The 53087-nt window shown below is 66.2% G+C and carries 68 protein-coding genes, 1 tRNA gene and 1 other RNA gene (1 of these 70 only partly in view); 19 read left to right on the forward strand and 51 right to left on the reverse strand.

The window, feature by feature from the left end:
• Window positions 1-82 precede the first annotated feature (82 nt).
• From BOSE125_RS18225 to BOSE125_RS04795, 35 genes are all read right to left on the reverse strand, one after another.
• Window positions 83-394 carry an HNH endonuclease signature motif containing protein gene (locus tag BOSE125_RS18225; RefSeq protein ID WP_159550463.1) on the reverse strand — a complete coding sequence of 104 codons (312 nt, stop codon included), beginning with the start codon at window positions 392-394 and terminating at the stop codon, window positions 83-85.
• Window positions 395-498: 104 nt separating this feature from the next.
• Window positions 499-1011, reverse strand: coding sequence for a hypothetical protein (locus BOSE125_RS04635; protein WP_159550466.1), 513 nt, complete (start codon window positions 1009-1011; stop codon window positions 499-501).
• Window positions 1012-1040: 29 nt separating this feature from the next.
• A complete protein-coding gene (locus tag BOSE125_RS04640; RefSeq protein WP_159550469.1) occupies window positions 1041-1211 on the reverse strand; it encodes a hypothetical protein in 171 nt (56 codons plus the stop codon).
• Between the two features lie 43 nt (window positions 1212-1254).
• Window positions 1255-1479: a hypothetical protein gene (locus tag BOSE125_RS04645; RefSeq protein WP_159550472.1), complete on the reverse strand. Its 225-nt coding sequence runs from the start codon at window positions 1477-1479 to the stop codon at window positions 1255-1257.
• Between the two features lie 284 nt (window positions 1480-1763).
• Window positions 1764-2555 carry a hypothetical protein gene (locus BOSE125_RS04650; RefSeq protein ID WP_159550475.1) on the reverse strand — a complete coding sequence of 264 codons (792 nt, stop codon included), beginning with the start codon at window positions 2553-2555 and terminating at the stop codon, window positions 1764-1766.
• Window positions 2552-2938, reverse strand: a complete 387-nt coding sequence (locus BOSE125_RS04655; protein WP_159550478.1) for a hypothetical protein — start codon at window positions 2936-2938, stop codon at window positions 2552-2554. Before BOSE125_RS04655 ends, BOSE125_RS04650 begins: the two co-directional genes overlap by 4 nt.
• Window positions 2935-3264, reverse strand: coding sequence for a hypothetical protein (locus BOSE125_RS04660; protein ID WP_159550481.1), 330 nt, complete (start codon window positions 3262-3264; stop codon window positions 2935-2937). The genes BOSE125_RS04655 and BOSE125_RS04660 overlap by 4 nt, the downstream gene beginning before the upstream one ends.
• Window positions 3265-3394: 130 nt before the next feature.
• Window positions 3395-3520: a hypothetical protein gene (locus BOSE125_RS18110; RefSeq protein ID WP_256375970.1), complete on the reverse strand. Its 126-nt coding sequence runs from the start codon at window positions 3518-3520 to the stop codon at window positions 3395-3397.
• Window positions 3521-3584: 64 nt separating this feature from the next.
• A complete protein-coding gene (locus tag BOSE125_RS04665; RefSeq protein WP_159550484.1) occupies window positions 3585-4040 on the reverse strand; it encodes a hypothetical protein in 456 nt (151 codons plus the stop codon).
• Between the two features lie 60 nt (window positions 4041-4100).
• Window positions 4101-5357, reverse strand: a complete 1257-nt coding sequence (locus tag BOSE125_RS04670) for a DnaB-like helicase C-terminal domain-containing protein (protein ID WP_159550487.1) — start codon at window positions 5355-5357, stop codon at window positions 4101-4103.
• Window positions 5321-6019 carry a hypothetical protein gene (locus BOSE125_RS04675; RefSeq protein WP_159550490.1) on the reverse strand — a complete coding sequence of 233 codons (699 nt, stop codon included), beginning with the start codon at window positions 6017-6019 and terminating at the stop codon, window positions 5321-5323. Before BOSE125_RS04675 ends, BOSE125_RS04670 begins: the two co-directional genes overlap by 37 nt.
• 19 nt (window positions 6020-6038) lie before the next feature.
• Complete coding sequence (locus BOSE125_RS04680) at window positions 6039-6245, reverse strand: hypothetical protein (protein ID WP_159550493.1); 207 nt, start codon at window positions 6243-6245, stop codon at window positions 6039-6041.
• Window positions 6242-6553 carry a hypothetical protein gene (locus BOSE125_RS04685; protein WP_159550496.1) on the reverse strand — a complete coding sequence of 104 codons (312 nt, stop codon included), beginning with the start codon at window positions 6551-6553 and terminating at the stop codon, window positions 6242-6244. Before BOSE125_RS04685 ends, BOSE125_RS04680 begins: the two co-directional genes overlap by 4 nt.
• 91 nt (window positions 6554-6644) lie before the next feature.
• Window positions 6645-6884, reverse strand: a complete 240-nt coding sequence (locus BOSE125_RS04690) for a hypothetical protein (RefSeq protein ID WP_159550499.1) — start codon at window positions 6882-6884, stop codon at window positions 6645-6647.
• Between the two features lie 155 nt (window positions 6885-7039).
• Window positions 7040-7462 (reverse strand): dUTP diphosphatase, encoded by a 423-nt coding sequence (gene dut, locus BOSE125_RS04695; protein WP_159550502.1) that lies wholly within the window; start codon window positions 7460-7462, stop codon window positions 7040-7042.
• Between the two features lie 141 nt (window positions 7463-7603).
• A complete protein-coding gene (locus BOSE125_RS04700; RefSeq protein WP_236558135.1) occupies window positions 7604-7885 on the reverse strand; it encodes a WhiB family transcriptional regulator in 282 nt (93 codons plus the stop codon).
• Window positions 7882-8067 carry a hypothetical protein gene (locus BOSE125_RS04705; RefSeq protein ID WP_159550505.1) on the reverse strand — a complete coding sequence of 62 codons (186 nt, stop codon included), beginning with the start codon at window positions 8065-8067 and terminating at the stop codon, window positions 7882-7884. The genes BOSE125_RS04700 and BOSE125_RS04705 overlap by 4 nt, the downstream gene beginning before the upstream one ends.
• Complete coding sequence (locus BOSE125_RS04710; protein ID WP_159550508.1) at window positions 8064-8426, reverse strand: DUF3310 domain-containing protein; 363 nt, start codon at window positions 8424-8426, stop codon at window positions 8064-8066. Before BOSE125_RS04710 ends, BOSE125_RS04705 begins: the two co-directional genes overlap by 4 nt.
• Complete coding sequence (locus BOSE125_RS04715) at window positions 8423-8698, reverse strand: glutaredoxin domain-containing protein (RefSeq protein WP_159550511.1); 276 nt, start codon at window positions 8696-8698, stop codon at window positions 8423-8425. The genes BOSE125_RS04710 and BOSE125_RS04715 overlap by 4 nt, the downstream gene beginning before the upstream one ends.
• Before the next feature lie 115 nt (window positions 8699-8813).
• The gene (locus BOSE125_RS04720; protein ID WP_159550514.1) at window positions 8814-9074 is read right to left on the reverse strand and encodes a hypothetical protein; all 261 of its coding nucleotides are present in this window, start codon (window positions 9072-9074) and stop codon (window positions 8814-8816) included.
• A gap of 13 nt (window positions 9075-9087) precedes the next feature.
• Window positions 9088-9588 (reverse strand): single-stranded DNA-binding protein, encoded by a 501-nt coding sequence (locus tag BOSE125_RS04725; protein ID WP_159550517.1) that lies wholly within the window; start codon window positions 9586-9588, stop codon window positions 9088-9090.
• 3 nt (window positions 9589-9591) lie between these two features.
• Window positions 9592-9765 (reverse strand): hypothetical protein, encoded by a 174-nt coding sequence (locus BOSE125_RS04730; RefSeq protein WP_159550519.1) that lies wholly within the window; start codon window positions 9763-9765, stop codon window positions 9592-9594.
• A 115-nt stretch (window positions 9766-9880) separates the two neighbouring features.
• Window positions 9881-10132 (reverse strand): hypothetical protein, encoded by a 252-nt coding sequence (locus BOSE125_RS04735; RefSeq protein WP_159550521.1) that lies wholly within the window; start codon window positions 10130-10132, stop codon window positions 9881-9883.
• On the reverse strand, window positions 10129-10668 hold the full coding sequence (locus BOSE125_RS04740) for a hypothetical protein (RefSeq protein WP_159550523.1): 540 nt from the start codon (window positions 10666-10668) through the stop codon (window positions 10129-10131). Before BOSE125_RS04740 ends, BOSE125_RS04735 begins: the two co-directional genes overlap by 4 nt.
• Entirely contained in the window at window positions 10665-11261 is a 597-nt protein-coding gene (locus BOSE125_RS04745) for an HNH endonuclease signature motif containing protein (RefSeq protein WP_159550525.1), read from the reverse strand. Before BOSE125_RS04745 ends, BOSE125_RS04740 begins: the two co-directional genes overlap by 4 nt.
• Window positions 11258-11941, reverse strand: coding sequence for a lambda exonuclease family protein (locus BOSE125_RS04750; RefSeq protein WP_159550527.1), 684 nt, complete (start codon window positions 11939-11941; stop codon window positions 11258-11260). Before BOSE125_RS04750 ends, BOSE125_RS04745 begins: the two co-directional genes overlap by 4 nt.
• Before the next feature lie 528 nt (window positions 11942-12469).
• A complete protein-coding gene (locus BOSE125_RS04755) occupies window positions 12470-12853 on the reverse strand; it encodes a hypothetical protein (RefSeq protein WP_159550529.1) in 384 nt (127 codons plus the stop codon).
• On the reverse strand, window positions 12850-13113 hold the full coding sequence (locus tag BOSE125_RS04760) for a hypothetical protein (RefSeq protein ID WP_159550531.1): 264 nt from the start codon (window positions 13111-13113) through the stop codon (window positions 12850-12852). The genes BOSE125_RS04755 and BOSE125_RS04760 overlap by 4 nt, the downstream gene beginning before the upstream one ends.
• Window positions 13110-13340, reverse strand: coding sequence for a hypothetical protein (locus tag BOSE125_RS04765; RefSeq protein ID WP_159550533.1), 231 nt, complete (start codon window positions 13338-13340; stop codon window positions 13110-13112). Before BOSE125_RS04765 ends, BOSE125_RS04760 begins: the two co-directional genes overlap by 4 nt.
• A complete protein-coding gene (locus BOSE125_RS04770; protein ID WP_159550534.1) occupies window positions 13337-13753 on the reverse strand; it encodes a hypothetical protein in 417 nt (138 codons plus the stop codon). Before BOSE125_RS04770 ends, BOSE125_RS04765 begins: the two co-directional genes overlap by 4 nt.
• A 450-nt stretch (window positions 13754-14203) precedes the next feature.
• Window positions 14204-14917: a hypothetical protein gene (locus BOSE125_RS04775; RefSeq protein ID WP_159550535.1), complete on the reverse strand. Its 714-nt coding sequence runs from the start codon at window positions 14915-14917 to the stop codon at window positions 14204-14206.
• Between the two features lie 12 nt (window positions 14918-14929).
• On the reverse strand, window positions 14930-15148 hold the full coding sequence (locus tag BOSE125_RS04780; protein WP_159550536.1) for a hypothetical protein: 219 nt from the start codon (window positions 15146-15148) through the stop codon (window positions 14930-14932).
• Entirely contained in the window at window positions 15145-15381 is a 237-nt protein-coding gene (locus BOSE125_RS04785) for a hypothetical protein (protein ID WP_159550537.1), read from the reverse strand. Before BOSE125_RS04785 ends, BOSE125_RS04780 begins: the two co-directional genes overlap by 4 nt.
• A gap of 91 nt (window positions 15382-15472) precedes the next feature.
• A complete protein-coding gene (locus BOSE125_RS04790) occupies window positions 15473-15706 on the reverse strand; it encodes a hypothetical protein (protein ID WP_159550538.1) in 234 nt (77 codons plus the stop codon).
• Window positions 15703-16068 (reverse strand): helix-turn-helix domain-containing protein, encoded by a 366-nt coding sequence (locus BOSE125_RS04795; protein WP_159550539.1) that lies wholly within the window; start codon window positions 16066-16068, stop codon window positions 15703-15705. Before BOSE125_RS04795 ends, BOSE125_RS04790 begins: the two co-directional genes overlap by 4 nt.
• Before the next feature lie 166 nt (window positions 16069-16234).
• Here BOSE125_RS04795 and BOSE125_RS04800 point away from each other — a divergent pair, with 166 nt between their 5' ends.
• The 4 genes from BOSE125_RS04800 to BOSE125_RS04815 all read left to right on the forward strand — a co-directional run bounded on the left by BOSE125_RS04800 (window position 16235) and on the right by BOSE125_RS04815 (window position 18304).
• Window positions 16235-16774 carry a hypothetical protein gene (locus BOSE125_RS04800; RefSeq protein WP_159550540.1) on the forward strand — a complete coding sequence of 180 codons (540 nt, stop codon included), beginning with the start codon at window positions 16235-16237 and terminating at the stop codon, window positions 16772-16774.
• A gap of 31 nt (window positions 16775-16805) precedes the next feature.
• On the forward strand, window positions 16806-17174 hold the full coding sequence (locus BOSE125_RS04805) for an ImmA/IrrE family metallo-endopeptidase (RefSeq protein ID WP_159550541.1): 369 nt from the start codon (window positions 16806-16808) through the stop codon (window positions 17172-17174).
• Entirely contained in the window at window positions 17164-17388 is a 225-nt protein-coding gene (locus BOSE125_RS18230) for a DUF3263 domain-containing protein (RefSeq protein ID WP_159550542.1), read from the forward strand. The genes BOSE125_RS04805 and BOSE125_RS18230 overlap by 11 nt, the downstream gene beginning before the upstream one ends.
• Before the next feature lie 418 nt (window positions 17389-17806).
• Window positions 17807-18304 (forward strand): DUF998 domain-containing protein, encoded by a 498-nt coding sequence (locus BOSE125_RS04815; protein WP_159550543.1) that lies wholly within the window; start codon window positions 17807-17809, stop codon window positions 18302-18304.
• A 22-nt stretch (window positions 18305-18326) separates the two neighbouring features.
• Here BOSE125_RS04815 and BOSE125_RS04820 read toward each other — a convergent pair whose 3' ends face one another.
• On the reverse strand, window positions 18327-19523 hold the full coding sequence (locus tag BOSE125_RS04820) for a methyltransferase (RefSeq protein WP_159550544.1): 1197 nt from the start codon (window positions 19521-19523) through the stop codon (window positions 18327-18329).
• Window positions 19523-20455 (reverse strand): SDR family NAD(P)-dependent oxidoreductase, encoded by a 933-nt coding sequence (locus tag BOSE125_RS04825; RefSeq protein ID WP_159550546.1) that lies wholly within the window; start codon window positions 20453-20455, stop codon window positions 19523-19525. Before BOSE125_RS04825 ends, BOSE125_RS04820 begins: the two co-directional genes overlap by 1 nt.
• A gap of 183 nt (window positions 20456-20638) precedes the next feature.
• Here BOSE125_RS04825 and panD point away from each other — a divergent pair, with 183 nt between their 5' ends.
• The 3 genes from panD (at window position 20639) to gndA (ending at window position 23769) form a co-directional block, all read left to right on the forward strand.
• Window positions 20639-21055 (forward strand): aspartate 1-decarboxylase, encoded by a 417-nt coding sequence (gene panD, locus BOSE125_RS04830; protein WP_159554716.1) that lies wholly within the window; start codon window positions 20639-20641, stop codon window positions 21053-21055.
• A 172-nt stretch (window positions 21056-21227) separates the two neighbouring features.
• The gene (gene ppk2 / locus BOSE125_RS04835; RefSeq protein WP_159550548.1) at window positions 21228-22139 is read left to right on the forward strand and encodes a polyphosphate kinase 2; all 912 of its coding nucleotides are present in this window, start codon (window positions 21228-21230) and stop codon (window positions 22137-22139) included.
• 151 nt (window positions 22140-22290) lie between these two features.
• The gene (gene gndA / locus BOSE125_RS04840) at window positions 22291-23769 is read left to right on the forward strand and encodes an NADP-dependent phosphogluconate dehydrogenase (RefSeq protein ID WP_159550550.1); all 1479 of its coding nucleotides are present in this window, start codon (window positions 22291-22293) and stop codon (window positions 23767-23769) included.
• Window positions 23770-23875: 106 nt separating this feature from the next.
• On the opposite strand, the gene epsC is transcribed toward gndA, so the two are convergent.
• The 3 genes from epsC to msrA form a co-directional block, all read right to left on the reverse strand.
• Window positions 23876-24460, reverse strand: coding sequence for a serine O-acetyltransferase EpsC (gene epsC, locus BOSE125_RS04845; protein WP_159550552.1), 585 nt, complete (start codon window positions 24458-24460; stop codon window positions 23876-23878).
• A 71-nt stretch (window positions 24461-24531) separates the two neighbouring features.
• A complete protein-coding gene (gene cysK / locus BOSE125_RS04850; RefSeq protein ID WP_159550554.1) occupies window positions 24532-25467 on the reverse strand; it encodes a cysteine synthase A in 936 nt (311 codons plus the stop codon).
• A gap of 72 nt (window positions 25468-25539) precedes the next feature.
• Complete coding sequence (gene msrA, locus BOSE125_RS04855) at window positions 25540-26073, reverse strand: peptide-methionine (S)-S-oxide reductase MsrA (protein WP_159554718.1); 534 nt, start codon at window positions 26071-26073, stop codon at window positions 25540-25542.
• 174 nt (window positions 26074-26247) lie between these two features.
• Here msrA and BOSE125_RS04860 point away from each other — a divergent pair, with 174 nt between their 5' ends.
• The 4 genes from BOSE125_RS04860 to BOSE125_RS04875 all read left to right on the forward strand — a co-directional run bounded on the left by BOSE125_RS04860 (window position 26248) and on the right by BOSE125_RS04875 (window position 30700).
• Window positions 26248-27138 (forward strand): Nif3-like dinuclear metal center hexameric protein, encoded by an 891-nt coding sequence (locus BOSE125_RS04860; protein WP_159550556.1) that lies wholly within the window; start codon window positions 26248-26250, stop codon window positions 27136-27138.
• Window positions 27139-27162: 24 nt separating this feature from the next.
• The gene (locus BOSE125_RS04865) at window positions 27163-27909 is read left to right on the forward strand and encodes a zinc ribbon domain-containing protein (protein ID WP_159550558.1); all 747 of its coding nucleotides are present in this window, start codon (window positions 27163-27165) and stop codon (window positions 27907-27909) included.
• An 87-nt stretch (window positions 27910-27996) separates the two neighbouring features.
• Complete coding sequence (locus BOSE125_RS04870; RefSeq protein ID WP_159550560.1) at window positions 27997-28998, forward strand: reverse transcriptase-like protein; 1002 nt, start codon at window positions 27997-27999, stop codon at window positions 28996-28998.
• A gap of 259 nt (window positions 28999-29257) precedes the next feature.
• Window positions 29258-30700, forward strand: coding sequence for an S-layer homology domain-containing protein (locus tag BOSE125_RS04875; RefSeq protein ID WP_159550562.1), 1443 nt, complete (start codon window positions 29258-29260; stop codon window positions 30698-30700).
• Between the two features lie 75 nt (window positions 30701-30775).
• Here BOSE125_RS04875 and BOSE125_RS04880 read toward each other — a convergent pair whose 3' ends face one another.
• Window positions 30776-31591, reverse strand: coding sequence for a YaaA family protein (locus tag BOSE125_RS04880; RefSeq protein WP_159550564.1), 816 nt, complete (start codon window positions 31589-31591; stop codon window positions 30776-30778).
• A 129-nt stretch (window positions 31592-31720) separates the two neighbouring features.
• Here BOSE125_RS04880 and rnpB point away from each other — a divergent pair.
• Window positions 31721-32112, forward strand: an RNA gene (gene rnpB, locus BOSE125_RS04885) — RNase P RNA component class A.
• A gap of 54 nt (window positions 32113-32166) precedes the next feature.
• Here rnpB and BOSE125_RS04890 read toward each other — a convergent pair.
• Window positions 32167-34026, reverse strand: a complete 1860-nt coding sequence (locus BOSE125_RS04890; RefSeq protein ID WP_159550566.1) for a BCCT family transporter — start codon at window positions 34024-34026, stop codon at window positions 32167-32169.
• A gap of 465 nt (window positions 34027-34491) precedes the next feature.
• Between BOSE125_RS04890 and BOSE125_RS04895 the strand changes: the two genes are divergently transcribed.
• Window positions 34492-35946, forward strand: a complete 1455-nt coding sequence (locus BOSE125_RS04895) for a glyceraldehyde-3-phosphate dehydrogenase (protein ID WP_236557815.1) — start codon at window positions 34492-34494, stop codon at window positions 35944-35946.
• Between the two features lie 96 nt (window positions 35947-36042).
• Here the strand turns inward: BOSE125_RS04895 and BOSE125_RS04900 are convergent, their stop codons facing one another.
• The 6 genes from BOSE125_RS04900 to orn all read right to left on the reverse strand — a co-directional run bounded on the left by BOSE125_RS04900 (window position 36043) and on the right by orn (window position 40024).
• Window positions 36043-36867 (reverse strand): CPBP family intramembrane glutamic endopeptidase, encoded by an 825-nt coding sequence (locus BOSE125_RS04900; RefSeq protein ID WP_159550570.1) that lies wholly within the window; start codon window positions 36865-36867, stop codon window positions 36043-36045.
• A gap of 29 nt (window positions 36868-36896) precedes the next feature.
• On the reverse strand, window positions 36897-37496 hold the full coding sequence (gene def / locus BOSE125_RS04905; RefSeq protein WP_159550572.1) for a peptide deformylase: 600 nt from the start codon (window positions 37494-37496) through the stop codon (window positions 36897-36899).
• Between the two features lie 70 nt (window positions 37497-37566).
• Entirely contained in the window at window positions 37567-38790 is a 1224-nt protein-coding gene (locus BOSE125_RS04910) for an amidohydrolase (protein ID WP_159554720.1), read from the reverse strand.
• Complete coding sequence (locus BOSE125_RS04915) at window positions 38787-39113, reverse strand: antibiotic biosynthesis monooxygenase (protein WP_159550574.1); 327 nt, start codon at window positions 39111-39113, stop codon at window positions 38787-38789. Before BOSE125_RS04915 ends, BOSE125_RS04910 begins: the two co-directional genes overlap by 4 nt.
• Before the next feature lie 117 nt (window positions 39114-39230).
• A tRNA-His gene (locus BOSE125_RS04920) sits at window positions 39231-39306 on the reverse strand.
• Between the two features lie 97 nt (window positions 39307-39403).
• On the reverse strand, window positions 39404-40024 hold the full coding sequence (gene orn / locus BOSE125_RS04925; RefSeq protein WP_159550576.1) for an oligoribonuclease: 621 nt from the start codon (window positions 40022-40024) through the stop codon (window positions 39404-39406).
• Between the two features lie 85 nt (window positions 40025-40109).
• Here orn and mptB (BOSE125_RS04930) point away from each other — a divergent pair, with 85 nt between their 5' ends.
• Genes mptB (BOSE125_RS04930) through BOSE125_RS04940 form a run of 3 tightly spaced genes read left to right on the forward strand, consistent with a single transcriptional unit; the run spans window position 40110 to window position 44802 of the window.
• The gene (gene mptB / locus BOSE125_RS04930) at window positions 40110-41735 is read left to right on the forward strand and encodes a polyprenol phosphomannose-dependent alpha 1,6 mannosyltransferase MptB (RefSeq protein ID WP_201301136.1); all 1626 of its coding nucleotides are present in this window, start codon (window positions 40110-40112) and stop codon (window positions 41733-41735) included.
• Window positions 41732-43363, forward strand: a complete 1632-nt coding sequence (gene mptB / locus BOSE125_RS04935) for a polyprenol phosphomannose-dependent alpha 1,6 mannosyltransferase MptB (RefSeq protein WP_159550578.1) — start codon at window positions 41732-41734, stop codon at window positions 43361-43363. The genes mptB (BOSE125_RS04930) and mptB (BOSE125_RS04935) overlap by 4 nt, the downstream gene beginning before the upstream one ends.
• Complete coding sequence (locus tag BOSE125_RS04940) at window positions 43360-44802, forward strand: glycosyltransferase family 87 protein (RefSeq protein ID WP_159550580.1); 1443 nt, start codon at window positions 43360-43362, stop codon at window positions 44800-44802. Before mptB (BOSE125_RS04935) ends, BOSE125_RS04940 begins: the two co-directional genes overlap by 4 nt.
• Before the next feature lie 40 nt (window positions 44803-44842).
• Here BOSE125_RS04940 and BOSE125_RS04945 read toward each other — a convergent pair whose 3' ends face one another.
• Window positions 44843-46090, reverse strand: coding sequence for a helix-turn-helix domain-containing protein (locus tag BOSE125_RS04945; protein ID WP_236557816.1), 1248 nt, complete (start codon window positions 46088-46090; stop codon window positions 44843-44845).
• A 125-nt stretch (window positions 46091-46215) separates the two neighbouring features.
• On the opposite strand from BOSE125_RS04945, the gene BOSE125_RS04950 reads away from it, so the two are divergent.
• Window positions 46216-47286, forward strand: coding sequence for a ferredoxin reductase (locus BOSE125_RS04950; RefSeq protein WP_159550584.1), 1071 nt, complete (start codon window positions 46216-46218; stop codon window positions 47284-47286).
• Between the two features lie 77 nt (window positions 47287-47363).
• The gene (locus BOSE125_RS04955; RefSeq protein ID WP_371300571.1) at window positions 47364-48623 is read left to right on the forward strand and encodes a fatty acid desaturase; all 1260 of its coding nucleotides are present in this window, start codon (window positions 47364-47366) and stop codon (window positions 48621-48623) included.
• 33 nt (window positions 48624-48656) lie between these two features.
• Here the strand turns inward: BOSE125_RS04955 and BOSE125_RS04960 are convergent, their stop codons facing one another.
• On the reverse strand, window positions 48657-50159 hold the full coding sequence (locus BOSE125_RS04960) for a DUF2079 domain-containing protein (protein ID WP_159554724.1): 1503 nt from the start codon (window positions 50157-50159) through the stop codon (window positions 48657-48659).
• Between the two features lie 298 nt (window positions 50160-50457).
• A complete protein-coding gene (locus BOSE125_RS04965) occupies window positions 50458-52245 on the reverse strand; it encodes an L-aspartate oxidase (RefSeq protein WP_236557818.1) in 1788 nt (595 codons plus the stop codon).
• A gap of 77 nt (window positions 52246-52322) precedes the next feature.
• Here BOSE125_RS04965 and BOSE125_RS04970 point away from each other — a divergent pair, with 77 nt between their 5' ends.
• A protein-coding gene (locus tag BOSE125_RS04970; RefSeq protein ID WP_159554728.1) for a LysR substrate-binding domain-containing protein crosses the window boundary here: on the forward strand, window positions 52323-53087 show its 5' portion. Its footprint extends 174 nt past the window's final position; the window shows 765 of its 939 coding nt (coding positions 1-765); the start codon lies at window positions 52323-52325; the stop codon falls past the right edge of the window.

The following is a 53087-nucleotide window of genomic DNA, read 5'->3' on the forward strand; positions in this document are numbered from 1 at the left end:
TTCCGGGGGTGGGGGACCGGGGGGCCCCTGGGTCTGAAAACTTTCCCCGTCGTTTGGAGCTAATGGATTATTAGCTCGCCCCTCACCATGCCCCTGCCGCGTCGAGGGTGACTGTCTTGATCACTGGCCTCGTTCGCTTTGGCTTGCGTGTTCCGTCGCCGCGTGACTGATTGTCGAAGCGGCAGATGGTGCGCGTGTTGTCCACGGTGTCCTGTCCGCCCATTGAGTGGGGGACGATGTGGTCAGGCTCGGGGCTGTTGGGTCTTCGGCTGTTCTCCCAGTCGAGCCAGCATCCGCAGATGGGGCAGTGGGTTACGCCGGCTTCGTAGTCAAGCTTCAGGCGCTCGGCTCGTACCTTCTTCCACGTCCCGGTCCCTGTCCTACTGGTGGCCATGGTGGCACCTCCTGGCAAGGGGGTGGGGTATGCGTGGGGTGAGGGCGGTTAAAACATGGCACCCCCCTGCCTGATGGAGGGGGGGTGCCTGCAAGTGAGGGGGGCTACTGGCAGGCGGGGAGTACTTCGAGTGACCGGGTGTAGTTGTTCTGGTCAATGCCGCTGGCGTCTCGCGTGACCACTGTGTCCAGGCCTGAAACCTCAGTGCAGGACATGTTCACAACCCATGTGGCGATGTCAGCCTGCTCGGTCTCGGTGAGCATGTCTTGGAGGTGCACGCGGATAGCGCCTGCGCTCACGTCTTCGATCTCACTGATGAGGTAGCCAGGGCTGGTTGCTTCGAGGCTTTGGAATGAATCAACGCCGTTACCTTCGAGAATGGCGGCTTCTACTTCCTGGGCGCCAAGTGCTGTCTCAGTGGGCGTGGTCTCGCTGGTCTCACTGGCCTCCGGGGACTCGGTTGCCTCAGCGGACTCGGTTGAGATTCGAGGGCTTTCGGTCTCAATCGTGATTGCACCTGATGGGGGGGACGGCTCTTCTGGCGTGGTTGATCCACAGCCAGTGAGTGCGAGTGCTGCCATGAGTGCGATGGGGGCGAGTGCGCGTGAGGACTTCATGAAAGAATTCTATCCGCTAGACGGACGTGTTAGGCCATGACTTCCTGCATCTCAAACGTCTCGAACTGCGCACCCTTGCCTTCAAGCGTCACGGTCCATGCGTCGAGGTGGTGCTGGCATCCGTAGATGACTTTCTCACTGGGCATGAGGATGATGCCGCCGACTGCACGTTCGGCTTGGCTTGCGTCGCACCGTTCCATCCCCAGCCCCTTACGTTCGCCCCCGTGTCCAGACCCTTTGTGGCTACTCCGTGCGACTGAGGGTGCCAATCAGGGTGGGCCTTGCATTGTCCGCCTTCAGTAGCTCGACGGCCGTGTCGATCTGGGCCATCCGCTCGTCTGCCAGGCGGATTGCCTGCTCCGAGCATTCCACGCGGTGCTCTGCGTGCTCCTTGTCCCTCAGCGCATCTTCCCGGTCGCGCTCAATGAGCCTGCGGTCGCGCTCAAGCAGTTCCATTACCTTGTCCATCGGGCCATCTCCTTGGGTTGTGGAAACTTCGGCGGCTACTTCCAAGTTCGCCCCCGTGTCCTGGCTCGCACAACTAACTGGTGCGGCGGGGTTCACGAGGGAAGTATGCGGGCGGCCGGGAGTCACGCACTGACTCAACCGGCCGCCCTGATCCACACGAGGAGATGACGCGTGGACATGAAAGAACCCCCGGCCATTGGCTCAGGGGTTCGGATTGTGGTGTTGCTTCCCACTCACACTTCAAGCAACTTACTAGAAACTATACCTCATGTTTTCGATTCCGGTCATGCGGCTTTCCGTGGCCTCCCGATTGACTTACTCGCGGCGGCTTGGATGACCTGAGTGGCAGTGAATAGCCGGACGCCTTTGTCGTTCATCTGCTCACTGACAAGATGCCCTTCCGCCACCCAGCGTTCGGCACTCTTCTGCGTGATGCGGATGGTCTTGGACTGATGAAGGGCCTTGACGATCACACTCAATGGCGCGAGTGCTGCACGGCCTTTGTCCTTCAGGTGTTCCAACAGTGCCGCCGCTTCGTAGGTCTCGCCGCACTCATGGCATCGGGCAATGGAGTTGCTGCCAACGCGTCGGACGAGCCCAGGGCATTGACTCTGATCCTCGCGTGTCGTCCAGCATCGGCCCATGTTCATCACCTCGGGCGGCACGTCCACGGCGCGAATGACCTTGCGTAGTGAGCCGTCCAGTTCGTCCAGCAGGTCACCGGCCCAGTCGTTGCCCCGGATGATGTGCAGGCTCATCTTCAAGTAGGGCACGGACTCGACATTGCGCAGGCTGTCGTTGTCGTCATGCTCCAACGTCATGCGCGCCCATGAGACACACAACTCCTGAAGCTCGGTCACGGCCTCCATGGCGGTCAGGTTCACGGGCGGCTTGGCCGGGTTGCCTCCACCGCCGCTACTGGTCCCGGTGGCGTCGAGCCGGGCCACGGTGTCACGTGCGGTCGCGAGGGCGTCGGGGATCTGGTCGAGGGTGGCGGTGAGTTGCGCCGCGCAGGTGGCGCACAGGTGGATTCCTTCTGCGGTGGGTGCTGTGCATCTGGTGCATTCAAGGCTCATGCGGCTTCCCCTTCGAGTCGTTGCTTTAGTTCACGGACGGTCTCGGTTGCGACGCGCCATTTGCCTTCGTGATTGAGTCGGGCGTCGAGCTTCCCGTCTTCGATGAGTTGGCCCAGGAACTCGGGTGTCACGTTCAGTTCCTCCGCTGCCATGCGGACCGAGATGTCCACTCCGACCATGGATCTTCCGCCGCCGTGGAGTTCCCGGTGTGCGGCTCGGTCTTTGACGCCCTGCCAACCACCGATATGGAAGTAGCCCCCGCAGTCTCCGCACTTGAATACGGCGGTGTCCCAGTGCTTCCGGTCGCGGTATCGCTTGGCCTCACCGCGTGTGCTGAACATGCGCTTACCTGTGGTCGGGCAGTTGCCCCGGCGCTCGGTCATGACTTTGCATCCCATGCATCCCGGAACGACGAGTGCCACACGAGGGCTTCGCCAATCTCGTCGTCGTCAAGGTCGAGATCTTCGAGATCCTCAAGGGCGTCATCGATTGCGTCCTGGACGATCCGGTCAACCGCGTTCTGGATTCGCCCTTCTCGGGAAGGGTTGAGGACTGAGATGCTATGGCCCTTGGATCTACCCTCGGCCTTGGCTTGCTCGAAGGTTTCGGACATGTGCTTCCGGCCGTCGGCCTGGCTGTCAATGACGGCCCCACAGTCGTTGCACTTCCCGTACGGCTGGCCGGGGGTCGGTTCGAATTGGTCAGTCATGGTCAATCTCCTCTTGGGCATAGCAAGAGGCCCCTAGATCGCAATCTAAGAGCCTCGGGATTATTGGTGTTCTACGTGTTCGTTCTGGGCGTGCGGATCGCTCCTAGGCCCGGTTCTGTGTCTCTGGCGCCTACTTCCCGCCCTTCGCCCTCACAACTTCCACCACGTCCCCTTTCCGGAGCATGGCGGCGTGGATGAGCGCGCCCCCGCGCCAGACGACGAGCCGGTCATGCTTGCGGGCGGTGGTGGTGGGCATTAGTCGTCATCCTCGTCGTCCAGTGCGGCCTCGGTCAGGTTCTCTTGGGCCTGGTCGATGGTGGTCACTTCGAGGCCTCCAGAAGATTTCGGCGTGCGGCATTCACGGTGCGGACGATGGAAGCGCGATCAACCTTTGCGAGATCTTCGAAGTAGTTCCCAATCGGATGCTCGTTATGGATCTTCTGCACATCTGCCTCGCTCAACTCGACCGGCTCGGCGGCCACCACGCGGGCGGGCGGGGTTGCCGGATCAAGATCGGGCCACTCGTTAGGGCGGGTTATTGCAATGACGCTCCCCATGGGCGAGAAGATGTGCAACTCCTGCCGGTGAAACACTCGGGCGGGGTAGCCCTCGTAGTCGCCGTCCTTCACGACATGCCACGTCCCCGGCTCGGGCTTCTCGGGGGCGCATGTTAGGTGCCCGTTCTTGACCAGCAGGCGGGCGGCCTCAGTGCTGTTGGCCACGCCGATGTTCTCTAGGATTTGCGAGTATTCCTTCTCGGTAATGCTCTTACTCATCTCAATCTCCTCATGAAAATGGCCGCCCCGGAATGGGACGGCCTGCGGTGGGTGGGGGTGTCACTGGTCGCGGATCTCGCTGTAGTGGCCTGCGAAGTCGGCTTGCACGATGTCCGGGCGGCCGTGTCGGTTCTTGGCCACGATGATCTCCAACTCGCCGCGCTTGCCAGGGTCCACGGTGTCCCGGTGCAGGAGGATCACCACGTCTGAATCCTGCTCAATAGCTCCTGACTCACGGAGGTCATTGAGCATCGGTGGCCGCTTGTCGGTGGCGCTGGCTCGGTTGAGCTGGGAGAGCATGACCACGGGCACGTGCATATCCATGGCCAGTAGCTTCAACTGTCGGGACATGTCAGCCACGAACTCGTGTCGTGCGCGCTTGTCCTGCGGTGCCTGTGCCATGAGCTGCAAGTAGTCCACAACGACGCCGGCCAGCGGTGCACGTCGGTGGACGTTGCGAGCGAACCTGCGAATCTCGGTGATGGTCACCTGGGCTGACTTGGACACGGCCAGCGGGTAGCGGTAACTGGCAGACCAGTCCGCAATCCGCTGGTAGTCCTCGGGGGTCAGGTTCTCCGGGTTCATGAGCCGGTCCATGGGCACGTGCCGCTGGTGGGCAAGGATGCGCTTGTTCACGTCGTCCTGGCTCATCTCCAGCGAGAGCATGGCCACTCCGCCCTGCTGAGCGAGGGAGAGGGCCAACTGCACACCCATCACCGACTTGCCCACACCAGGTCGCGCCCCGATGGTGTAGACCGCACCTGGCCTTAGCCCGCCGATGACATCGTTCAGGCCCTCCCATGGCGTCGGCACGAATGATGTCCCGGAGTCGAAGCCATCAACCGTGTTCTGAATGGTCTCCCATACGAACTGCACCGGCTCGTGTCGGACGGTTCTACCTGAGCGATCGAGCTTCTGCCGTGCGTCCTCCACGATGGCGTCAATGTCGCCAGGCTGGTCGGCCATGGATGCGATTGCACGTCCGGCTTCTGCGAGCCTGCGTCTGGTGGCGTGCTCGGCGACGATCTGTGCGTAGTAGTTCGCCGACGAGCCGGACGGTGCCGCCTCCGACGCCATCGGGATTAGCGTCGGATCGGTTGGCCGTTCACTGTTTCGGAGTTCATGCGAGATGGTGACCGCATCGACGGGCTTGCCGTCTCGGGCCATGGTGGTGATGGTGCGCCATGCGAACTCTAGGGACGGGTCACGGAAGTCTCCCGGTTCGAAGTCCAGTTCATCGAGTCCTCGGCCACTCGCGTTGATGGCCGCGCCGAGTAGGGCTAGTTCTGCGTGCTCGATGCTCTCAGTGCTGCCCATGGGTCAGCCCCTTCCTGATTGTCGGTGTAGTCGTCTTCCCATCGCTCGGCGTTGAGCCATGATCCTGGGAGTGCGATGTAGGTCTTCTCTTTGCCTTGGACGGATGCCTTGTAGGCGGTCAGGCCTCGGTGCAGAGTTTCGATGTCGGTCTTCTTCAGGGCCGCCTTGAAAGCTTTTCTTGCTGCCCCCTTGGCTTCCTTGCGCGGGTAGCTCGAATACCAAGCGTCGAAGAGTGCGTCGCTATCGTCTTTCGGCGCAGCCGGTGGACGAGTGTTCTTCCCATCCCTTCCCATCCCATCCCTTCCTAGGGGGAGTTCGGGTGAGTCTCGCTGTGGCTCAGTGAAACTCACCGGAGTTTCGATGGGGGCGAGGGAGTCTTGCTGAGCACAGGCGGGGCACCTTGTTTTCCAACGAGGGTCGATCTTCTGATGGTCCTCGAAGCGTCTGACTAGGAGGTATGTTCTTCCGTCACCATCGGATACGCGAACAACACGACCCTGCTCCATCACTTCCGCGAGCAGTTCGTCAATATCCACGTTGTCCATCGGAAGGATCTGGAGCTTCAATTTCATTGCATCATCGGCCACATGACCGTGATCGCAGAGCGTGAAGTTCCACATTCCGATATAGAGCAGTCGAGCGAATGGTGAAAGCTTCACCATGTTCCCGTCTGTCCAAAAGTCAGGTTTGATCGTTCGGATTCTCGCCACTGTCGTCCTCTCTCAACATTGCTTTCACGTCCTCCACTGGCACGCCGTACAGTCCCGCGATGCCTTCCACGCTCGACCCGCACCTGACTGCTGCGTGGGCGTAGTAGGCGCGCCGATCCCGGTACCCCTCCGTGTCAGATGCGGCGAGCGTGAGGAACTGGGTGGCCAGGTCACTCACGGCGTCCCTCCGTCCGCAATGGCCTCTGCCACGCACTTCAGCCGCGTTCTGGCCTTGTCTGCGGCTCTCCTCCATGCGTGCGGCTTCTCGCCGGGGAACGTGTCGCAGGACCGGATATCGGCGTCTACAACGTCACGGGCCGCGTCGAGGAGCTTGTGCATGGAACCGGATGTCGGCGGCTTGGCAACCAGTGGCGCGATGAAAGCGGCAAGGTCCAGCGCGGTTGAGTCCTCGGAGGCGCCGGAATAGGTTTCCGCCCAATTGAGGGCGGCTGCGGCGAGTTGGTCTGAATCGATTTTCGTCAGCATGTGCGTTCTCCAATAACAAGGGCCGCCCCGTGTGGAGCGGCCCGGATGTGGGTTTCAATGTGTGGTGCAGATACTCAATGTTTCGAAGTGATCAGTCGCAGTCAGGCCCATCAGGTAGCGGCGTGATGGTGAGGACGATGCAGGCTTGGTCGCGCTTCTCGCCGGCTCTCATGTCGGGTCCGGTCAGATGTGCGTTGTCGTCGTCGGGGAGTAGTCCATAGTCGGTTACGAGCCCGTCGATGACCGCCTTGATGGTCGGGTACAGGTTGGCCACGTCGTAGCTGCGTCCGGTGGTCTTGTGGACGGTCGCGGTGATGTGGGCGCGGGTCATGAGGGGGAGTATCTGCGCGTGCGCGAGTGCTCTTGTCCGCTCCCGCCAGTTGCGCGTGAGTGCCGCTTTCGGTGCCCAGTGCATCCGGTCATTCGCGTTGATCCACTGAGCCTTGTTCCCGGCGTCACAAGGCGCGGGAATTGTTAATGTGAGCGTCATTTCCCCGTGCTCCCCATCGCGCCGTGCCCACGCTCAGTTCCCGGCAGCTCGGCCACTTCGACAACTCCGGGCGTGGCAATCGGCAGGATGACCAGTTGCGCGATCCGGTCACCTGCCTTTGCCGTCCATCCGTTGCGCGAGTGGTTCATGAGGATCACCTGGACCTCGCCGCGATAGTCGGCGTCGATCACTCCACCAGCGGGCACTACACCGTCACGTGCGGCCAGTCCTGAGCGCCCCTGGATCTGCCCGTAGTAGCCGGCTGGGATGGCCACTGCAATGCCAGTGGGGACGATTGCGCGGCCAGATGCGTACAGGTGCACGTCATTCAGCGCGTACAGGTCCAGGCCTGCATCGGTGGGGTGTGCGCGGGTGGGGAGTGTTGCGGCCGGGTCGGTGCGCTTTACTTTGAGGTTCAATGCGTTCTCCTTATGCGGCTGTGGATAACTCTGTGGATTCGATGCGGTGCAGTATGGGGCAGCACGCACACTTGCCGGCAAACATCCATGACCCGCACCCGTGGCATCTGGTGATCTGCCGGTCAAGGCGTGCGAGCTTGGTCATGCGGCCTCCTTCAGTCGCGCCATGGCCAGTCTCAATACCGCCTCGTCTGCACGCTCCTGGGGTGACATGCCGCCCCAGACCCCGAACCTGTCAGCCCGCCGTGCGTCTCCCTCGAAGTCCAGTGCGGCTTCCAGGCAGGCATCGATAACAGGGCAGGTCTGGCAGAGAGCGCGGGCGATTGGCGCGGTACCACCTGGCGCCGGGAACCATTGCTCGGGGTCCTGCCTGCACGGGGTGAGCACTGCGGCGTCAGTGGTGTCATCCATGAGGTAGGTCATCTCAGCCACGCCTTGGCGAACTCGATGCGCGCCGACTCCTCGCGCTCTTCCTTGATGCGGGTAGCTTCCTCGCGGAGGTGGTGTCTGCACGCTCGGCCGTGGCTGCATACCCCAAACGGGTTACGGCAGCAGGCACCGTTGCAGTCAGCCGCGTGATAGGCGGCGGCTTGCTTGTTGCTCATGACATCTCCTTGTCAAGGTGCTCGGGGTGCTCGGATAGGTCACGGATGAGCACGGACGCCTTGTAGAGGTCGCCGCGTGCAATGCATCCGAGGACGTAGCGGCGGCGCGTCATGGGCGCAGCCCCGTCCGCAATGAGTGGCACATCGCGAATGGGCCCCTGGCCGTTCAGCCCGGCGTCCGTGATGTACCAGAGCGCCTTCCTCAGGTCCTCGGCGGCGTCACCCTTGGACCCGGCCCGCCATACGTACTTGAATGCGTTACCGAGCGTGAATGACATCTGGCGGGTGTACTCGATGCACTCACCCTTGATGCCGGGAACGCCTGCATAGTGTGGCGGGTGGTTGATGAGGTCGGTCATGCCGCCTTCTCCTCTGGCCGGCAGTACTCCTCGATCAGGTTCGGGCGGTATCCGGACCATGACGATTGCGATCCGTCGCCGTGCTGGACGATGACGACGGGCATCTCCTGGTATCCCTCGGCGCGGAGTGCTTCGAGATCCTGCATGGATTCAACGGTGGGCAGGTCCACGGCTCTCATGGCATACGTGGCACCGAGTGAGTCGAGCTTGCGTTTGCTGGCCCAGCACATGCGGCAGTTGTCCTTGGTGTAAAGCGTGATGGTCTTGCTCATTACTGCTCCTGGGATACAAAGCGGCGGCCGTCCGTGAATGGGACGACCGCCGCGAGGGTGGGTACGAAAAAGCCCCCACCAATTGGCGAGGGCTTCGTTATATTTTGGTTGCCGGTTATGGGGTGTCAGGAATCCATTCCGCAGTGATCTTCTCTACCAGCATGTCAAACGCCCTACCGCGTTGAAGTTCGACTAACTCCTTTGGGTGCAGCTTCACGGAGAGCACCCGTCGTGGCGTGCTGGTCGAGTTGATTGCCTGGAAAACAATCGCGTCGGGTTGCCGCTCGATCGCTACCTTGTCAATATCAAGGCCCGCATCACGGAGGCCTTCTAGAATGTTCAGCAGATCGGCGTCAGATAGCTCGTACGTTTTCATAGTTCACATCCTCTCAGAACGGCGGCTGTCCATCGTTACCCGGCGTCTCCCAGTTCCCAGCCGCATTCCCACTACCGCCCCACACGTCACCCTGCCCACTGTTGCCAGCGGGTGCGGTGTTGAAGCCGGAGTTGGAGTTGGTGCCGTTGCTCCGGTTGGACTTGGTGACCTTGGCCGTGGCGTACTTCAGGGAGGGGCCGATTTCGTGCACGTCAAGTTCGGTGCTCGTACGCTTCTGCCCGTCCTTCTCGTAGGCGCGCATCTTCAACGCACCCTGAGCAATGACCCGCGTACCCTTCGTTAGCGATTCCGCGACTTGCTCAGCGGCCTCACGCCAGATGGAGGCGCGCAGGAACAATGTCTCGCCGTCCTTCCATTCATTCGACTGCTTGTCGAACGTGCGCGGGGTGGACGCAATGGTGAAGTTCGCGACTGCCGCCCCGGATGGGGTGAACCTAAGTTCCGGATCGCTCGTCAGGTTGCCTACTACGGTGATAATCGTTTCGCCTGCCATGTGTCAGTTCTCCTTGATTTCGAGCGTGACGGTGTACGTGGCGATCACTTCGCCGGAGTCGGCATACTCCTCGACGTAGATGGATTCGCCATCTTCTTCGAGCCGGTATGCGAAGTCTTCAGCGAAGTCATTCGACACGGATAGGTCTTCGAATAGCCGTGCAGCAGTGAGTGCCATGTTCAGTTCTCCTCGTTGTCGTTGTCGTCGGTTACACAGTCGTGGGTGGCTGGCCTGGATGCCACGTACTCGATGGGCTCCAGGCAGTCAGGACAGGGGGCTTCAAATCGGGGCATTACTCGGCCTGCCTCTCGTTGGAGTGCGGGGCGTCTACTCGATAGGGGTTCTTCTTGTAGTCGAGCGGTGCAGTTGTGTATCCATGCCACGCGCCCTCGTCCCAACCCTCAGCCTTCGCAGCTAGATCCCGGTCGGCCAGCCATAGATCGAAGGCAGCTTGGCGCTCGTCATATTCAGCCTCCCGCGAGTATCCCCCTAGATATGAGTAGTCCATGCGGACCTGCTCCGTCGTCGGCACGTACTCACTCACGCGTCCGCCCCCGATTCCTTCAGCGCGTTGACCTTCTCGGTGATAGCGGGCTTGTGAGCATCCGGAGCGACGGACCACAACGCACGCAGACCCTTCATGTCAGCGGCCGCGATCTCGGCGGGCCAGTCGCGAGGTGGTGGCGCGTCGGGCAGTATGTCCACCTTGAACGTCTTGCGCTTTCCACGGGACACCATGAGAGGCAGAGATAGTGGCTTTTCCAAGTGACTCAGCGCTTCCACCTCGATGCCACCTACTACATCCTTCCCGAATCGGATGTCAGGGTTGCGGACGAGCTTCAAGCGCCGGCCAACATACTGGGAGGCATCTGACCCCCATGCCGCCACGATGAGTCTCCTCATGGTCTTGGACGGCCTGTAGGCGCGGTCCGGGTACTCGGTGCTGTGGATGTTCACGGGCTGCTCGGAAGTCCCTTGGGAGACCTTGGAGACCGTGATGGTGATGCTGTGCCCAATGAGGTCATCAGCGTTGAGTTGCGTACTGTCCGGGGTGAGCGTCCCCGAGATGTCCATGCTCATGATGCTTTCCTTTCCCTGTCCATCAGCGAGTACGGCATGTGCTCGCGGCGTAGCTCTATTGCGGCCTGCTCGGCCTCGCGGATGTCGTCAAACGGGCCACGCCGATGCATCTCCCGGTTCAGCATGATTGATGCCATCCATCCGCTGCGGGCCTCGACCCAATAGACGCCGCGAATCCCGGACTTGCTGTTCCGGTTTGCGGACGCTCGGTTTTGGCCGTTGAGTGCATGATCTGCAAACCTGACATGATCAGGGTTGACGCATGCGCGGTTGTGGCACATATGGTCCAACTGCTCGCCGTCTGGGATATCACCCTTTGCCCACTTGTAGGACACTCGGTGCGCCAAGCGGGCAGCGCTATCAATCCGGAACACCCCGTAGCCGTTGTACTTCGCGCCGGTCCATATCCAGCACTTGCCAGATTTGTCCACCTTGGACCAGAACCGCTCCGCATCGGTGGCGTGCACGTTCCTGATTGGCGCATCCATGTCCTTCCCCTTCTTGAACCGCTGGTAATGGGCGCCGCAATATCCGAACGCCCGCCACTTCGGTCTGTCACATCCGGGGTGCTTGCATTTGACCTCCTCCGTCATATCCGGATCTCCTCTTCCTCGAATACGTCGATGCGTTCGGTCTGCGGTCTGCCCTTGATTCGGAGTTGGTACGTCTCCATTAGCGCGGCGGCGTCACTCTCGAAGCCCTTGACGGCGTTCACGATTGCTTCCCGCCACTGCTCGTCCGGGTGCACGCGCTTCACAAAGAACGGCATCCCGGAGTTGTAGCTGATGAAGTCCACCCACTCGCGGCCAGAGACGAGCATCTCGGTCTGGCATTGAGCCATGTAGTGGATCGGCACCATGTCAGTGAGTAGCGTGTTCAGGTGCGTCTTCTGGCGTGGACTCTTGATCTCAATCAGGCCGTCGTCGCCAACGAGACCATCGGGGCTGTATCCGATCTTGAATCCCCAGTCATCACGGACCATGAATCCAACCTCGGAAGTGGCCGCATAGTGCTGTTCGTAGATCTCGCGGGCGTACGGTTCCGAGAGTGTCCCTCGCTGCATGTCCCGGTTCGGGAAGATCTCTTCAACGTGCCCCGTGATGCGCTCGGCCACCAGCGTGGAGACCAGGCCGCGTGCAGTGTCGTTCTGCGCGGTCTTCAGCGTCTTCGTGGTGATGAGTTGGCCGACCGTGCTGGCAGTGACGATCCCAGCGCGGGCCTGCAGCCACTCCTCGCTTCCCTGCTCCAGGTCTTCATAGACGGTCAGCGCCATCAGCTCAGCCCCGCCTCTCCCCAGATTGCGAACGGGATGGTGGACGCGAAGATGAGCGCGAGGAGGATGAGGAAGGCCCCTACGGTGCGGAGGTCGTCGCGAAAGTGGCGTCTCGGCAATGGGGTGTTCACTTGGTGGCCTCCTTGTAATGAGGAGTGCCGGCTCCATAGGGGCACAGGATCGGGCAGTTCTTGTCGCAGTAGCTCATCTCAATCTCCTTTGCATGACAAAGCCCCCGCCGTTTAGCAGGGGCCAGTAGGTTCGGTACTTCGGTTGGGCTATCCAGATCGGCCCTTCACTGCGGCGTACGTTCTGCCAATGAGGTACGCACACACGCCGATGAATGCGCACTCCACAGCCACGACGGCCGCACACAGGCGCTGAATCAGGCTCATCTCTATCTCCTCGTGCATTGCAAAGGCCCCCACCGCTTGGTGAGGGCCTGACTGTTATTCGATGCCGCCGAGTATGTGCATGGCGGTCCGGATGAGTGCGCGGCGTTGAGTGGTCGCGTCACTCGTTGGTGGTTCAGCGTCTTTCGGATTGGGTGGGCTGGTCGGTGCCGAGCGCGTCGGCGATGGTGCGGCGGAACACCTCGGGGCCACTGACGCCAGGGGCCCGAGCCTCCCAGTCATCACACAGGTCCAGCACGGCGGTGATCGCGGCGGCCATATCGTCCACGTCGGTGCGGGCGTGCGCGATGAACTCGCCATCCTCGCTCCGGATCACGCCCCGGCCGGTGCCCCCGTAACAGTAGGACCCGCAGGACACTTCGCACGAGACGATTTCCTCGTACCCTCCGGGTGGTAACTGCTCTACGGTGTCCCCTGCGAACTCCCATGGCCCCTCAGTAGCCGCCTCTGCTCGGGCCTTGATCGCCGCGAGCCGGGCGCGGGGATCGGTGGTGGTCATTCGGTGGCTCCTTCGATCTGGTCGGCGCGGCTTAGACAGCGGGCGCATGGGAAGTCGTCGGTCTGGTCGTGGTGCTCCCACGACGTATCCCTTTCGCATAGGAGAGCGGCAGTTGCGCCACGCTTCTCAGCGGCGCGGTTATGGGCGGCGAGCCAGCGGTCAAACTCGGCGTCACTCATCTCGGGGAGCCCGCCGCCGGTGTATGCGCTGTTTCGGTATGCCTTGCGGATGGTCGCCATCTCAGGCGTGTACTCGGTCATTTCCCAAATCCAATCTGGCCATCGAAGGCGTCTTGTAGTTCAACCTGCGCACGGGGCGAGGTGTAGTAACTGGCGTCGTGGTCGGCAGGACAGGTGCCATCTCGCACGCCGTCCAAGCAGTCCAAGTTATGACTCGGCGGACCATCCCAGTTGAGACAGTCACGGATGACGACGGCCACGAAACAGGCGGCGCCGATGATGACGGCGATCCAGAACAGGGCGATCATGCCCCAGCCCCCCGGCATGCCAGGACGGCCACGTCGTAATCCATGCCCGCTTCAGCCGCACGGGGGATGAGTCCGAACGCACCGGCCGCAACATCAATGACGGTCAGGGATGCGTCCAGGAGGCCGTCTGCGTGGTCCAGTGCGGTGATGCACGCATCCGGGGTGACCGGGACTTCCACTTCCTCGGTGACGGTCTCGGTGACAACCTTCTCGACCTCGACCGGACGATCCACCATGACCGTCTCCGGTTCGGGCTGTAGGGCGGTTGCGAGTCCGCCGCCGGTGCCGATGCCGACGACGAGGCCACCGACAGCGAGGGCGGCAGGAAGGACGAGTCGGCGCTTCTTATTCGCGGGTGCGTGTCCGGGATAAATGGGGTTCATGTTTTCGCGAAACTCGGGGGTGCTGCTCATGGGGTTCTCTCCTTGGGGATTACTGTCCGCCACACGGGCAGGCGGGACTTTTTGCGGGTAGGGCTAATGGAGTGGATCATTCGGCCGGCGTCCACGATCAGGCCACGACGGCTGGCAGTGTTCACGGCCGCACCCGGCCAATTCGATCTGCACTCAGGCATGGCGGCACGGAGGTCATCGGCGGTCCACTCAGACGTTTGACGCGCCATCCAGATCAGCGCAATGTCACGCCAATCCGTCCACTCGTGTTCGAGGGCCATGGGCGGGGATGGGTACCAGGCTGGCTGAGCGGTCATTGGGCTCGCCTCCCAGCTTCACGGCGAGCAGTGGAGGCCTCTTGCCATTCCCTCTCTGCTTCGGCAATAACATCCGCTGGTGCGCCCTCTGCTCGAAGGATCTTCACTCTCCGGGACGCGTTGACGAGCCGGTTGTGCGTATTGACGATGTCGCTCACGCCTCTACGACCTTTCCTGGCTTCCACCCGGTGATGATCTCGGGATTCATGCAGACCAACTGGTCGCTACCCTCGGGCAGGTACTCGTAGATCAGCTCGCCGTGACCGTTTTGACGGGCATGCGCGTGGCCCTTCTGGGGGATCGTCTGGTCGGCCAGCTCGAAGACCACCAAGACCGGATGCACCTTCGGGTCAGGGGTAATCACCGGGCGGTCCAGGAGGTAGATGGCCTGAACATCCTTCTCTGGGATGTCCATGCCCACCCGGAAGATCTCCATGAATGGCTCAGCCTTTGTCTTCTTCACTGCGGGGTAGGTGACTTCGACGCCGCTCTTCAAGACGACGCGCACCTTGTCCCCGTCCCGCATATCGGACCAGGTAATCTCGGTGCCCCGCGGCTGCTCCTCAAGCGCAATCGTGTATGCCGACTGGGCCAGTTCCACTATTCGGGTTTTTCCCAGAGTCGGCATCTGGTCCCACCAAGTGCCCTTGTCTAGACCGCCGTCGTCGTTGAAGCTGTCGTAGATGAGGCCAACTTGCCGCTCGGTCAGCGGGTGTTCTTCTCTCATTGCTTTCTCCAATAGGTGTTGTATGGCTGACTCGGTGGCCTCTAGCGCATTGAGGTTCAACTTGTCTCGATCACGCTTCAGGCTCTTATTGACGTTCTTCTCGAACTCCCTGAACGACGCCCTGCGCGAACTGGGGAACATGGATCCTCCTTTTCACTTCTTGCCGGGATGGGCTATCGCGACGGTCATCACGACGATGGGCACCCCGCACGCGGCGATCGTGCCGACCCACACGGGCAGGCCGAGTACGTCAGCACCAAACAGTGCGAGGCAAACCCAGCCGACGACGGCTGCTGTAATAGCCAGTGCGATACCGACGATGGCCAGGGCGTCCCGGTAGTGCTGGGGAATCAGGTGGCGGCCACTACTCACGCCGCCACCTGCTCTCGTTCGATGTTGCGGATTGCGTCCCGGGCCGTGGTGTCCGTGATGATGCCGAGGATGCGGAGCGCTTCGTACCAGCCGAGATCCCGGCGCTGGGCGGCTCGCTGCATCTTGCCGGCGATGTAGTGGGCGTATGAGTGGAGCATGGTCGGGTCCGAGTCGGTGAGCTTCGCGGTGATCTCGTGCCGCTTCATGTTTCGGATGCTGGTGTTTTCGGGCATGACGAATCCTTGGGTGTCTGCGCTCGGCACATGGGCCAGAGACGGTTTTAGGGTGCGGCCGGCTAGGGCCAGTGGTGCGGGGAGTGGGGCGTTAGGCGGCGCGGCGTTCGAGCGCCTCCCGGATCCGGTCGGACCGGCGGCGGCGGGACGTGCCCACTGCGACCTGATGCCGAATGATGTCCTGCTGTTCGGGGGAGAACCGGATCAGTCGCCCGATGCGGTCAGCCGGCCATTCGCCGGATGCAACTTTTGCACGCACGGTCTTATCGCTGATCCGATACTGGGCGGACATGTCAGCTACGGCGAACCAGCTTTCGGCACTCATGCTGCTACCCGCTGACGGGTCATGCGTGCATCGTTCTTCACGAGGAGCGCAGCAACGCGCTCGTCATCGAACTTGTCGAACAATTCGCGTGGACGACGGTCGAGCCAATGGGCAATGTGCGCGCCGAGGTCTTCTGAGATGTTCTTCAGCTTCCCGGTCTCGATGGCGCTAATGGCTGCCTGACTGCACTTGGCGAGGGTTGCTAGCTGTCGCTGATTCAAACCCTTCTCCTGCCGCAGTTCCTTGATGAGTTGTGCATCTTTTACCTGCACGTACACCTCCTGGCGGATGCGTTGCTTGGGGCGGGACCATCTTCGGCGGGGTGCCTGTACGGCCGATCCGCTGTACGTGTAACTCATCATGCCTTCCTTTCGTCGCTGTGACAAGTAAAGCATGCATGATTCTTTGCTAGTGGTCAAGCCCGCATCTCGTATCGCCTTGTGAATGCCGGGTTGTAGGGTTCCTAGTTGTATTGCTGATACGGACACCCGCTGTGACCACTAGAAACACATCTCCGAGAGTGAAGCCATGAGCACGAGCCACCCGAAGACATTGCGTGACATCGCACTGATCGCCAAAGACAAGCACGATGGTGCAAGCGGTTATGAGATGCAGCGCATTGCTGAGCGGGACGGCTACCGGATCACCTTCACGACTTTCAACAAGATCGTTGCTGGCACTTATGTGTCCCGAGCGACCCGCAAGACGTTGGAAGCGCTGGCGCATCTATCGGGCATCCCGATTGATCACGTCTACGAGGTGGCCGGCCAGCGGCATGTGACTGATCGGTTCGCCGATCAACTACCGCCCGATGTCGATCTACTGACTGAAGACCAGCGCAACGCTGTCATCACAGTGACTCGTGCCTTCTTGAAAGCTAATCGCGAACTCGAAGGACTCCGAAGTGAACCCGAACAGCAAGACACGCAACTTCATTCCGACCGACACCTCCACGCGGTGGAGGATGCTGACGGCCAAGATGTTGGCGAAGAACAGAAGATAGAGCGGGCCGCGCATACTAATTACGATCCGGAGATTGGCCCGGAAGACACGCCGAACGAGGTCTAACGTGTCCTAGTCCATTCCTACAGTGATGGGCATGGATTTGGACGCAGTTGCCGAACATCTCGGCGTAGAGGTGACATACGGTTGCCCGGAGGTGGGGCACTGGGGTGACTACGACGCCCTGGCCCACCGCATTACGTTGCTCCCTCGGCTCGGGGCGGCGCAGCACCGATCAACCTACAGTCATGAACTCGGACACTCTCTATACCGGCACGAAAGGTCTACGGCACGTGCTGAGCGTGAGGCCAGCCATGCAGCACACTGGCTCACCATTCCACTCTGCGGCTTCCTGAGAGCCGTTCAGGAGAATGACAGCATGCAGGCAGTCGCCCATGATCTCGGAGTCATGCCGGCCGATGTGAAGGCCTATGCGCGGCGCTTCGAGGTGCTTCATGGTTGTTGATTTGGACCGGGCGGTGATCGACTTTGCCGGCCGCACGTACCGCCACAGGGGAGCACAGATGGACGCTGTGAAGTCCGAGTTGGGCATGAGCTATACGACGTACCTACTGCACCTCTCCCGACTCATTGGAGAGCGTGACGCTTGGGAGTACGCGCCCGCTCTCATGGGGCGACTTTCCAGGCGGCTAACGACTCGTCACAGAGCCACCCTGTAGACACAGAAACGCCCCGGCCCATCCGTGATGGATGAACCGGGGCTTTGTGCTTTCGGCCTGTTCCCCTTGGGAACAACTACCGGGTTCCCAAGGGTCATTCCGGGACATTCAGGGCACTGCGCAGGCTGACCGAAATTGAGCCTCCATGCCCCATTTAGCCCCGGAATCTCGCGGAAGTTAGTACCGGGCAAGCCACCTATAGGAAGATGATTCGAGTCCCTCTGGGCCCACCGTTGTGATGAGTCGAGACATGGGTTTCACCTGAGTCGCGTCATGGGTGACAGTTGAACGGGAGTCCTGCCATCGGCCGGGCTCCCGTTCTTCGCTTCTCCAATGGACAGCCATGACGCATGACCGATGGCACTGGTCCCGGCTCGGGGCCGTCGACTGTGCTGGGTGAGACCAGGCCTACTCTCCGGTGCGGCACCCGGTCAGCGCACTCGCCCTGGAACCCCGCGGTTGGATCCAGACCCCCAACTTCGTTCTCTGTGGGGCTGCGGTCGCCGTGGGAGGCGTGGGGATGGCCGTCTCTGGCGTTTCCCCGGTCCTGGGAATCGTGCTGGCCATCGTGGGGGTGGGCCTGCTCCTTTCCGGGGCCTTCCGGATGGACCCGGTCCGGAGCTATCCGCCAGGCACCCCGGAAGGCGACCCTCCGGCCACGAGCATCTGGCACCGACTCCACGATGCCGTCGGGATGATCCTGTTCCTCGCCCTCCCGGCGGCGGCCGTCCTCGCCCTGATTGCGTTGCCGGAGCTGGGCTGGAAGATCGTCTCCGGCGTCGTGGCCCTCTGGCTGATCCGCACCGTCGTGGCTTTCGGGGTCGCCTGGAAGAACGATTCACCACGGACAGGTCTCGTCCAACGGTCGTTCCTTGTCCCGGGGTTGCTCTGGACGGGCGTCGTGATCGGTCTGTAGGCCGACGGCGTTCAGGTCTGCGTCACCCGCGGTGGAATCCGTTCGGCCTTTTCGGCCGAAGCCTCCACAACGAGGTGACTTCCCGCGAACGGGCGGCGTGGAGAGGATCTGAGCGGTCGGCGGCTCGCTGATGGCGGGGTGTCGTGTCGAGCCGGTCGATCACCTCAAGCCCCGCCTGGTCGATGGCGTCCAGCAGCATCTGCCGACTGCGTAGTCCGAGGACTTCGGCCAGGTCCGAGAGGATCAACCAGGCCTCGCCGTCATCCGTGAGGTGGTGCGGTAGTCCGCCCAGAAACTGCAGCAGCATGGTGCTGCCGGGGTCGTATACGGCCGCGTCGAGCGTGGTCGCCGCGCTGCCCGGCAACCACGGGGGGTTGCAGACGATGAGTGGTGCCCGACCTTCCGGGAACATGCTGGACAGCTGAGCTTCGGCGGATTCCTGGAGGCCGAGCCGCGTGAAGTTCTCGTTCGCGCAGTCCACCGCACGCTGGTGGATATCGGTCCCCACCACCTTCTTCACGCCACGGTGCACGAGCACGGCGGCCAGTAGTCCCGTGCCGGTGCCCACATCGAACGCGAGCTCCGGGTTGCCCAGCGGTGCCTGGGCCACCAGGTCGACATATTCGTGGCGGGTGGGCAGGAACGTGCCGTAGTGAGGATGGATCCTCCCGTTCACGGCGGGGATGTCGATGCCGGTCAGGTACCACTGGTAGGCGCTCAGCACGCCGGTCAGCTCCTGCAGACTTACCACTGCGGACCCCTCGCCGAAGCCGAGTTGGTTCGCGTAGGCGAATTCGACCGCGGGGCCGACCTGAGGGGCACGGGGCAGGGGCACCTGGGCCGCCCCTCCCGGTGTGTCGAATGTGAGCGGCACCAGAATCAGGGACATCATCCGCGAGCGCTGGGCGCGGGCTTGGCGCAGACGATAGAAGGCGTCCGCATCGCCGAGGACCGGCCGTGGTGCCGCCTCGCCTTTTTTGCCCTTGGCCAGGCGTCGATCGATGGCGCTGAGGATCTGCTTCGCGTTGTGGAAGTCGCCCAGCCACAGCATGGCGGTTCCCTGGGCCGCGTACTTCACGGCCTGGACGGTGGTGAGCCGGTCATCGACGACCACCAGCTTCTTCGGGGCCGGCCGGCCGTTGGCAGACCACCACGTGGCGGATTCGGTCACCCCGGCCTGTTCCCAGGTCAGCAAGGGAGCGTCAGCAGTCGGTTCCATCAGGCGTCGGCCGCCGAGAGGTCGGTGCCGGTCTCCCGTACCCCGAGTGCCCAGACCGCCTCTGCCGCTGCGTCGTCGCCGGCCAGTGCGGAGGTCTGCTGGGGTTCAGGCCTGCCCCGCCACTGGCGAAAGCCGTCTGGACCGAAATAGGTCAGCGGCGGCAGACCGGTCATGGCGGCCTCGAGCACCGGCAGTGCCCCGTCAGCTGCAGACTGGCCGATCAGGCGGCAGACGCCCGTGACGGCGCGGTCGAGAACCGGCACGCCGGTGGCATTCTGGATATTGGTGACAGCCCAGCCCGGGTGGGCGAGCTGGACGTCCACGGTGCCCGGCTGGGCAGTCAAGCGGTGCTGCAGCGCGCGAGCCCAGAGCATGTCGCACAGTTTCGACTGGGCGTAGGCAGCCGCGATGCTCCAGCGGCGGTGCCGGAAGTGCGGGTCGGCGGCATCGACCTGCCCGCTCTGGTGTGCTCCGGAGCCGACGATGACCACCCGCCCACGGAGGTGCCCGGCAATCAGGTTGGTCAAGGCGAAGGGCCCCAGGAAGTTAGTGCCCAGAATCATCTCGAATCCGTCGGTGGTCTCGCGGCGACGCGGGGTGACCGCGCCGGCGTTGTTGACCAGGACGTCAATGGGCTCGTCCAGGCTGGCCGCGAAAGCGTGGACGGAGGCCAGGTCGGCCAGATCCAGGTGGCCCACCACCACCTCGGCTCCGAGCCGACGCAGTTCTCCCGCCACGGCCTGTCCCCGCCCTGCGTCCCGGACCGGAAGCAGCAGCCGCGCCCCCGCACGGGCGGCCTCGCGGGCCGCCTCCAGACCGATCCCGTTCGTCGCTCCTGTCACCAGCCACGTTCGGTCGGACTGGTCAGGCAGTTTCCAGGGGGTCGGGGCGGACGGCGAAGTGGAGGAGGGTGTGGAGCGGGAGTTGGCCATAGTCACACGGTACCGGCGGCCCGCAGCGTCGCCCGGGGGTGCTTGGGGGCCCGGGACCCTGGCTGCGAGGGTGACGAGCAGGTTAGTATGGGGGGTTGCTTCCGGAATATGGGAAGCCCCCTGACCGTTGAAGAATGCACTACGGGAAGTCCAGTCATCTGAAGGGATGCACGCCACATGGCCATGACCCGCACCATGTTCAAGTCCAAGATCCACCGTGCCACCGTGACCCACGCCGACCTGCACTACGTCGGCTCCGTGACCGTGGACCAGGACCTGCTCGATGCCGCGGACATCCTCCCAGGCGAACTCGTGGCCATCGTGGACGTGACCAACGGAGCACGGCTGGAGACTTACACCATCGCCGGTGAACGCGGATCCGGGGTACTCGGTATCAACGGCGCCGCGGCGCACCTGGTGGACGTGGGGGACACCGTCATCCTCATCACCTATGCGCAGATGGAAGCCGCCGAGGCCCGGTCCTTCGTGCCGACCGTCGTCCACGTGGACACGGACAACCGGATCGTGGACCTCGGGACCGACCCGTCCGAGGCCCTGGCCGAGGACCTGCAGCGTCCGCCCTATGCCGTGGCACTCTGACACCCTGACCCCAGACGTACTGATGGCCGGCCGCAGCACGCGGCCGGCCGTCGTCGTTTTCGGGACTGTTCACGGCCTGTTCACCCGGGGGCCGGCACAGGAGGTCGTGGTCCGTCACGCGTCCGTCCGATGATGGAGAATGAAATCCCAGCCCGGTGTAGAAGGAGACCACATGCTGTTGAACCCTGATGCCCCGCGGGAGAACCTGCGCGAGTTCATCGACAAGTTGCGCAACGGCGGATACACCGTCTCCGACGGCCACACCCCGGATCCGGACCTGATCGATCCCCAGGGCCGGGCCGTGGAGACCTGGCAGGAGGACTACCCCTACGAGTCACGGCTGTCCCGTGAGGAGTACGAGCTCGAGAAGTACAAGCTGCAGATCGAACTGCTGAAGCTGCAGTACTGGGGCGAGGACACGGACCAGCGGCACATCATCGTCTTCGAGGGCCGGGACGCCGCCGGCAAGGGCGGCACCATCAAGCGGTTCACCGAGCATCTGAACCCGCGCACCGCTCGCGTGGTGGCGCTGAACAAGCCCTCGGACCGGGAACAGGGCCAGTGGTACTTCCAGCGGTACATCAACTACTTCCCGACCGAGGGCGAGATCGTGCTCTTCGACCGCTCCTGGTACAACCGTGCCGGGGTGGAGCGGGTCATGGGGTTCAGTTCGGATGAGCAGTACACCACCTTCATGAACCAGGTGCCGCTGTTCGAGAAGATGCTCGTGGATGACGGGATCCACCTCACCAAATTCTGGTTCTCCGTGACGCAGTCCGAACAGCGCACGCGCTTCGCCATCCGGCAGATCGATCCGGTGCGCCAGTGGAAGCTCTCCCCGATGGACCTGGAGTCACTGGACCGTTGGGAGGACTACACGGCCGCCAAGGAGGCCATGTTCCTCCATACGGACACCGACCACGCGCCGTGGACCACCATCCGCTCCAATGACAAGAAGCGGGCCCGGCTCAACGCCATGCGGTACTTCCTGACCCAGTTCGAGTACGACGGCAAGGACCACGAGGTCATCGGCATCCCGGACCCGCTGATCGTCCGCCGTGGACGCGACGCCGTCGGGGACTGATCCTGAGCCAGCCGACCCCGCACTGGGCGCACCCCGGATCGGCGAGGGGTGGGGCCTGCAACCGCGTAGGCTGGAGCACGGCCGCACCCCTTCACGGGCGGCGGCCCATCCCCTGTTGGTAGCAGCACCGAGCGTGCTGGGAAGGAATGGCATGAAGGCTGACATCGGCGTCACGGGACTAGCGGTCATGGGGGCCAACCTGGCCCGGAACTTCGCGCGGAACGGCTACACCGTGGCCTTGCACAACCGCAGCCGGGCCCGGACCGATGCGCTCGTGGCCGAGCACGGCAGCGAGGGCACCTTTATCCCCACCGAGACCTTGAGCGAACTGGTCGAGAACCTGGCGGTGCCGCGCCGCGTGCTGATCATGGTCAAGGCCGGCCAGCCGGTGGATGACGTGATCGACCAGCTGGTGCCGATGCTGGCCCCCGGGGACATCGTCATCGACGCCGGCAACTCCCACTACGAGGACACCCGCCGTCGCGAGGCCGCCCTGGCCGCCAAGGACCTGCACTTCGTCGGCATCGGCGTGTCCGGCGGCGAGGAGGGTGCGCTCAACGGTCCGGCGATCATGCCCGGAGGGCCGAAGGAGTCCTACGAGGCACTCGGCCCCCTGCTGGAGGATATCTCCGCACACTACGAGGGCGATCCGTGCTGCGCCTGGATCGGCACCGACGGCGCCGGTCACTTCGTCAAGATGGTCCACAATGGCATCGAGTACGCGGACATGCAGGTCATCGGCGAGGCCTATGACCTCTTGCGCTCGGTGGGCGGGATCGAGCCGGCCGACCAGGCCGGCATCTTCCGCTCGTGGAACTCCACCGACCTGGCGTCCTACCTGATCGAGATCACGGCCGAGGTCCTCGGACACGTGGATGCGGAGACCGGCAAGCCTCTCGTGGACGTGATCGTGGACCAGGCCGGCCAGAAGGGCACCGGTCGCTGGACCGCCATCTCCGGGCTGGACCTCGGCTCGCCCATCGGGGCGATCGCCGAGTCCGTCTTCGCCCGTTCACTGTCCAGCCAGCCCGAGATCCGTGCCACCGCCCAGCGGTTGCTGGCCGCGGGCACCGACCCGGTCACCGCCCCGCAGGACGCGGACCGTGAGGCTTTCGTGGAGGACGTGCGCCTGGCGCTGTACGCCTCCAAGCTCGTGTCCTACGCCCAGGGCCTCGACATGCTCACGGCCGCCGCCGCCGAGTACGGCTGGTCGCTGGACCTGGGCACCATCGCCTCGCTCTGGCGGGACGGCTGCATCATCCGCGCCGACCTGCTCGACGTCATCATGACGGCGTTCGGCGGACGGGACACCACCCGCCACCCGGAGCCCGGCACCACCGCCGAGGGCCAGCCGTCCAACCTGCTGTTCGCCCCGGAGTTCCGGGATGCCATCGCCGCGGCACTGCCGGCCTGGCGCCGCGTGGTCGCCACCGCCGTGGCCGCCGGTGTGCCCGTGCCGGTGTTCTCCTCGGCCCTGTCCTACTACGACGGACTGCGCCGGGACCGCCTGCCCGCAGCCCTGACCCAGGGTCTGCGCGACTATTTCGGCGCGCACACCTACGGCCGCATCGACCGTGAGGGCACCTTCCACACCCTGTGGTCGGGTGACCGCAGCGAGGTCCAGGCCTGAGGCTCAGCCCTCCATCGACCGGAGAACGACGACGGCCGGCACCTTCAGCGGAAGGTGCCGGCCGTCGTCGTACCGGGCTGGGGGTTTGTTCTCGGTTCCGCGCCGGTCAGATCCACATGGCGGGGTCCACGTACTCCGCCGGGTCCACGGCCGGCTGCTGCTCCCTGGGGGAACGGTGCCGGAACGTCGCGGGGATACCGGTGGCGATCGAGTCAGCGGGGGTGTCCTTGACCACCACCGCGTTCGCGCCGACCGAGGAGCCCTCACCGATCTCCACCGGCCCCAGGATCTTCGCCCCGGCCCCCACCACCACGCCGTCATGCAGGGTGGGGTGGCGCTTGACCTGTTCCAGGGAGCGCCCACCGAGGGTGACCCCGTGGTAGAGCATCACGTCGTCCCCGATCTCCGCGGTCTCACCGATGACCACGCCCATGCCGTGGTCGATGAAGAACCGGCGGCCGATCGTCGCCCCGGGGTGGATCTCGATGCCCGTCAGGGTCCGGGTGGCCTGGGAGAGCACCCGCGCCGGCGTCTTGAGCTTCTCGTGCTGCCACATCCGGTGCGTCAGGCGATGGGCCCAGATCGCGTGCAGGCCCGAGTAGACCACGGCGACCTCCAGGTCTCCTCGCGCAGCTGGGTCATGGGACCGGGCATTGGCGATGTCTTCCTTCAGTCGGGACAGGAAACCCACTGGTGGCCTTTCGATCGGTTGGCGCCGCGATGGAACCGGGATGCCGGGGAGGGGACGGGCGGAGCGGCTGGTCAGCCGCGGATGTCCTCGTAGAGGACGGTGGAGATGTACCGCTCCCCGAAGTCGCAGACCACGGCGACGATCAGCTTGTCACGGTTCTCTTCCTTCGCGGCCTGCTCGAGGGCGGCGGCCACGATGGCGCCGGAGGAGATGCCTCCGAGGATGCCCTCCTGGGTGCCCAGGGCGCGGGCGGTCGACACAGACTCTTCCAGGGTGGCGGCATAGACGTCGGTGTAGATCTCAGTGTCCAGGATCTCCGGGATGAAATTGGCGCCAATGCCCTGGATCTTGTGCGGGCCGGGCTTGCCACCGGAGAGGATGGGGGAGTCGGACGGCTCCACCGCCACCATCTTGACCTCCGGCTTCTGCTCTCGAAGGTAGCGTCCGGCGCCGGTGATGGTCCCGCCGGTGCCGATGCCCGAGACGAAGATGTCAACCTGGCCGTCCGTGGCATCCCAGATCTCGGGGCCGGTGGTCGAGTAATGGGCCTGGATGTTCGCCTCATTGGCGAACTGCTGGGCCCAGACGGCGTTGTCTGACTCGGCGACGATCTGCTGAGCCTTGTCCAGGGCGCCCCGCATGCCGTCGGCACCCGGAGTCAGCACGATCTCGGCACCATAGGCTCGCAGCATCACTCGGCGCTCGTTCGACATGGTCTCCGGCATCGTCAGGATGACCTTGTAGCCGCGGGCCGCGCCCACCATGGCGAGGGCGATGCCGGTGTTGCCGGACGTCCCCTCCACGATGGTGCCGCCGGGGCGGAGCTGGCCGGAGGCCTCGGCTGCATCCACGATGGAGCGGCCGATGCGGTCCTTGACTGAGTTCGCCGGGCTGTAGAACTCGACCTTGACGGCGACCTTGCCGGGAAGACCCTCCGTCAGCTGGTTGAGCATGACCAGCGGGGTGTTGCCGATGGCTTCGGTGATGTTGTTCAGGATGTTGGCCAAGACGGTGTTCCTTCCAGAAACGGTGAACGTGGGCAAGCCGGGAGACGGCGGGAATACAGTGCTGACTTCAGCCTATGACAGGCCGACGCTCTCCGAGGGTTCCACGAGCCATTCCGAGTAACGCTGGCGCACCTTGGCCAGCTTCGGGGTGATGATCACGTGGCAGTAGCCGACGTCCGGGCGGTTGGAATAGAAGTCCTGGTGGAAGTCCTCGGCCGGGTACCACGTGCCGAGCGGCTCGATGGTGGTGACGATGGGGTCTGGCCAATTCTCCTGATTGCGCCGGATGGCCGAGCGGTACAGCTCCTCGTCCGCAGCGTCAGCCGGGAACAGGGCAGAACGGTACTGGGTGCCGACATCGTGGCCCTGGCGGTTGAGGGTCGTCGGGTCGTGCCCGGTGAAGAAGAGGTCCAGGATCAGGTCCGCACCGACGACGGACTCGTCGAACCCGACGCGGACGGCCTCGGCGTGGCCCGTGCGTCCCGAGCAGACGGACTCGTAGGTGGGGTTCGGCCAGTCGCTGCCGGTGTACCCGGACTCCACGGAGGTCACTCCGCGGATCCGCCGGTAGACGGCGTCCAGGCACCAGAAGCATCCGCCGGCCATGGTCAGCACGCGGTGGGACGGGCGCCGGCCGTCGGAGGCCGTGGCTGCGCCGGCGTCGGTGGCGTCGGTGGCGTCAGTGGTATCTGTGGCTTCAGGGGCGTTGTCGAGATCACTCACATTCCCCTACAGCACCACGCTGGCCGCGTTCATTCCCGGGTCAGGCAGAATGGCACCATGAGCGCCGAGACCCACGCCACGGATGCGAACACCCCGAACACCGCCACGCCGACCCTTGCCCAGGTGCTGGAGTGCTTCGAGGAGCTGTGGCCGGCCTCCCTGGCCGAGCCCTGGGACGCCACCGGGCTGGTGGCCGGCCGCCCCGAGCGGCCAGTGGAACGGATCCACTTTGCCGTGGACCCCGTCCAGGACGTGGTGGAAGAGGCCGTGGGAGCCGGCGCCCAGTTGCTCGTCACCCACCACCCCCTGCTGTTGCGCGGCGCGACCTCGGTGGCCGCCACCGGCTTCAAGGGACGGGCCGTCCACACCCTGATCGAGGGCGGCTGCGCACTGCTCACGGCCCACACGAATGCGGACTCCGCCGTCGGCGGGGTCTCGGACGTCATCGCGGACATCCTCGGACTGGAATCGGTCGTGCCGCTGGCCCCGACTCCCGGTGGGCTGCCCGAGGAGGGCCTCGGCCGGGTGGGGCGCCTGCCCCAGGCGCTGACGCTCTCCGAGTTCGCGGCCCGCGTCTTCGGGGCCATGCCCGCCGTCGCCGGAGGGGTCCGCGTGGCCGGTGACCGGGACGGCATCATCCAGACCGTCGCCGTCTGCGGTGGGGCCGGGGACAGCCTGTTCGACCAGGTCCGCGCCGCCCAGGCGGACGTCTACGTCACCGCGGACCTCCGCCACCATCCCGCCTCTGAGCTGCGGGAGGCCGCCCGGCTGACCGGTGGCCGCCCCTACCTCGTGGAGGTCTCCCACTTCGGCAGCGAATGGCTGTGGCTGCCCGCGGCCGCCGAGGCACTGGACACCCTGCTCACCGATCGCGGCTTCGACGTGGAGATCGCCGTGAGCTCGTACAACTCCGACCCCTGGGACTTCGTCCTGACGCCCGGGCCGTGACCACCGAACCGTAAGGACACCACCATGAGCAACGCCCCCACCGTCCCCCTCGCCGACCAGGTGCGCCTGCTGGAACTCCAGCAGCTGGACACGGCCCTGGACCGGGCCCGGCACCGCATGCAGCAACTGCGCCAGGACCCTGACTACACCCGGCTCCAGCAGGAGCTGACCGACCATCAACGGGCCGCCGAGCAGTCCGCCACCGCCCTGGCCGAGGCCCGGGAGGCGGTCCGGACGGCGGAGGCCACGGTGGCGGGTGTGCAGGAACGCCGGGACCGCAACCAGAAGCGCCTCGATGCCGGGCAGGGGTCCGCCAAGGACCTGGAGAACATGATGCACGAGCTGCAGACACTCAAGGCCCTGCAGGACGAGCACGAGGGCACCGAACTGGAGGCCATGGAGGCCGCCGAGCAGGCCGCGGCGGCCGACGCCGAGGCCCAGCGCCGCCTCGCCGCTGCCCAGGAGGCAGCGCAGGAACGCGGTGCCGCGCTCAAGGAGGAGGCGGCCGGCGTCGCGGCCGAGGGCAACGAGCTCACCGGCCAGCGCAAGGCCCTCGCCGCCACCCTGCCCACCGAGCTGGTGGCCCGCTATGACAAGATCCGGGAACGCAACGGCGGAATCGGCGCGGCCCGGCTCGTCGGCAATCGGTCTGAAGCTTCCGGCATGCCGCTGAGTCCCGCTGACCTGGCCCAGATCGAGCAGACTCCCGTGGAGACGCTGGCCTACTGCCCCGACTCGGGGGCCATCCTGGTCCGCGCCGAACAGGCCTAGACTCGACCAGTTCCCGCGCCACACCAGCATCATCCGGCTTCATCCACCTCATCCATACCGTCCCTACCCTCCACAGGAGATGTCCGCGTGCCCCAGCAGTCCACCCCCTCCACCGGTCGCCTCCTGTATGTCGAGGCCGACGGCGGCTCCCGCGGCAATCCCGGTGTGGCCGGCTACGGAGCCCTGGTGCGTGATCCGGACACCGGGGCGGTCCTGGACATCGACGCCCAGCCGCTGGGCCGGGCCTCGAACAATGTGGCGGAGTACTCGGGGATGATCGCCGGACTGCGGATGGCCCGGCAGATCGACCCGGACGCCGCCGTGCACGTGCGGCTCGACTCCAAACTGGTGGTGGAGCAGATGAGTGGCCGCTGGAAGATCAAGCATGCGGACATGCAGAAACTGGCTGCCGAGGCCCGCGGCATCCTTCCCGCCGGCCAGGTCACCTATGAGTGGATCCCCCGGGCGAAGAACAAGGACGCCGACCTGCTCTCCAACGAGGCCATGGACGCTGGGGCCGCCGGCACCGAATGGGTCAAGGCGAAGTCGGGCATCAAGGTGACCGGGGGAGCGCCAGCCCCTGCCCCCGCCCGCTCACCTGCTTCCACCCACGACGTCGGCCCGCTCGCCCCTGGTGCGAGGGTTCCGGAACCCGCCGCGGCTGCCGCCTCGGCCGGCGTCGTGCCGCCACGCCGCGTGGGTCGCCTGCACCACGTGGAGATCTGGGTGGAGGATCTCGAGGACGCACGGTCGAGCCTGGGGTGGTTGTTCCAGGAGCTTGGTTACGCCGTGAGCGGCGAATGGTCCGAGGGGACGAGCTACCAGGGAGCGGGGGAGTACCTGGTCCTGGAATCGGGCCCGCATGTCGGTGCCGGGGGCCATGACCGGCTTCGGCCGGGACTGAACCACGTGGCGTTCCACGCCGGCTCACGGGCGGACGTCGATGCCCTGACCGAGGCCGCCCGGAGCCGCGGCTTCACCCTGATGTTCGCGGACCGGCACCCCTTCGCCGGCGGCCGGAACCACTACGCGGCCTACCTGGAGGCGCCGAACGGCTTCGAGGTCGAGCTCGTGGCTGAGCCGGCCTAGTGGTGAGGAGCAATCCGCGAGTTGCCCTCGCATCCAGCGTGCGCTCGTGAGGATCAGTATCGAGTAACCCTGGTTGGACGTGTCCTTTCGCACATTCCAGGACGTCGATCAGTCGATCGTCCGCAGTCAGGGGCATACGCGCGGACGGAGTGATGGACATCGCGGGCCGAGAGTGGACCGCTGCGGAACACGGTGCCGCATAGTTTCCGGCGGAGGGGCGCCACGATGGTCCCCGCCATGTCATCACAGAGGGAACACCATGCTCGTCACGCACCGCCGCCGGATCGCCGGCGTGATGGCCATACTGGCCATCACCATCACCCTGACAGGCCCCGTCTCCGCCAGCACCGGCCCCGCCGCCGAAGCCGCGACCACCAAGGCCTGCGCCACTCCGGACTTCACCGATGTCCCCCGCGGCGCGACCTTCTACGAACCCATCACCTGGCTGCGCTGTGAACAGATCAGCACCGGCTACGCCAACGGCTCCTACGCCCCGCATCAGCAGATCACCCGCGGGGAGACCGCCCAGCTGCTCTACCGGCTCTCCGGCGAGACCCACGGTGCCGGAATCCAGATCGACTTCACAGACGTTCCCACCTCCCGCTCCGCCTTCACCGCGGTCTCCTGGATGCAGGCCAAGGGGTACACGGCCGGCTACGCCAACGGAACCTTCGGGGTGGACCGGCCCATCACGCGCGGCGAGCTGGCCGCCTTCCTCTACCGTATGTCCGGTGATGAGGCCGCTGCCCCAGTCACGTCGCCTTTTCCGGACATGGGAACTCGGGACAACTTCTACACCCCGGCCACCTGGTTCCACGGCACCGGAATGGTCTCCGGATATGCCGACGGCACCTTCCGTCCCCACCGTGCCGTCACCCGCGGGGAATCCGCCAAGTTCCTCTACGCCCTCGAGACCCGGGTGAACGGCGCCCCGCCCACCTACACCGTGCCGGTTCGCCAGTCCTCCGGACCCGTGAACGCCACCGGCGGCAAGGGCGGCACCTACCGGGACGCCCAAGCTGTCACCTACAGCAACGGCGCGGTCAGCTCTCAGTACCACCTGTACGCCGGGCACCTGAACGGGGCCGGCCCGCACGGCATCTTGATCCACCTGCACGGCGACGGCGGCTTCGAGTACCGCGAACCGCAGTGGTCCACGGTCCCGGCCTACGAGAGGCTTGCCGAGCGGCACGGACTGATGCTCGTCGTCCCCAGCACCCCCGATCAGGGCACCAACACCTGGTGGCGGAAGGACAGCTCCGGGAAGTACGCAGCCGACCTGCTCGAAGACCTGGGCAAGAAGTACAACCTGGACCTGAACCAGGTGTACTGGACCGGCTACTCCGGAGGAGCCGACACCGTCGCCCGGCACATGGTCAACTCCCACTCCGCCGGGTGGACCGGTGGGGCGGCCGTGATGGTGGCCGGTGGCGGGATCTACGGACAGAAGGCACCGCTCCGTCCGATCTCCAGCGCACTGACGAAGAACTTCGAGATGCACTGGGTGGTCGGGGCAGACGACACGCCCTCCCGTGGCGGGGCCTCCGGAAACTTCGACGCCGTTCAGGCCGCCCGCCTCGGTTCTGCCTTCTACTCGGGCCAGGGCCTGGAAACGTCCCTGACCATCAGGCCAGGCATGGATCACTGGGAGATCGCACCCTCAGGGCCGGCCAAGCTCGCCGAGGTGCTTGCCTCCCGCTGAACCGGGGCACCAGCCGCGTACCTGCAGAAGGACGGCTGGAGCTCGGGCTGATCGACCGATCCCACCTACGAGGAGTCAGGAGCCTCCGACGGTGGTGTGCTCGTCGGGGAGGGTGATCTGCAGGCTCGCGGGTCTTGGCCCGGTTCCCGGCACGAGGTCCACGGACCAGTCATGGGTGCCCTGGGCTGATCCCGCGGCCGCGATCACCTCGGCAGCGGACTCGGGTGACTTCACCACCCGAGGGCCGGCCAGCAGCAGCTCACGGGCCACCAGGCCACGTGTGTGCTTGGCGAAATGGGAGACGACCTTGCGCTCACCGTTCCGGATCTGGAAGACGTCCACGGTGACGGTGATGGCCGCCGGAGCCTTCCACTGCGCCGCGTATCCACCCGAGCGGCCGTCGATGATGACGCCGGTGTGCTCGGCATGGGCATCCAGCGGCGGGGTGAGGCGCGGCTTCCACCAGCTGGACATGCGGCCCAGGCCCGGGAGCGAACTGGTCACGGACAGGCGGTGGTTCGGGATGTGGTCACCCAGGGAGAGCACCCCGAACAGGCCGGAGAAGATCAGGACCTTCTCGCGGGCCCGCCGGCGGGCCGTCTCCGGGAGGGAGGCATAGTCGAGGGCGTCGTAGAGCACTCCGGTGAACACCTGGTGGGCCGGGGCAGCAGATGACTCCATGAGCACCACGTTGGCGTCGATGTCCGCCCGCACGGTCTCGCCCACGCCCAGCACCTCGGCAGCATCCGGGGCGGAGGAGACTGCGGCGAGGATGCCCATGGCCGTGGTCCGCTCACCGGCCAGCGTGGGCAGGACGAGGGAGGCGAGGTCCAGGGGTGCACCGGAACGGGGAGCGGTCTTGCCCTCGGAGGGCGGCAACAGGATGAGCACCGAAACAGCCTAGCGATCCCTGTCGGGGCCTGCGTACCACCCCCGCCCGTGCTCTCCGTGGGTCCGACCTGCTCCGCCCCGGGGTCGGACACGGCCAAGACCAGGCACCGGTAGACTGGTGCGCCGGGACAGGCTGGCGGACGGCCGCAGGGCGCCGGTTCTCGGTGCCGTGAGGAACGTCCGGGCTCCACAGGGCAGGATGGTGGGTAACGCCCACTCGGGGTGACCCGCAGGACAGTGCCACAGAAAACAGACCGCCGGCCGGCCTGGTGCATGCATCAGGCGGGCAGGTCAGGGTGAAACGGTGGTGTAAGAGACCACCAGCGGTCCGGGTGACCGGATCGGCTCGGTAAACCCCATCCGGAGCAAGGCCGAACAGGATGTGCTCGAGGGCTGCCCGCCCGAGCATCCGGGTTGGCCGCTTGAGCCCGCCGGCAACGGCGGGCCTAGATGGATGGCCGTCGCTGGGAAGCGGGTGACCGCTCCCGGTACAGAACCCGGCGTACAAGCCAGCCTGTCCCGTCAGACGCGAAGAACCCCCGCCGTGCACGGCGGGGGTTCTTCGCGTCTACAGGCTACTGCCCCTTCTCAGGAGCCTCCGGGGCGCCCGGGGAGTCGGGCCGTTCCGGACGTGCCGCATCCTGACGGTCAGGGACACCGTCACCATCGGCGTCCCGGGGCGAGGCCGCTTGGAGGGCGATCGACTTGGTCACCAGGCCGAATCCGCCATCATGGTTGGCCTCGACGGCTTCCGTGACGGAGTCCTCCAGCACGATCCGGGCGATCTTGTTCTGCAGCATCAGCGGATCCCGGCTGAGGTCCTTCCAGATGGCAACGCACAGCAGCAGCATCACGATGACGAACGGCAGCGCCGAGACGATGGTGATGTTCTTGATGCCGTTCAGGGCCTCGGCCGGCTCGTCGCCGCCGGCCAGCAGCATGGCCGCTGCGGCGGCACCCACGGCGACACCCCAGAAGATGACGGACTTCTTGGACGGATCCGAGGTGCCGCGTTCGCTGAGGGTGCCCATCACGATGGACGCGGAGTCCGCACCGGTCACGAAGAAGATGGCGATGAGGATGACGGTCACAGCGAACACCACGATCGTGAGCACCTGCGGCAACGGCAGGGCGCCGAGCATGTCGAACAGGATCAGATCGAAGTTGATGTCCGGTGCGCCGTCCACGATCTGGGACAGCTGGGCGCTCGTGTCGCCGGCCTGCTCGGCTCGCTCCTGGATGCCGATGGCGCCGCCGCCGAAGATGGCGAACCAGACCAGGGAGACGGTGGACGGTACGAGCAGCACGCCCACGACGAACTGGCGGATGGTCCGGCCCCGGGAGATGCGGGCGATGAACATGCCGACGAACGGTGCCCAGGACACCCACCAGGCCCAGTAGAAGATGGTCCACGTGCCCAACCAGTCCTGCAGGGACTGGTCGCCGCTGCCGGTGCGGGACGCCATCTCCGGCAGGTCCCCGATGTAGGCACCGATGGCATCGGGGATGACGTTGAGGATGAACAGCGTGGGCCCGCCGACGAAGACCAGCAGGGCCAGGAGCAGGGCCATGACCATGTTGATGTTGGACAGCCACTGGATGCCGCGGGCGATGCCGGAGACTGCGGAGGCGACGAACGCGAGGGTCAGGATGCCGATGACGACCACCAGCAGGCCGGTGGTGGCCTGCTCGACGATGCCGGAAGCCTGCAGGCCGCCGCCGATCTGCATGGCGCCGAGTCCCAGGGAACAGGCGGAGCCGAACAGGGTGGCGAGGATGGCCAGGATGTTGATGACCTTGCCGCCCCAGCCGTTCACGGCCTTCTCACCGAACAGCGAGGTGAACATGGAGGAGAACAGCTGTGTGCGTCCCAGGCGGAAGGTGCCGTAGGCGATGCCGAGGCCGACCACGGCGTACATGGCCCACGGGTACAGGGTCCAGTGGAACAGGGTGGTGCCCATGGCCACGCTCGCGGCCTCCGTGGTCTGACCCTCAACGGTGCCCGGCGGGGGTGCCATGTAGAAGAACAGTGGTTCGCCCACGCCGTAGAAGACGAGGCCGATGCCCATGCCGGTGGCGAACATCATGGAGATCCAGGAGGCCGTCTTGAACTCCGGCTTCTCGTCGTCCCGGCCCAGGTTGATGCGGCCGAAACGGCTGAACGCCACGACGATCACGAAGATCGTGAACACGGTGGCGGCGATGACGAATAGCCAGCCGAAGTTCGTGATGGTCCAGTCCAGCGCGTCGGCGGAGAAGTTGCCGAGCGAATCGGATCCGATGAATCCCCAGAGGACCATGGCCAGGGCCACGGCGGCAGCGATGCCGAAGACCCAGTAGTCCACTCCCTTGACGCGGGCGGTCCGACGGGGCTTTCGTTGGCGTTCCCTCAGCTCGCTGACCAGATCAGCTGTTGATTGCGTCTCATGACTCATGATGCCGCTCCGGGACACGGTGGTCCCGGACCTCCTCTCTAGCTCGTCCGCACGCGATTCGGGAACCGCCGGGGCGGGTCTCGGGGCGCGTCGGCCGAATGGTGCGATTCACTGCACCCTAACCCCTGGCCTGATCTGGGGGTGAGAGTGGGGTTCCCGACACGGGGAAGATTCTCGGCGTGCCGATCCCCACCCTGACGCGTCGGACGGGATGCTCGGGTGCGAGGAGGCGGCGGGGTCGTGCCGGGGCCGGTGTGGCGCATCCCACAGGTTCCGAGGGTCGACCACCGCTTCGCCTTGCGCCGGCGCGCGCCGGAATTCACTAGACTGGCACCGCCGTGTGCCATCTGGTTGCGGTATTGGCTGGGACGGGCCATGACCGTCCGCTCACCGGGCGCCCATCGGTGCCCGTCAGCGACAGCGCCGTCGCCGCCTGGAGGCAGGCGCACAAGGGAAGGACCTACCGTGGCAGAAGAGACCAACGGAACCGCGCAGGACCAGCGCGCCGCCTGGAACAACCGGGAGGAGCTGGCTGAGAGGATGGTTCCGCTGATCGGCTCGTTGTACCGGGAGAACAACGTGATCACGAGCATCTACGGCCGCCAGCTCGTCCACAAGGGCGTCATCGACATCATCAAGGCCCACCGCTACGCCCGTCAGATCGACGACGTCGTGCTGCCGGTGGAGGACACCTACCCCATGGTCGAGGCCCTGGCGGAGATGAACCTCGGCGCCGCGTCCATCGACCTGGGCAAGCTGGCCGCGAAGTTCCGGACCGCCGGCGGCGATCTGCAGCACTTCCTGGAGGCGGAGCTGGCCGAGGTGGCCGGGCAGGGTGGCGAGGGCGTCAAGGCCCCCAAGGACGTGGTGCTCTACGGCTTCGGGCGTATCGGCCGCCTGCTGGCCCGCATCATCCTCTCCCACGAGGGCGGCGGCTCGTCCCTGCGCCTGCGGGCCATCGTGGTCCGCAAGAACTCGGAGGACGACCTCGTCAAGCGCGCCTCGCTGTTGCGCCGCGACTCCATCCACGGTCCCTTCGAGGGCACCATCACCGTGGACGAGGAGAACAACACGATCACCGCCAACGGGACGGTCATCCAGGTCATCTACTCGAACGATCCGGCCACCGTGGACTACACGTCCTACGGCATCCATGACGCGATCGTGGTGGACAACACCGGCCGCTGGCGTGACGAGGACGGGCTCGGCCAGCACCTGAAGGCCACCGGCGCCTCCAAGGTCCTGCTGACCGCCCCGGGCAAGGGAGACATCAAGAACATCGTCTTCGGCGTCAACACCGATGACATCACCGCCGAGGACACCATCCTCTCGGCCGCATCCTGCACCACCAACGGCATCACGCCGGTGCTGAAGGTCCTCCACGACGAGTACGGCATCGACTACGGCCACGTCGAGACCGTGCATGCCTACACCAACGATCAGAACCTCACGGACAACTTCCACAAGGGTTCCCGTCGCGGACGCGCCGCCGGCCTGAACATGGTCATCACCGAGACCGGTGCCGCCAAGGCCGTCGCCAAGGCCCTGCCTGCGCTCAAGGGCAAGCTCTCCGGCAACGCCATCCGCGTCCCCACCCCGGACGTCTCGATGGCCATCCTGAACCTGGCGCTCCAGAAGGAGACCACGGTGGAGGAGCTCAACCAGCGGCTCCGTGAGGAGTCGTTGACCGGCGAGCTGCGCAATCAGATCGACTACATCAACTCCCCGGAGATCGTCTCGTCCGACTTCGTCGGCTCCAACCGCGCCGGCATCGTGGACGGCCTGGCCACCATCGTCAACGGTGGCAAGAACGCGGTGCTCTACGTCTGGTATGACAACGAGTTCGGCTACTCCTGCCAGGTGGTCCGCGTCATCGAGGAGATGGCCGGGGACGCCGTGCCCTCCTTCCCGAAGGCCTGACCTGATCTGACCTGACCACGACGGCGGCCGGTCACATTCCGCACGGAGGTGACCGGCCGCCGTCGTGCTGTCCGGGGAGCGGAGTCCTCCCACGGTTCAGTAGACGAAGATGCGCAACACGTCCGGGTGGTGGGCGTGCACGATCGCCAGGAACACGATGACATCGAACAGCAGGTGCACCACCACCACGTAGGTCAGGTTGCGGGTGCGGTTGAAGATCCATCCCTGCAGCAGTGCGAAGGGGATGGTCAGCAGTGGTCCCCAGGATCGGTAGCCGAGCTCCCAGAGGAAGGATACGAAGATCACGGACTGCAGCACATTGGCCGTCCACAGTCCGAAGTGGCGGCGCAGCAAGGCGAAGCACGTGCAGATGAAGAACAGCTCGTCCCACAGACCCACGAAGTTCACCCCGATGAGGAACCGCGCCAGTTCGGAGGGGCCCTCCACGGCCGGCCAGTTCCGGTAGGTGCCGGAGTGGATGAAGTAGGCGGGCAGGATCGCCCAGCCCAGGACCGGCACGGCGACCACATAGGACCACTGCACGCGGGTCCACCTCTTGCCGGTGCGCCATGGATAGACGATGGCACGGCGTCTCAGCCACAGCCGGTCCAGCGCCAGCGGGACGGCCACGGCGGCGGCGAGCACCGCGCCCAGGAGGAAGAACCGGTCCCAGCGCAGGTCGGCTTCCACGGACGTGGTGCTGACGACGGCGATGCCCGCGCCGACCAGCGTCAGGTCCCGGCCGAGTTCCCTGTCCGTCCGCCAGGCCAGTAGGACGCTGAGCACCAGTAGTGCATGCCCCCAGCCGGGCAGCAGCAGGGCGAAGAGCACGAACGCGGACGCCGAGACCCCCGCGGCCGCGGCGAGTGACCCTGGGGAGATTCGGGTGCGATCGACGGACGAGACGGCATTGGGCGGCATGGGCCCAGTATCCCAGCGTCGCGAGTCAGCTACTGATCGTCCTCCGGGACGTTGTCGTGCCCGAACGGGTCGGGGTCCACGCCGGGCAGCCAGGTGTGGCCCGGCACCGTCCAGCCCTCGCGGCGCAGCGACTTCTTCCACCGCCGGGTCCACTTGCCATTGAGACGGTTGATGTAGAGGTATCCGTCGAGGTGGTCGTACTCGTGCTGCATGACGCGGGCGAACCAGCCGGTGCCCTCGAAGTCGATGTCGTTGCCGTCCACGTCGAGGCCGGTCAGGCGCACGTGGTCGGAGCGCTTGAGCGGGAAGCTGTAGCCGGGCACGGACAGGCAGCCCTCGGACTCCTCGTCCGGGTCCGGATCCTCCTGGGACGTCTTGCCGATCCGGGTCAGCACGGGGTTGATCACGTGCCCGCGTGCCGGGGCGTCTCCGGAGTCCTCGAAGGCCCACGTGAAGATCCGCAGTCCCACGCCCACCTGCGGTGCCGCCAACCCGACGCCGTGGGCGGCATCCTGGGTCTCGAACATGTCCGCCACGAGCGCCCGGATCTCGTCGTCGAGCTGCGTCACCTCGGCTGCCCGGCGGTGGAGGACGGGCTCGCCGTGGATGGTGATCGGGCGGATGGTCATGGCGGGGGATGCTCCTTCAGGTGCCGTGCGGGACAGCAGAGAGTCTAGTCTCCGCGGCGGCCGGTGCAGGCTACGGCACCAGGTAGGCGCAGGCCGCCACCACGTGCGCCCGGGTAGCGATCTCCAGCGTGGGGTCCAGGGCCGGGGCGAAGAACGGCGAGTGGTTGGCCGGGATGTCCGAGGACACCGTGCCGGCCTCCATGGCGGCTCGGAACGTCTCCGGGGCCACGGAACCCACGAACCAGTAGGCGTAGGGGATGCCGAAGGCGTCGGGGATGCGGCTGAAGTCCTCGGAGGCGGTGGCGGGCACGGCCTCGAAGACCTGGCCCGGAGCGAAATGGTCGGTGAAAGCCTCGGTCACCGTCCGGTGCGCGCCGGCATCATTGCTGGTCAGCGGGAACTGGTCGTAGTACTCGAACTCCGGCTCACGGGGTGCGCCGGCGGCGGCACACTCGCCACGGACGATCCGTTCGATCGAGGAGATGACCTTCGCGCGCAGCGCGGGATCATAGGTTCGAAGGTTCAGCAGCAGTTCGGCGCGGTCGGGGATGATGTTGGACTTCGTGCCGGCATTGGAGGCGCCCACCGTGACCACGGCGAACCGGCCGGGCTCGGTCTCCCGGGACACGATCGTCTGCAGTCGCAGCACGATCGAGGCGGCGAGCACCACCGGGTCCACGGCGGTGTGTGGCATCGACCCGTGGGCTCCGCGCCCGTGCACGGTGATCTTCAACGAGTCGCCGGCGGACAGTATGGGGCCGGGCGCGGTTCCGATGGTGCCCGCCTCGGCGGGCATGACGTGCTGGGCCAACGCGACGTCGGGCCGGGGCACCCGGGCCGCGAGGCCGTCGTCGAGCATGGCCTGAGCGCCGGCCGAGTTCTCCTCCGCCGGCTGGAACAGGGCGATGTACGTCCCGGACCACGCCTGACGATGCTCGGACAGCAGCCGGGTTGCGCCCAGCAGGGCGACGAGGTGCATATCGTGGCCGCAGGCGTGCATCACGCCGTCCACCGTGGAGGAGTAGTCCAGACCAGTGTCCTCGGTGACCGGGAGAGCATCGATGTCCGCGCGGGCCAGGACCGTGGGCCCAGGGCCGTTCTCGAGGACGGTCACGACGCCGGTGCCCCCGATGCGCAGGGACTCCAGTCCCAGCCCGCCCAGCTCGGCCTCGATGCGCTCCGCAGTCCGGTGCTCCTGCAGGCTCAGCTCGGGGACCTGGTGGAAGAGCCGGTAGAGATCACGTTGCCAGTCCAGCTGGCGATCAATGGTGTCCAGGAAGGGGATGGTCTTCAGAGGTCCACGACCTCGAACTCGAGCAGTTCGGCGCCGGTGGCCACGGGTTTGCGCTGTTCGCCGTCCGGCCCGCCAGCAGATCCGTCAGCAGGTCCGCCATGGGCTGCCGCGGCCCGGTGGTCCCGCCAGTCCTGGAAATCGGCCTCGGTGGCCCACTGGGTGACCACGAAGTAGCGGTCGTCACCGGCGGTGGGGCGCAGCAGTTGGAAGCCCTCGAACCCGGGGGAGCTGTCCACCGCGTGCTTGCGGGCGGCGAAGCGGGACTCGAGTTCGGAGCCGGATCCCTCGGGGACGCTGATGGCATTGATCTTCACGACAGACATGGAAGGGCCCTTTCGATGGCGGCGGTCACGGCCATCCTAAGGGCACGGTTGCACGGCAGCGGTCGGTGGGAGGAAATGACAGAGGCCCGGACTTCCGTAGAAGTCCGGGCCTAAATCTGGGGTGAGTAACGGGGCTTGAACCCGCGACCTTCTGGACCACAACCAGACGCTCTACCAGCTGAGCTATACCCACCATGCTGGTCCGCTGAACGGACCTTGACAGCGCGTTCCATCATACATGGATTTCGCGGTGGGTCCGAATCGGCCCCGGCGACCGGCCCGGCCTCGGCTCAGGCCTCCGGAGCGGCCGCGGTCTGCAGGCCGGCGGCGATCCGCTGTGCTGCCTTCGAGTCCGGGCCGGGAGCCGGCACCATGACGGCCTCACGGTAGTACCGCAGCTCGTTGATGGAATCGACGATGTCCCCGAGCGCGCGGTGCCCGCCGGTCTTGGCCGGCGCCTGGAAGTAGGCCTTCTGATACCAGCGTCGGGCCAGCTCCTTCAGGGTGGACACGTCCACGATCCGGTAGTGCAGGTGGTCCGTGATGGCCGGCAGGTCCCGGGTGAGGAACAGCTTGTCCTGACCCACCGAGTTCCCGGCCAATACCGCCTTGCCCGGCTGCGGGCAGTGCTGGGTGATGTATGCCATACAGGCCTCGGACGCCTCGGCGAGGGAGACGCCGTCGTCCAGCCGGTTCAGCAGCCCCGAGGTGGTGTGCATGTCCCGGACGAAGGGGACCATCTGGTCCAGTGCCTCACGCGGGGGTTTGATGACCACCTCCACACCCTCGCCCAGGACGTTGAGCTCGGAGTCCGTCACCAGGACGGCGATCTCCACCAGTGCGTCCTTGACGGGGTCCAGCCCGGTCATCTCACAATCGATCCATACGAGGTTCTCTGCAGTAGCTGCCACGCCTCCCACAGTAGCCTGATGCCCAGTGGTACTTTGTGGAAGGCCCGGAGACGGCCCGCCAAGCCACGGAAGGAACCCGCCTGCGATGAATGTGTCCGGCACCCGGACGGAACGTTCTTCCGCTTCCTGGACGGCCTCGGTGTGGATCCCGGCCGTCCTCGGCTTCGTCGGCTCCGTGGCCGTGATGGCCGGGTCCCTGTCCGTCGGCTGGCTGGCGTCTGTGTCACCGATCAACCGCTGGGGCTGGCTGATCCCGTGGCGCACCACTGAATCCGGGGTCATCACCGGAACCGTGGTGCTCACCCTTGGCTGCTGGCTCATGTTCTGGGGCTGGCTCCGCCTGGGCCAGGTCCTACGGCCCTTCGGTGCCGGCACATTGCGGATCGTCACGCTCACGACGACGGCCTGGATCCTGCCGCTGTTGGTCTGTCTGCCGATCTTCTCCCGGGACATCTTCGCCTACATCGGCCAGGGCCGGCTGATGATCGCTGGCCGCGACCCCTACGAGGACGGCATCTCCACGCTCTCCAACTGGTTCCAGCTGGGCGCGGACACCACGTGGGCGCAGACCGAGACCCCCTACGGGCCGGTGTTCCTGTGGATCGAGCAGCTCGTCATGGCCGTGGCCGGACCGGACGACCCGGACCTGGCCATCTTCCTGTTCCGCCTCGTCGCCGTGGCCGGCGTGGTGCTCCTCATGGTCTACGTTCCCAAGCTGGCCGCCCTGCTCGGCACGAATGCGGCCCGGGCGCAGTGGATCACGGTGGCGAACCCGCTGTTCCTCATCAGCTTCGTGGCCTCCGGTCACAATGATGCTCTGATGGTCGGCCTGGCGGTCGCCGGCGTCTGGTACGCGGCGACCAACCGGGGGCTGCTCGGTGTCCTGCTGGTCACCGCCTCGCTCGGCATCAAGCCGATCACCATGGTGCTGCTGCCCTTCATCGGCCTGCTCTGGGCCGGCCGGGGCGCCAGCTGGGCCCGTCGCTTCGGCTACTGGTTCCTGACGGCCGGCATCGCCGGAGCGATCATGGTGGTGGTCGGGTTGTTCAACGAGTTCGGCTTCGGGTGGCTGACGGTCATGCTCGGCACCGGCACCGGCTCCGTGCCCTGGTCGCCAGTCGGGATCCTGGCCGAGGGCACCAAGGTCATCCTCGGCTCGCTCGGATTCGAGGACGATTGGGTGCTCGACGCCTTCAAGACCGCCGGCCGGCTGCTGTCCATCCTCATCGTCGTCTGGCTCATGTTCCGCGGTCGGCACGAACACCTCATGCAACGGCTGACGTGGGCCTTCACCGCACTGGTGGTGCTGACGCCGATCATCCAGCCCTGGTACCTGCTGTGGCTCCTCCCGTTCTTCGCCGTCCTGGGGATCCGCAGTGACTGGCAGCTGAAATGGGTCGTGTTCACGGTGGCCTTCTTCGTGGCCTTCGGCGCCGCCGACCAGCTGTTCGTGTGGCAGTTCCTCGGCATCGGTGAGCAGCTGGCCCACCTGGCCACGTTCCTGTCCTGGGCCTGCATGCTGTGGATCCTGCTGTTGGACCCCTGGACCAGTTCCATCCTGAAGGAGGAATGGCACGTGCGGGCCGCACTGCGCCGGACGGTGGACCGGATGAGGGGCCGCGACTCCGCCGACGCCTCCACCGGAATTCCTGACCGGGCGGCGGCCCGGACGGAGGACGAACGGGCAGACCAGGGGACGACCCCCTCGTGACCGTCTCCGAACCCACGGGCGCCCCCTCCGGAGCCCTGGCCGGACTGCGACGCCGGCTCGGCGCCTTCCCCTTGACCCACCGTCTGGTGGGCGGCACGGACGAGGAGACCGCCCCGAGCCTGTGGCAAGGCCTCATCGGATCGCTCCTGATCATGATCGGTTCCTGGGGTGTCGGCTGGCTCGCCATGACGCCGACCTCGGTCTTCGCCCGGACCACCGTGCTCAACCCGCTCCGCGTGGAACCGGTGGGCGTGGTGGTCTGCGCCATCCTCCTGGTCCTGGGGTCCCTCCTGCTGGTGCGGGCGTGGCTGAGGCTGGGCCAACGCCTCGAGGGCCGCTGGGCCACGGCAGGGCCGGTGGTGACCCGGGCGACCTGGCTGTGGGCCGCCCCGCTCATGGTGGCCTTCCCCGTGTTCTCGCGGGACGTCTACTCCTACCTCAGCCAGGGGCGGCTCCTGCATGCCGGACTGAACCCCTACGAGGACTGGATCTCCGAGCTGCCCGGCTGGTTCATGCAGGGTTCGGACTCCATCTGGGCCGAATCACCCTCGCCCTATGGCCCCTTGTTCCTGCTGATCTCCCGGGCCGTCTGGTTCCTGACCGGTGGGAGCCCCGAGCCGGCCCTGCTGCTGTTCCGCCTGGTCTCGGTGGCCGGGCTGGCGCTGTGCCTCTGGGCGGTGCCGCGACTGGCCCGGCGGTTCGGTACCGATCCCGGGTGGTCGGTGTGGATCTCCGTGGCCAATCCGCTGTTCGCGCTCTACATGATCGCCGCCATCCACAATGACTCGCTGATGGTGGGCCTCTTGCTGGCCGGATTCGTGCTCTTGACCCCGGGGGCATCGCGCGGCCGCAGCCTCGCAGGGCTCGTGCTCGTGTCCCTCTCGATCGCCATCAAGCCGTTGACGGTCCTCGCGCTGCCCTTCGCGGGCCTGTTGCTGCTCCGGGGTGCTCCGGGGTCTCCGCGCTGGGGGTCACGGGTGAAGGTCTGGACGTGGTGCCTGCTGGTGGCAGGGGCGGTGCTGACGGGCATGGGGGCCCTCACCGGTCTTTGGTTCGGGTGGATCCCGGCCATGCTGACCTCGGGCGATGCCGCCTTCCCCTATGCGCCCTTCGGGATCCTCGGTCTGGGGGTCGGCTGGGCCGTTGATGCTGTGGCCGGCACGGAGATCCGCCCGGTGGCCGATCTCGTCTACACGCTGGGCAAGGTGGCGGCGATCGGCTTCACCGCTTGGCTGGCCCTCACGCGCCGGCCCGTCCACCCCGTGCTGGCCACCGGCCTGGCCCTGCTGGCCGCCGTCCTCCTCGCCCCGATCATCCAGCCCTGGTACCTGCTGTGGGTGCTGCCGATGTTCGCCGTCGTCCGGCGCTGGCACGGGTGGCCCGTGTGGACGCTGTACCTGTTGGTCATGGTGCTCGTGGTGGTCGGCGTGGTGGACCAGCTGTCCGTGGCGCAGTGGATCTCCCTGTTCTGGGTGCGGATCACCGCTGCGGCCGTCGGACTCGCCTATATGGTGTTCATTGTCTTTCTCGATCCCAAGACGTCCACCCTGTTCCCCTTCACCGCACGGTGGAGGTCGCGAGGACGTCCGGACGCCACCACTCACCAGACCAATCAGGAGACCTTGTGAACCAGACCGGACCAGCGAAGGCCGCACCCAGGGCGGGCTCTCGCGCAGGCTCCCGTGCCGGCGGCCCGGATCGTCGGCTGCTGCTGGTGCTCGTGGGAGCAACCCTGCTGGCGGCCGTGGTGGCGGTGCTGTCCAAGCAGTGGTGCCGTCTCAACGGCTGGGAGGCCCCGGGGGTGCACATCCACATGTGCTATTCGGATTTCGGACAGCTCTTCCCCACGCGTGGCCTGGCCGAGGGGTACTTCCCGTTCTTCACGCCGTTGCCCGAGGACCAGTGGATGGAATACCCGGCGCTGCTGGCCGTCGTCGCCGGGGTGACCTCGTGGTTCGTGCCCCAGGACGGGACGCTCCTGGAACGGACGGTCACCTACTTCGACATCAATGCGGTCGGTGCCCTGCTCTGCTGGCTGATCGTCGTGGTGGCGACCGCCTACACCGCACGCGGCCGGTCCAAGGACGCGCTCATGGTGGCGGTGGCGCCGGGCATCATCCTGACCTCCTTCCTGAACTGGGACCTGTGGGCCGTCATGCTGGCCGCCCTCGGCCTGCTGCTCTGGTCCCGCAGCCATCCCGTCCTCGCCGGTGTGGCACTCGGCCTCGGAGCGGCCATGAAGCTGTATCCGCTGTTCTTCTTCGGCGCGATCCTGGTCCTGTGCTGGCGTGCCGGGAGACTGGGTGTCTTCTTCAAGTCCCTGGCCGCCGGTGCGGTGGCCTGGCTGGCCGTCAACGTGCCCTTCATGTTGACCGCCTTCGACCAGTGGAGCCGGTTCTACACCTTCTCGGGGGACCGTGAGGTGTCCTTCTCCTCGATGTGGCTGGCCTTCACGTGGACCGGCTGGTCCGGCGAGACCTTCTCCCTGGTCTCCAACGGGTTGTTCGCCCTGTCCTGTCTGGGGATCGCCTACCTGGGGCTCTCGTCCTGGCACCGGCCCCGGATGGCCCAGCTGTGCCTGCTGATCGTTGCTGCCTTCATCCTGCTGGGGAAGGTGTACTCACCACAGTTCGTGATGTGGCTGATCCCGCTGGTCGTGCTGGCCCGCCCGAACTGGCGGCAGTTCTGGATCTGGCAGGCGGTGGAGGTCTACCACTGGGGCGGCGTGTGGATGGAGTCCGCCCGCATCACCTCGGAGGGCGCCTTCGGTGGGGGAGCGCTGTGGATTCCGCTCTGGTACGGGTCCGGGATCGTGCTGCACATGGCCGCTGTGATCTGGATCTGCGTCTCCGTCATCCGGGACATCCTCGACCCCGACCGTGACCCGGTCCGCCGCTCCGCGGCGGCTGGTGCGTCGTGGGACGCTGCCACCACGGCCGACTCAGCCCTGGAGGCCTCACCTTCAGCTGTCCGTCCGCTCCACGACCCCTCAGCGGGTGTCCTGACGGACGAGCCGGATCGATTCCTGTTGCCTCCAGCGGGCCGTGGCCGTGTCCTGACCGGCTGACCCCATGCCGCCCGGCCAGGGCGGGCTCGCCGTCCTCGCTCTATTCGACCGGTCCCTCCGCCATCCTGCGGGCGCGCAGCACGAGTTCCAGTTCGAACCGGACCGCCGGTCGATCCAGCTCGCCGCCGAACAACTCCCGCAACTGGGCCACTCGGTACCCCACTGTCTGCGGGTGGATGCCCAGTTCATGGGCCACGGGATTGCGCTGGCCCCAGTGCACCAGCCAGGACAGCAGGGTCTCCTCCAGGGTCGCGCGCTTCGTGTCGCTGAGCCCATCCAAGGGTGCCAGTCGCCGCGCGGCCAGGTCCGCCATCACCTGGGTCTCCGCTCCGAGGACGATCTGTGCCAGGTGGTCTGAGGCGAAGACCGGGTCTCCGTCCCCCGCGGACTCGGTCTGCAGCTGTGGCAATTGAGCGGCGACGAGCCGTGCCACGCGGTGGGAGTGCGCCACCCCGTCCCACTCCACGGAGGGACCGAGAACGGCGGAGGTGCCGGCGAAGACCTCCCGCAACCGGGGGCGCAGGCGATCGGACTGTGGCGCGGCCACGATCGCCGTGGCCTCGGACTCGCGCTCCACCACGATCCCCGAGGTGCCCAGCCGGGTGCGGACCCCGGACGCCGCGGCCAGGGGCAACACCACCGCCGCCATACGCTGGGGCAGGTGCCAGTCGGCTCCCGAGGCCAGCCGCCGGACCTCATGGACCTCCGTCCCGCCGCCCACCAGCGCCGCCACGAGGTCGGCACGCCGCAGCTCGAGGGCGCCCGCGTGGGCCGATTGCTCCACCGCGTAGGCCTGGACACTCACTGCGGACAGCTCGTCGATGTACGCCAGGATCGTCTCCCCGAGGTCCACCACCACATCCATTGCCATGCCCTGCTCGGCACACGCCTCGGACAGGCCGCGGAACGTGATCCGGGCGCTGGTGCGGTAGGCCGCCAGCAGGGCGTCCATGCTGCGACCCTGGCGGTACTCACCCGCTCCGAGAGCCGCCACCAGTTCGCGCGACTCCTCGTTCAGGGCAGGATTGGCCGTCCCCGGCAGGGACAGCAGCTGCTCCAGGGCACCCTGCACACCGAGGAAGAGCACCTCGCTGAACCGCTCGGTCCTGGTGATCTGATAGGCGGGGATCTGATTCGGCACCGTCTGGATGATCTGCTCGACGACGGCGGGAACGGCGGGTGCCAACAGTTCCGCCAGCTCCGGGGGCAGCGTCAGCCACGGCGGTCGGGAGGCGTCCCGGGCATCGGCGATCCCTCGGGAGCGCTGCGCCTCAGGGGTTTCCCGCACCTGTGGTGGCGGGGGACCGCCGGCTAGCGGATGCGACGGCAGACTATCCTCGGACGATAAGTTCATGGCGGTAATCGTATCCGTTCGGTGCAGAAGTTAGTTGACGGGGCGCATATGGTGGACATATGGCTCGTCGTCCCCTTGTATCCGTCATCTCGCTCTTCTCTTCCGTCTTGGCGACGCCCCGTTCGCCTCGCGATTTCCTGGCGCTGTTGGACCCGGTGCACTCGTCTCGGCAACTCCGCGGCATCGTCACCCACGTCTCCCGTCCGGTTCCCGGTACGGCCACCATCTCGTTCCGCACCGGCCCCGGCTGGAAGTCCCATGAGGCCGGCCAATGGGCCCGTATTGGCGTGGACGTCAATGGGGTGCGCCAGTGGCGCTCCTACTCCCTCTCCGCCGCCGCGGGGGAGGATCCGGAGATCACCGTCACGGATATCGGTAAGGTCTCCGGTGCCCTGGTTCGCAACACCGAACCCGGAGATGTCCTGTTCCTGGACCGTCCGGAAGGTGACTTCACCCTTCCCGAGCACCCTCGGTCCCTGTTGATGCTCACCGCCGGCTCCGGTATCACCCCCGTGATGTCCATGGTCCGTACCCTGGTGCCGCGTCGCCCCGACGCGGACGTCGTCCTCATCCACTCCACCCGCACGTCCGACTCCTCCCCGTTCCGCGAGGAACTGGACGAGCTGGCCCAGCAGTTCCCCGGACTGCGGGTCCACCACCACGCCACGGCGGACGAGGGCCGCCTCGATCTGACCGGCCCCAATGCCGTGGACGCCCTCTGCCCCGACTGGCGTGACCGTGCGGCCTACGCCTGCGGACCCACGGGCTTCCTCGACGACGCCGAGGATCTCTGGGAGCGGGAGGCCGGTTTCGGCGCGGCCGGGCTCAAGATCGAGCGCTTCCAGGCTGACCTGGCCGGCGGCGTCGCCGGCGCGGGCGGCTTGGCAGTCTTCGAGAACTCTGACCTCGAGGCGGAGGCTGCAGGGGACATCCCCTTGCTGGAGGTCGCCGAGGACGCCGGCGTGGCAGCCCCCAGCGGGTGCCGCATGGGAATCTGCCATGCCTGCCTGATCCCGCTGCGCTCCGGTCAGGTCACCGACTTGCGCACCGGTGAGGTGCACGGAGATCCCGGTGAACTCATCCAGACCTGCGTCAGTGCGGCCGCCGGCCCCGTCAGCCTTGCTTTGTAGCGGATGCCAGGGTCTGACGATCCTCAATCCCGCCACGCACAATCCCAGACCATCCGACGCCCACCTCTAGGAGCCTCGTGTTCAAGACCAACACCCATACCAAGACCATCAGCGAACCGGACACGGTCAGCTGGGCCCCGGGCCGGGGCAAAGGCCCCGACGGTCCGCCGCAGCCGCGTCCCGAGACGCCGGGCCGGCGTCGTGCCCCGGGAAGCGGTGCTCCGCGGCCGGGCTCCCTGGCGGCCACCGGCAGTCCCACCGTGCGCCCACCGGCAGCCGCTCACCTGTCCGACGAGCAGGTAGCCGATCTCGGCCGTGAGCTCGACGCCGTCCGGGACGCGGTCCTGGCGGAGCGCGGGGACACGGACGCCGCCTACATCCGCAAGGTCATCCGCTGGCAGCGGGCTCTGGAGTTCGGTGGGCGGACCTGCCTGCTGGGCGCCAACAACAAGCTGGCCTGGGTGGCGGGAACCTCCATGCTGACGGTGGCGAAGATCATCGAGAACATGGAGATCGGGCACAACGTCCTGCACGGTCAGTGGGACTGGATGCGTGACCCGGACATCCACTCGACCACGTGGGAGTGGGACTTCGTCACCCCGTCCAAGTCCTGGCAGAACACCCACAATGACATGCACCACCGGTGGACGAACGTGATCGGCAAGGACCGGGACGTCGGCTACAACGTGCTCCGTGTGGACCGGGACCAGCCCTGGGAGCCGAAGCACATCCTCAACCCGGTCATCAATGCAGGCCTGGCCCCCGTCTTCGAATGGGGCATCGCGCTCTACGACCTGGAGCTCGACCGCGTCAAGACCGGCGAGAAGTCCAAGGCCGAGCTGATGCGGGACCTGAAGACCGTCGGGGCGAAGGCCGCCAAGCAGTTCGCCAAGGACTACGCGGCCACGCCGGTGGCCGCCCAGGTGCTGACCGGTTCCGGCCTCGCGGCCCTCTTGGCGACCGGCACCGCCAACGGACTGCGTAACATCTGGGCCCACGCCGTGATCTTCTGCGGCCACTTCCCGGAGGGTGCGGAGACGTTCACCGAGGAGATGGTCGAGGGGGAGACCCGGGGTGACTGGTACGTCCGCCAGATGATCGGCTCGGCCAACATCTCCGGCTCCAAGGCCATGCATTTCATGACCGGCAACCTCTCCCACCAGGTGGAGCACCACCTGTTCCCGGACCTGCCGTCCAACCGCTACGCCGAGGTGGCCGTGCAGGTCCGCGAGATCTGCGAGCGCTACGGGCTGCCCTACAACATCGGACCCCTGCACAAGCAGGTCGGCTCCACCTGGGGCAAGATCTTCCGCCTGGCGCTGCCGAACAAGGCCTGACCCGCTGTCCCCACGGAGGGAGGCGGCCCGGAGTCAGGGGACGTAGGTGGCGCAGACCGGGTCCACCGGCCGGTCGCGGTGCAGCACCCAGATGCCGTGGTCGTCCTCCGTGACGGGCTCGTAGCCCAGCCGCTCCGCGCGGTCCAGGGCCTCGTCCGGGGTCAGCGGATCCCAGCCGCCGAGCTCCTCCACGGTGGTGTCGATGATCATCCACGTGGCCAGTTCGTCGCCCATGTCCCCGTGCAGGCCCACATAGGTCCGGTCCACCAGGTGCGGCACGGCGTTGTCCGCGGCCTCGACGCAGACATCGTCAGGGATGGACTCCACGGCGCGGTCCAGCGCGTGGGCCCACTCGGTCATCTGCCAGTTCTGACCGGTCACCGTGCGGTGGAACGGGAAGACCTGCGGGAAGACCGCGGTGCCCAGCACGCCGCAGCCGAGCAGGACCGAGACGAACACGAGGGGCAGCCGCCCGGGCTGCTCGACGCCCGGGGCACCCGGGCTGGCGGTGGCGGCGGAACCGGTGCGCCGTCGTCGTGCTGGGTGTGAAGAATCAGCGGACGGCTGACGGCGTGCCTCACGCCAGGCGCCGATCCGGGCGAGGGCCTCGAGCGCGGCCAGCAGGAAGATCGGGGCCAGGATCGCGTCGTACTGGTAGACCGGGCTCCACACGTTGAGCCGGTCGTTGAACAGGCGGGAGAGCAGGATCGGTGCGCCGATCAGCGTGTATGGGGATAGGAACGGCAGCAGCCACAGCGCTACGAAGTGCAGCAGCCACAACCCGATCTTCAGCGGGTGGTCGAACAGGACGGCGACGGCGTCGAAGGGCTGGGACAGGATGAATGCGATCGAGGACCCCATGTCCGGGCCCAGCGCCGTGAACTGCCAGTAGCCGAACTCGCCCTCGGGGGAGAAGCGCGGGATCACCACGGAGGTGGCGAAGACGTAGCCGGCCACCCCCAGGACGGCGGTCACCACGGCGGGCAACCAGGCCCGCTTGATCGCCAGCACCATGGCGATGGCCAGCAGCGTGATACCCATGTCCTCGCGGACCGTCAGCAGGGACACCGCGAGGAGGGTGGCCAGCCAGTACCGGCGGCCGTCGATGGCCCAGATGATCCAGGCGGCGATCGGCACGCCGAAGGAGACCTCGTGGAAGTCCCAGTTCACCATCGCCTGGAAAGGCCACCACAGCAGCAGGGCGGCGGCGGCGACCAGCGCGGTGGCGTGGCGGAAGCGACGGCGGACGAAGAGATAGACCGGGATGGCGGTGGAGACCAGCAGAGCGGTCATCGCGATGCCCAGCATGCGGGGGTCGTCCCAGATCCAGTACAGGGGGGCCACCAGCGCGATGACCGGGTGGAAGTGATCGCCGAGGATGTTGAAGTCCACGCCCTTGATGGGCACGATCGGCTCCCGGAACAGCGCGTACTGGCGCACGGCTTGGTCGAAGATCCCGAGGTCGTACCCCTTGGCCTCGAAATTCCGGAAGCGCAGGAACGAGTGGACCAGGTAGAGGACCGCGGCCACGGCCATGACGGCGCCCAGCTGCCACCATTGGCGGCCGGTGGTGCGCGGACCCACGGTCACCGCGCCGTCACGGCGGTCCGGTTGGCGGCCGATCACCCAGCGGGGCGTCCGCCGCGGGGTGCGGACCAGCGAGGGTGCCGGGGCGTCGGTGGGACCGGAGTCGTCAACGGCGGGATTCTGCTGCACGGGCCACCTGGGGGATCGGAATCGGGACATCCCCTCCATCGTAATGACCCCGGGTGGGCCGGCGGCGCCACTGTCCTCCGGCCGGCGCCGCGCGGCGCCGGCCGGAATCGTGCCGTGGCTACTCGACCAGCTTGCCGTCCTGGGAGACGTCCCGGATCAGTGCGGCGATCTCCTCCGGCACCGGCGGGATCTGCTCGCGCGTGATCCCGCCGGTGGGTGACCAGACGAGGTTGACCTGCAGTGCGGGATCAGTGTCCGGGAAGTCGCTGCGGTTGTGGCAGCCGCGCGTCTCGCGGCGCTCCCGGGCAGCCTCCAGCGTCGCCCGGGCGGCCAGGGCCGAGGCCTTGAGGTCGAAGGCGTGGGCCAGGTCCTGGTATCCGGCGATGTCCGGGTGGATGCCGACGTCCTGCAGGCGCGCCTCGATCGAGTCCAGCTCGGCCAGTCCCGCCGAGAGTCCTTCCTCACTGCGGACGACGCCGGCGTGCTCGGTCATCGTGTTGCGGATGGCCCGCTGCAGGGCACGGACGTTCTCCTGCCCGTCCGCGGCCAACAACTGCTCGATCTCGGCGCGGGCCGCGGCCACGGCCTCGGGAGAGCGACGCTGCGCATCGAGACCGGCGGAATGCTCGACGGCGGCCTGGCCGACGATGCGTCCGAACACCAGCAGCTCGATCAGGGAGTTCCCGCCCAGCCGGTTGGCACCGTGGAGTCCGGAGGAGGCCTCGCCGATGGCATAGAGGCCCTCGACGTCGGTGCTGTGGTCCTCGGGCCGGACCCAGACCCCGCCCATGGAGTAGTGCGCGGTCGGGGCGATCTCGATGGGATCGGTGGTGATGTCCAGCATCTGCAGTTCGAGCAGCGTCTGGTAGACGCGCGGCAGACGCGTCATGATCGTCTCCCGCGGGAGGTGGGAGACGTCCAGCCACACGCCCCCGTTCGCCGTGCCGCGGCCCTCCTGGATCTCGGTGTAGGCGGCCAGGGCCACCCGGTCACGCGTGGAGAGTTCCATCCGTTCCGGATCGTAGGCGGCCATGAAGCGCTCTCCGCGGCCGTTGCGCAGGATCCCGCCCTCGCCGCGGGCGGCCTCGGAGACCAGGGTGCCGGCCGCGTTCTCGGGCTCGATGATGCCGGAGGGGTGGAACTGCACGAGCTCGGGGTCGCGGAGCCGGGCCCCTGCCTCCACCGCCAGGCGGAACGAGTCCCCGGTGTTCTCGTCGCGGCGGGAGGAGGTGCGCCGCCAGATCCGGTTGTGTCCGCCGGCGGCGAGGATGACCGAGTCGGCGTGGATGAGGTAGCGCGTGCCGTCCTGGACGTCGAAGCCGTAGGCGCCGAAGACCACGTTGTCCCTGACCAGCAACCGGGTGATGTAGACGGTGTCCAGGATGGGGACCTCGAGCTGCTCCGCCCGGTTCACCAGGGTCCGCTGGATCTCCAGTCCCGTGTAGTCGCCGGCGAAGGCGGTGCGCCGGTAGGTGTGGGCGCCGAAGAAGCGCTGCGAGATGCGGCCGTCCTCCTCGCGGGCGAAGGCCATGCCGTAGCGGTCCAGGTCGGTGATGCCCTGCTCGGCGCCGCGGGCGACGATCTCCGCCGTGTGGGGGTTGGCGAGGTGGTAGCTCTCCTTGATGGTGTCCGCCGCGTGCTGCTGCCAGCTGTCCTCCGCGTCCATGGTGCCCAGGGCTGCGTTGATGCCGCCGGCAGCCAGGGAGGTGTGGGCGTCCTGCCGCGGGCGCTTCCCCACGGCCAGGACGTCCACGCCCCGTTCGGCCACCTCGATGGCGGCGCGCAGCCCCGAGCCGCCGGTGCCGATGACGAGGACGGTGGTGGAGATCTGGTGTTCGGCCACGGCGGTGGGGCGTCCGGTGGGACGTGCCGTAGGGGGCGCTGTGAGACGTGCTGTGGAAGTCATGGAACCACCGTAGAGACACCATCCTTCATTACTCCAATGAATAATAAGAGTGGAGACGATACGCTTTTACTATGACCATGAACCTGGAACAGCTGCGGGGCTTCGTGGAGGTGGCCCGGGTGGGGCACTTCACCCGTGCCGCCGAGGCCCTGCACCTGACCCAGCCCTCGCTGAGCCGGCAGATCGCCACCCTGGAGCACGACCTGGGATCCGAGCTGTTCCACCGGGCACGGGGGCACATCACCCTGACGGCCGCCGGGGAGACCCTGATGCCCCTGGCACGCCGGATGCTGGCCGATGCGGAGACAGTGCGCCGGGAGATGGCGGAACTGGCCGGCCTGCAGCGCGGCCGGGTCCGCCTCGGAGCCACCCCGACGCTGTGCGTGAGCATCGTGGCCGATGCCCTGGCGGCCTTCCACGCAGCCCACCCGGGGATCGAGCTGCACCTGACGGAGCGGGGCTCGCGCGGGCTGATCGACGAGCTGTCCTCCGGGGCCCTTGACCTGGCCCTCGTCATCACCTCGGACGCCCATCCGGCGACCGCACCGAGCCTCACCCGCAGCCGGCTCCTGACGGAGGAACTGGTGGTCGTGGGCGGCGGGGACGCACCCTTCGGAGCGCGCACCTCGGTCACGCTGGAGGACCTGGCCGGCATGCCGCAGATCGTCTTCCCGTCCAGCTATGACCTCCGCGGCACCCTGGACGAGGCCTTCCGTGCCGCCGGGCTCATACCGACGGTGGTGCTGGAGGGCGCCGAGATGGATGCCGTGCTGCGATTCGTGGAACTGGGGATGGGGGTGGCGCTGGTGCCGGCCATGGTGTTGGGGGACCGCCCCGGCCTG

Source organism: Citricoccus sp. K5, assembly GCF_902506195.1.
In the GTDB taxonomy this organism is placed as follows: domain Bacteria; phylum Actinomycetota; class Actinomycetes; order Actinomycetales; family Micrococcaceae; genus Citricoccus.

Excerpts from the sequence above, each read along its gene's own strand:
- BOSE125_RS18225 (WP_159550463.1), bottom strand. The coding sequence starts at position 394 with ATGGCCACCAGTAGGACAGGGACCGGGACGTGGAAGAAGGTACGAGCC.
- BOSE125_RS04635 (WP_159550466.1), bottom strand. The coding sequence starts at position 1,011 with ATGAAGTCCTCACGCGCACTCGCCCCCATCGCACTCATGGCAGCACTC.
- BOSE125_RS04640 (WP_159550469.1), bottom strand. The coding sequence starts at position 1,211 with ATGGAACGGTGCGACGCAAGCCAAGCCGAACGTGCAGTCGGCGGCATC.
- BOSE125_RS04645 (WP_159550472.1), bottom strand. The coding sequence starts at position 1,479 with ATGGACAAGGTAATGGAACTGCTTGAGCGCGACCGCAGGCTCATTGAG.
- BOSE125_RS04650 (WP_159550475.1), bottom strand. The coding sequence starts at position 2,555 with ATGAGCCTTGAATGCACCAGATGCACAGCACCCACCGCAGAAGGAATC.
- BOSE125_RS04655 (WP_159550478.1), bottom strand. The coding sequence starts at position 2,938 with ATGACCGAGCGCCGGGGCAACTGCCCGACCACAGGTAAGCGCATGTTC.
- BOSE125_RS04660 (WP_159550481.1), bottom strand. The coding sequence starts at position 3,264 with ATGACTGACCAATTCGAACCGACCCCCGGCCAGCCGTACGGGAAGTGC.
- BOSE125_RS18110 (WP_256375970.1), bottom strand. The coding sequence starts at position 3,520 with ATGCCCACCACCACCGCCCGCAAGCATGACCGGCTCGTCGTCTGGCGC.
- BOSE125_RS04665 (WP_159550484.1), bottom strand. The coding sequence starts at position 4,040 with ATGAGTAAGAGCATTACCGAGAAGGAATACTCGCAAATCCTAGAGAAC.
- BOSE125_RS04670 (WP_159550487.1), bottom strand. The coding sequence starts at position 5,357 with ATGGGCAGCACTGAGAGCATCGAGCACGCAGAACTAGCCCTACTCGGC.
- BOSE125_RS04675 (WP_159550490.1), bottom strand. The coding sequence starts at position 6,019 with ATGGTGAAGCTTTCACCATTCGCTCGACTGCTCTATATCGGAATGTGG.
- BOSE125_RS04685 (WP_159550496.1), bottom strand. The coding sequence starts at position 6,553 with ATGCTGACGAAAATCGATTCAGACCAACTCGCCGCAGCCGCCCTCAAT.
- BOSE125_RS04690 (WP_159550499.1), bottom strand. The coding sequence starts at position 6,884 with ATGACCCGCGCCCACATCACCGCGACCGTCCACAAGACCACCGGACGC.
- BOSE125_RS04700 (WP_236558135.1), bottom strand. The coding sequence starts at position 7,885 with ATGACCTACCTCATGGATGACACCACTGACGCCGCAGTGCTCACCCCG.
- BOSE125_RS04705 (WP_159550505.1), bottom strand. The coding sequence starts at position 8,067 with ATGAGCAACAAGCAAGCCGCCGCCTATCACGCGGCTGACTGCAACGGT.
- BOSE125_RS04710 (WP_159550508.1), bottom strand. The coding sequence starts at position 8,426 with ATGACCGACCTCATCAACCACCCGCCACACTATGCAGGCGTTCCCGGC.
- BOSE125_RS04715 (WP_159550511.1), bottom strand. The coding sequence starts at position 8,698 with ATGAGCAAGACCATCACGCTTTACACCAAGGACAACTGCCGCATGTGC.
- BOSE125_RS04720 (WP_159550514.1), bottom strand. The coding sequence starts at position 9,074 with ATGAAAACGTACGAGCTATCTGACGCCGATCTGCTGAACATTCTAGAA.
- BOSE125_RS04725 (WP_159550517.1), bottom strand. The coding sequence starts at position 9,588 with ATGGCAGGCGAAACGATTATCACCGTAGTAGGCAACCTGACGAGCGAT.
- BOSE125_RS04730 (WP_159550519.1), bottom strand. The coding sequence starts at position 9,765 with ATGGCACTCACTGCTGCACGGCTATTCGAAGACCTATCCGTGTCGAAT.
- BOSE125_RS04740 (WP_159550523.1), bottom strand. The coding sequence starts at position 10,668 with ATGAGCATGGACATCTCGGGGACGCTCACCCCGGACAGTACGCAACTC.
- BOSE125_RS04745 (WP_159550525.1), bottom strand. The coding sequence starts at position 11,261 with ATGACGGAGGAGGTCAAATGCAAGCACCCCGGATGTGACAGACCGAAG.
- BOSE125_RS04750 (WP_159550527.1), bottom strand. The coding sequence starts at position 11,941 with ATGGCGCTGACCGTCTATGAAGACCTGGAGCAGGGAAGCGAGGAGTGG.
- BOSE125_RS04755 (WP_159550529.1), bottom strand. The coding sequence starts at position 12,853 with ATGACCACCACCGATCCCCGCGCCCGGCTCGCGGCGATCAAGGCCCGA.
- BOSE125_RS04760 (WP_159550531.1), bottom strand. The coding sequence starts at position 13,113 with ATGACCGAGTACACGCCTGAGATGGCGACCATCCGCAAGGCATACCGA.
- BOSE125_RS04765 (WP_159550533.1), bottom strand. The coding sequence starts at position 13,340 with ATGATCGCCCTGTTCTGGATCGCCGTCATCATCGGCGCCGCCTGTTTC.
- BOSE125_RS04770 (WP_159550534.1), bottom strand. The coding sequence starts at position 13,753 with ATGAGCAGCACCCCCGAGTTTCGCGAAAACATGAACCCCATTTATCCC.
- BOSE125_RS04775 (WP_159550535.1), bottom strand. The coding sequence starts at position 14,917 with ATGTTCCCCAGTTCGCGCAGGGCGTCGTTCAGGGAGTTCGAGAAGAAC.
- BOSE125_RS04785 (WP_159550537.1), bottom strand. The coding sequence starts at position 15,381 with ATGCCCGAAAACACCAGCATCCGAAACATGAAGCGGCACGAGATCACC.
- BOSE125_RS04790 (WP_159550538.1), bottom strand. The coding sequence starts at position 15,706 with ATGAGTGCCGAAAGCTGGTTCGCCGTAGCTGACATGTCCGCCCAGTAT.
- BOSE125_RS04795 (WP_159550539.1), bottom strand. The coding sequence starts at position 16,068 with ATGATGAGTTACACGTACAGCGGATCGGCCGTACAGGCACCCCGCCGA.
- BOSE125_RS04800 (WP_159550540.1), top strand. The coding sequence starts at position 16,235 with ATGAGCACGAGCCACCCGAAGACATTGCGTGACATCGCACTGATCGCC.
- BOSE125_RS04805 (WP_159550541.1), top strand. The coding sequence starts at position 16,806 with ATGGATTTGGACGCAGTTGCCGAACATCTCGGCGTAGAGGTGACATAC.
- BOSE125_RS18230 (WP_159550542.1), top strand. The coding sequence starts at position 17,164 with ATGGTTGTTGATTTGGACCGGGCGGTGATCGACTTTGCCGGCCGCACG.
- BOSE125_RS04820 (WP_159550544.1), bottom strand. The coding sequence starts at position 19,523 with ATGGAACCGACTGCTGACGCTCCCTTGCTGACCTGGGAACAGGCCGGG.
- BOSE125_RS04825 (WP_159550546.1), bottom strand. The coding sequence starts at position 20,455 with ATGGCCAACTCCCGCTCCACACCCTCCTCCACTTCGCCGTCCGCCCCG.
- panD (WP_159554716.1), top strand. The coding sequence starts at position 20,639 with ATGACCCGCACCATGTTCAAGTCCAAGATCCACCGTGCCACCGTGACC.
- ppk2 (WP_159550548.1), top strand. The coding sequence starts at position 21,228 with ATGCTGTTGAACCCTGATGCCCCGCGGGAGAACCTGCGCGAGTTCATC.
- gndA (WP_159550550.1), top strand. The coding sequence starts at position 22,291 with ATGAAGGCTGACATCGGCGTCACGGGACTAGCGGTCATGGGGGCCAAC.
- msrA (WP_159554718.1), bottom strand. The coding sequence starts at position 26,073 with ATGGCCGGCGGATGCTTCTGGTGCCTGGACGCCGTCTACCGGCGGATC.
- BOSE125_RS04860 (WP_159550556.1), top strand. The coding sequence starts at position 26,248 with ATGAGCGCCGAGACCCACGCCACGGATGCGAACACCCCGAACACCGCC.
- BOSE125_RS04865 (WP_159550558.1), top strand. The coding sequence starts at position 27,163 with ATGAGCAACGCCCCCACCGTCCCCCTCGCCGACCAGGTGCGCCTGCTG.
- BOSE125_RS04875 (WP_159550562.1), top strand. The coding sequence starts at position 29,258 with ATGCTCGTCACGCACCGCCGCCGGATCGCCGGCGTGATGGCCATACTG.
- BOSE125_RS04890 (WP_159550566.1), bottom strand. The coding sequence starts at position 34,026 with ATGAGTCATGAGACGCAATCAACAGCTGATCTGGTCAGCGAGCTGAGG.
- BOSE125_RS04900 (WP_159550570.1), bottom strand. The coding sequence starts at position 36,867 with ATGCCGCCCAATGCCGTCTCGTCCGTCGATCGCACCCGAATCTCCCCA.
- def (WP_159550572.1), bottom strand. The coding sequence starts at position 37,496 with ATGACCATCCGCCCGATCACCATCCACGGCGAGCCCGTCCTCCACCGC.
- BOSE125_RS04915 (WP_159550574.1), bottom strand. The coding sequence starts at position 39,113 with ATGTCTGTCGTGAAGATCAATGCCATCAGCGTCCCCGAGGGATCCGGC.
- mptB (WP_201301136.1), top strand. The coding sequence starts at position 40,110 with ATGAATGTGTCCGGCACCCGGACGGAACGTTCTTCCGCTTCCTGGACG.
- BOSE125_RS04950 (WP_159550584.1), top strand. The coding sequence starts at position 46,216 with ATGGCTCGTCGTCCCCTTGTATCCGTCATCTCGCTCTTCTCTTCCGTC.
- BOSE125_RS04960 (WP_159554724.1), bottom strand. The coding sequence starts at position 50,159 with ATGGCCGTGGCCGCGGTCCTCTACCTGGTCCACTCGTTCCTGCGCTTC.
- BOSE125_RS04965 (WP_236557818.1), bottom strand. The coding sequence starts at position 52,245 with ATGACTTCCACAGCACGTCTCACAGCGCCCCCTACGGCACGTCCCACC.